Below are 57671 nucleotides of genomic sequence, written 5' to 3'. Positions count from 1 at the left end.
ACATTCACTGCGACTGCAAGTGTCTGGTCAATGCCGGCGGCCCGTGGGTCAACGACATCGGCCATCGGATCGAAACTGATACCGCCCCACGTTCAATCGATCTGGTGCGCGGCAGCCACATTCTGGTCAACAAAACCCTCAGCCAGGGTGTGTACTACATGGAATCGCCCCGAGACGGCCGCGCCGTGTTTGCCATGCCCTGGGGCGACAAGGCGCTGATCGGCACCACCGAAGTCATCCATGAGGAAGGCGCCGACAACGTCACCCCCAGCACAGAAGAAATTAGCTACCTGCAGGCCACCTTTGGCCACTTCTTCAAAAACGACGATGCAACGGTACTAGAGGCCTGGGCCGGCTTGCGGGTACTACCAAAATCGTCAGAATTGGCGAACAAGCGGGATCGGGACACGTTCTTTCTCTGTGACGACCCGAAAAAGGCCTCATTGATTGCAGTCTACGGCGGCAAGCTGACCAGCTACCGCCACACCGCCGAACGGGTGATGGACTACATTACCGAGAGCCTCGGCAAGCGCACGGTGGTCGCCGACACCCGGCGCCTCCCCCTCAGCCCGCTACCCCAGGGCAGCGAGTAAGCACCCCAGGTAACACCGCCAGCCAAATTGTTACCATAAGTTAATAAAAAGCCTCTCCAGCGTTGCGCTAGAGAGGCTTTTTATTGCACATCAAAAAAAATATCTTGTTGTTTTTTAAGCATTATTTCAAATCGCACGGATTTAACCGCCAGAACAACGCAGCCAAACCTTTCTCAAATGTAACTTTACGTAACACATTGCATCGATATACTGAACACAAGCTCAGCAGACACCCATGGAGGTGCAAGATGTCACAAGAGAAACTGCAACAATACGTGGAAAATACCGACGCATTTGCGGAGTTGGCCGCAAAATACAGCCTGTTACTGGGTGTTACCGCTGCCCTGGTTGCCTGCCTGATCAGCCTGGTATAAGCCCGCCCCACACTGCCGCCCAGCGCCCTAACGCGCTGGGCGGCCCCGCTTGACCGAGGGTCGGCAAAGCAAATGCACGTACCGCCCCAAAGCCCAGAAAGGCTCCTGATCGCCGTACTGCCACTCCAATGCCGCCACATCTTCTAGGCTACGGGCATCTCGAATCGCCCGAGGCATTAAATCGTACACCAGACGAATCCCTCGCCGGGCGACCACCTCTAGATCGCCCGCCGCTAACCACGTCTCCACCTGATGGGGCCGACAAGGATGGCTCGGGGTTAAGCCGCCGGGATGCCCGGCAAAATCCTCATCGCGCAACTTATAAAGATTGCCTTTGGTGATATTGCTCAACACCAAGGTATTGAGGTTGTAGAACATCAGCGAAAGGTAGCCTTCCGGTTGCAAGCACCTGGCCAGCGCCTGCACTAGCCCAGGCTGATCCTCCACCCACTCCAGTACCGCATGGCAAACAATCAGATCAAAGCGACCCGCCATCTCCGGCAAGCTCGCCATTTCCTGGATGGCTCCCTGACGCGCTTCAATATTTCGCAACTCCCCCGCCGACTGCTCTTCAACAAATGCCGCTAGCATTTCCTGCGAGATATCGCTGTACAACACGTTATGCCCCAAACCAGCAAGACGCGCGCTCATTTGCCCGAGCCCACCCCCGGCATCCCACACCTGCAACGACGCCCCTTCCAGGTGTGGCAGCTGCGTATTCAACTCGCGCCAACATAAATCCAGGCGTAATTGGCCCTTCGGACGTCGATAAATATTGTCCCGAAAACGGCGACTGAGGCCATCAAAGTTGCGGTCTTTGTTATCCATGCGGGCGGGTATCAGCAGCGGCGGGAGCAAAAGTGTAAGGCATAAAAAAGCCGGAGCACTAGGCTCCGGCTTTTAAATTTAAGACATCCCATGTCGCACACAATCCATTGTATGCCTAGGTCTTCCTGACCCGAATCATTATGGACTAAGCAAAAGTACGTAGTAGCAGCAATGTAGGACACGGCGTGTGAGATATATCTCACACATCATTGGCGCCAATCAGGCATCTAAATCTGGAATCAGCGCATTCTTCAACCAGGAAATATTGTCTTTCAGTCGCAGCTTTTCCTTTTTTAAGCGCCGCAAGAGCAATTGATTCTGATAAGGATTGAGGGAAAGTTCGCTGATCTCCTCGTCGAGAGCGCGGTGCTTTCGCTGCAATTCCAGCAATCGCGCACTCAGAGAAGTTGGGGTTTCCATATGGAAGTCGCCTTATGCAACACCGCTAGCAATGCCACCATTTTACCTCTTGCCACGCGACGACACAAGCCCCCCGGCAAAATCTAACCGACCACTACCCCGGCAGGCGCTCCGCCAAAACCCGCTCAACGGTATCGACAATCACCTGGGTTTGGCGATCCACCTCCAGGTTGACCCGATCGCCCTCCTTGAGGTGCCCGAGGTTGGTACGGCGCAGGGTTTCGGGTATCAGGCAAACGGTTAGCGTCGCAGCGGCTTTGTCCACATCGGCCAGCGTCAGACTGCAACCGTGCAGCCCAATAAAGCCTTTAGTGAAACAGTATTTCAGCAGCGACTGGGGCACGGAAAACACCAGCGACAGGTTATTCTCGCTGACGACCCGTTCGCGAAGCTCACCGGTGGCGTCAATATGACCGGAAATCAAGTGGCCACCGATTTCCGCCCCCTGCTTTGCCGAGCGCTCCACATTAACAAGATCCCCTTCCCGCAGCCCTCCCAACGTTGTCAGCGACAGGGTTTGCTGCATGGCGTCGAAAGCAACCTGGTCGCCCTCCACCTGAGTCACCGTCATACATACGCCATCCAGGCCAACACTGGCCCCGATAGCCAAGTCCTCGCGCAGCGCCGGCGACAGCGCCACCGCAAAACTCAGCAAACCCGGCTTGCGCTCAAGACGACTGATCGGAAAGGCGCCAGCGACGATTCCGGTATACATTGCATTACCTCCCAAAAAACGCCCACCAGTATACCCCCGAGGGTCGCATTTTTTCCGCCGCCAATTCGACCAGACCACCTTCGACTCAGAATCGAAGGAGCTTTACGCCGGGGGTGATAGCAGCTTGGCATGAGAGCTGCTAGCATCCTGAGGGTCCGCAACCTATGGCGGCGGCAACTGGCCGGGCTGATTCAGCCACACCACGACAACATAATTGAAAACACCACGACAAAAATAGGGCAGATCAATGAAACGGGTTATCTTCAACCAAAAGGGTGGGGTGGGCAAAACCAGCATCACCTGCAATTTGGCGGCAATCAGCGCCTGGAAGGGATACAAAACCTTGGTCATTGACCTGGATATCCAGGGCAACAGCAGTGAATACCTGTTGGGCGAGCAATTTCGCGAACTCGAGGACAACGCAGCGGACTTCTTCAAACAAAAGCTGTCCTTGTTTGGCAAGGCCAAGGAAGCCTCGGACTTCATCTACCAAACCGAGTTCGACAACCTTTACGTGATGCCCTCCAATCCGGAGCTGGCGGTGATCGAGCGCGAGCTGGAGTCTCGTCACAAAATCTACAAGCTGCGCGATGCGTTGAACAAACTGCAGAAAGAGTACGAGCATATTTATATTGATACGCCCCCAGCGCTCAATTTCTACAGCCGCTCCGCCTTGATTGCCGCCGACACCCTGGTCATTCCTTTTGATTGCGACAGCTTTTCCAAGGTTGCCCTGGTAGGCCTGCTGGAAACCGTTGAGGAAATTCGTGAGGATCACAATCCAGAGCTGGGGCTCGACGGCATTGTGGTCAACCAGTTCCAGACCCAAGCCAATTTACCCCAGCAATTGATCGCTGAGATGCTCGACGAGGGCCTGCCGGTCTTTGATCAATACCTGAGCAGTTCAGTCAAAATGAAGGAATCGCGCAGCCGCCAAACGCCGCTGATTTACATGGCGCCGTCTCACAAGCTGACTCAACAGCTGTGCGCCTTGCACGACAGCCTGTCCGAGCTCATGTCGGCCAGGGCAGCTCAATCAGCCTGAGCCGAGGCCACCAGCGCCCTGACCAGCCGACCGCGGCTACTTAGCGGTCGGCACACCCAATCCAATATTGCCGACCTTATTGACGGTAATATCGCCCAAGCCGAAATTCGCCACCGCCGCCGTCAGGCTGAGCTTGTATTCCATGTCGCCGGTGGTGGACATGATGCTGCGGATCAACCCCAGACCGTTAAGTAAGTTAACGTCCACAGGCACCACAATGTTGGCCCGATCATTGGCCGGAAGCACCACCGCCTCATTGAAGCGGCCACCCGCCAACGAATTACCCGCCAGGCTGATCGAATACCGCAGCCGACCTAAATTCAGAGCAAAGTCATTGGGGTTATCCAGCTGCAAGCCCACCAGCAATTGCTGCTGCAAGCCATTAGACGGCCCAATGTTGATGCTGGTGATGGCAACATCTGGCTTTTCAATGGGATTGAGTGCAGCGCAAGCGCTCAGCAACAGCGCGGCAAAAAGAGATAGTACGATTTTCAAGGTCGCTCTCCAGAAGAGTGAGCGTGGAGGAAAGTCATGAACGGGGCCGCGCTAGGCGGCCCCTGGAGTAACCCAACCTTATTTGTTGGTGGGCAGCATCTCGATTTCAACACGACGGTTTTGCTCACGACCGCTTGCAGTGCTGTTGTCCGCAATCGGATCGCGGGGACCGTAGCCAGTGGTGCGAATACGCGCCGCAGGCAGACCCTGATTCATGAAGTAACGGCCCACGCTGTTGGCACGATCTTCAGACAGCTTCTGGTTAGTTTGGAAGCTACCTGTCGAGTCGGTGTAACCATTGATTTGCATCAGCGTCTTGTCAAATTCCTTGGCGACCAGAACCACGCTATCGAGCACTGAGGTAAAACCGCCTTTGATCGCAGAGCTGCCAGTGTCAAAGGTAATGTTGCCGGGCATAATCAGCTTGATGGTATCGCCGACACGCTGCACACCCACACCAGTACCTTCCAGGCGCGCACGCAATTTAGCTTCCTGACGATCCATGTAGTAACCGTAGCCGCCACCAGCAGCTGCACCGGTTACCGCACCGATAATGGCGCCCTGCTCACGATGGTCCTTGTCCGATACCGCGGCACCCAGCACCGCACCACCCAGAGCACCCCAGCCGGCGCCTTTGGCAGTGTTACTGGTCTTCTGCTCACCAGTGTACGGATCAATAGAACAGGCTGCCGAGAATACGACTGCCGCCAACACAGCCGTCCAACGGCTAGCTTGCAATGCTTTCATGTGAAACCCCCTTCACGGTTTTGATTTTTTGCCACTCTAGTAGTAGGTGACATAACGCCAGCTTAACAAACATAACACTGATCACAGCAAATCTGGCAGCGCCTGCGTCGCCAACTTTGCTTCAGACCCAAATAAGCCGTATCAGTTGCACCAAGGCAAGGCTTAATGGGGTGGTATTATTTCCCTTGTTTTGCGCTTCTCTGAAGCGGCTGCACGGGTGACCACTTACCGTCACCATCTGCATCCATAAAGATGGGGTTGGTCAAAGCCATCGGCTTGAGCCCCGGTAGCAGTTGCGCATATACGCCACCTGGCTCGCCAACCACCTCCACCACTACGTAGGCATCCTTTTCCACGATCACCTCGACGGCCGCATGACTGCCGGCGCTGACAGAGGCCTCGCGGTAAAGCTCGCCATTCACCCATATTTTCAGCCGGGAAACCGGCACCCAGGAGGCAGCCTCAACCTGCACATGCAACTCCGCCCGGTTGGCTTGCAGGCGCTCCCCCAGCCGGGCTTGTCGGCCATCCTCGGACTTGAGCACCACGTCGAGCAACGGACCGCTGCTAAAGTAGCTGCGGCCTTCCAGCAGCGCCTGGGTGAGGGCCTGCTCCGCTACCGGCAACCCGCTGCGCTTTGGCAGGTATATATAGTTTCTGGGTGCGGCAACGACCTGCCCCAAACCATGGGCATCGCTGTTGCCGGTCGCCGTGCGCACCGCCCCTTGATTCAACAATGAAAACCAGTCTTTGCGCAGCTGCGAGTAGGCATCGACCTCCGCCCCATTGAGCACTTCAATGACATCAAAATCGATATCTCGCAGCCCGCTGGCGGGATCGACCTCGAGCAAGCTGCGATTTACATCGGCCACCAGCAACTGCTCGGGGTCGTAGTTCTGACCCACCGACAAGTGATCAAAAAAGGCCAAGTCGGCATCGAGCTCAGATCGCGCACGTGGATGATTGAGCTGGAACAGCGCCGCGGGCCACGCCTGCTTGGCGCTGGCAATCACACTGCGCAGGCGCTGATTTTCCACCGGCACAATTCCGCCAGCATACTGCTGAGGCTGCGCCCGAACAGGGAACACGTTGCTGTGACCAATGGTGAACGGCGCCGCTTCGCTGCGCGCCAGCCCGGTCAACTCAGTGCCCACAATCACCTGCACCGCTTCTGCCAGCCCCATTTTTTCCGGCACATCACTGTAATCCACAATGCGATTGTGCTCACTGGCCACCAGCACCTCTGCACCCTGAGCAACAAAGCTCCGCAGGCGCTCATCAAAGGGCAAGGTGCTATCAAAACTGGCGCCGCTGTGCACATGCAAATCGGCACTGACCCAATCCTCTCCCTGCCAGATTCGTTTTGGCGCGATGATCGGCAGCACGCTGGTCATACCCGGAATGATGGTCAGCAGGTATTCCTGAGTTTCGTATTCAAACCCCCGACTACTAATCACCCGGTACTGACCCGGCGGCAAGTCCACCAGCACCGGGTCACTATCGACGCCGGCGAGATCAACCCGATTGCTGTTTCGCGAGCCATGCACGTGCTTGCCGTTTTCGGTGAACCCCAGCAAATCATCACCAAAATCAGGCGCCGGGGTATCGCCAATGCCGAAAAAGGTCAGGCTCATTGCCAAACCCCGAGGCAGCTGTAACTGCCCCCGCTCATTAAACAACCAACGACCACTGTCATTGCGCTCATCACTGATGTTCAACTCGCGCGACAGTGATTCGCCCCAAGGAGCAGTAGCCTGCAGGCGAACTCGATTGGTTCCTTTGGGTAGGCGAATGTTGAACCCGCCCTCACGATCGACCCGCATCTGGGTGACCGGACGATCATGCTGATCCCAAACGGCGAAGCTGGCACCCGGATGATTGCTGTAACCTCGCAGACTCGGCCCCTTAAACATCGTATCGGTAATCGCCGCCACCTCGGCGCGATCGCCAATCACGATCTGAAACTCGGCAACCAACTGCTCATCCTGCTCCAGGTCCATGAGCTGGTTCTGCAACATCGACATCCAGTTGAGCTTTTCGCTGTTTATCCAAAGCGGCCGACTCATCCAACCATGCAGGCTATAGTCGGGAAACACAGCCAGGAACCGTGGCAAGGCAAGACGACTGCCATTGGGTTTGATCAGACTCGCGGAGCGCAGTTGCACACCGTAACTGATTGCCGAATCGTAGTGATGAGACCCCACCAGAATGTTCCAGTCGCTGGCTTTGAGTCCGTTGATAAGTGAACTGATACTGCTGCGATCAATGGCCGGGTGCTGAAAGCCGAGAGTGGCTTCCGGGTTGTAGCTCGACAGGGAAAACGGCGTCAGACTGCGCTGAGAATACAGCGTGAACAGGCCGCTCATTCGCAAGGCCCGCCCCGGACCAATGCGGCGCACGCGAACCTCGATCTCCAGCGCCATGCTGTCTTCTCGCAGGCGATAGCTCACCGTTTGCCGCAGCCCCTGATCCTCACCGACGGCAACGATCTCGGCAACACCGTCGGAGATTTGCGCAGAAATGCGCTGGGTGATGATGGCGGTCTCTTTGGCGAGTCCCGTCAACATATTGGCGTAGGTCCACTGATCGTTGGCCTGGTCGCAATGGTAAAGATCCACCAGGGTGCCACCGCCGCCGACAATGCCGCCATCGTGACCCAAGCCGCTCACTGCCGCGCACACTTTGCCGTTAGACAGCCACCAATCATCCACCCCCGCTAATGCATCCGGCCCGCCCCGGGGAAAGCTATCGAGATTGGCCTCTCGAATTTTCTCGGCGCGCAGCAGACCGCCATCGTCGGGCTGCGCCACTTCGTCCAGAAAGGCCTCCATCTGCGCCTTTAATTCGCCCGGCGTACTCGCCGGCGCATCCTGCGCCAAGAGAAGAGAGGCATTGAGTCCCAGTGCGAGGGTGAAAGCGAGTTTGCGCACCATCAGGCCGCCATAATGAATAGTGACAGGCTGGCGAAGAAGCCCACCATAAAGGTCAATGAACGCAGCACGTGCAGATCGGCAATATAAAACACCGGGTAGACCACCCGCGCCGCAATAAACACCAATGCGGCGATATCCATTTTGTGTTGCGCCACACCAACCGCATCGGCCACTAGCACCGCTGCGGTGAACACCGCCAAGGCCTCCCAGGCATTTTGCTGGGCCGCCACCGAACGGGCACCCGGCCCTTCTAAGCGGGCACATTGCTGGCGAGGGTGGCGATTGTCGATCCCGCCAAACTGACGATGACGAAACCAGCCGCTTACCCAGGCTGTCATGACCGGCAGCAGGCAGGCTACGAACACACACCAGAATGCGATTGTCATCGATTACGTCCCTTTTACATTATCGTTGTAGAAGCCCAGGATGGCCCAAAAACACACCTTGTTTCGTTCGCAATATAACCAAGCGCGGGCGCTACCGACAGCGATCGCGCACAAAGCGGAAATTATGCCAAACATTGGCAGGGTGCTTTATCACCCGGATACGTTCACTCCACCTCGACGCTGATTTCCGGATTCTCCGCCGCCAGCCCTTCCCGCAAAAACTGGCGGGCCTCCTGCTGGCGCGCAATACTCAAGGAAAAATCGGCGTCAAAAAACGCCAGCACAGCCACCGCGGTCAGCCATTGCTGACGCACTGGATTCATCACTTTGGGCAGCACCTGCTGCTGGCACAAGCCGCCAGGCTCAAAGGCCAACTGTTCACCCAAGGGCCCGAGGGCCTGCCACCAGTGTTGATTAACCGGCTCAGACAGCGCATCCCGCAGCTGACTGCAGCCAAGCCAATCGGGGTTATCTAACCAGCGGAAGTGGCGACTCAACGCCGTGAAGCCAGTATGCGACGCGCCATCAATACTCACCAACACCGCGCCGGGCAGACGCTCGGGCAGCGATTTGGCATTGCGATCATAGGCGATCATGGCATCGTCCGGCGACGCGATCATCATGAAGGGAACCTGGCGCTGGGAGAAAAACGCTTTATCAAAACCTTCACTGGGCCCTGCAATTGACGCTACTCTGCTCAGACGGGGGTCGGCCATCGCCGGGTGAAAGGCGGCCAGCGTTGCCGTTAAGCCGCCAAGAGAAAAGCCCACCAGACCAATCCGGCGCTCATCAATGGCACCAAAAAATTGATTCCCCTCCTGCTGGCTCCAGCTGATCACCTGATCGAGCAGAAAGCTGACATCACCGGGTTGCTGCACCACACCCGCCACTGCCGCGCCACCGGGTGCGCCGAAATGGGTGAGCGGGAAATCGGCAGACACCACCACATAGCCGTGACTGGCGAGCAGCTCGGCCAGGTAACTGCCGCCCCAGCGATTTGACATAAATCCGTGGGCATACACGATCAACGGCCGGGCAATATCCAGTTGCTGGGGATGCCAGATTCGGGTTTTGAGGCGACGCTTGTCGCTGCCGGAGAAATCGCCATTGGCAGCCGTCTCGCGGGTGTCATCCACCAGCGTAATATCAAAATAACTGATTTTTTCGGGGCCAGGCGCCAACCACTGGGCACTTTCCGAACCCTTCGGCAGCGGTTCGGGCATGGCACCAAACTTGAAATAAACACTGCCGACAACAATCAGCAGCAAGATGGAATAGGAGATGCCTTTAAGCATTGTGGACCAGAATGCGTTAATCAACGACCCACTACGTTATCAAGGCTATTCGACAGACTCCACTCCCCCAACCCCTTTTACTCTGCGCCAATAAGCAAAAACGGAGCGAGCGCTACTGCGCCGCTCCGCCAAGGTCTCGCCGTGAGGAGTAAAACATCCCCCTTGCAGGCAAGCTCGCTAGTGTTCGACAAACGCCCGCTCGATGGCGTACTCACCGTAAACGCCTTTGCGCGTCTCACGAAACCCCGCATTGTTCAGCAGCTCACAGCTGTCCTTCAACATCGCCGGGCTGCCGCACAACAGAAAACGGTCATGCTCAGGGTTCAGCGCGGGCAGCCCAATATCGGCCATCAGCTTGCCACTGCTGATCAGGTCTGTCAGGCGACCCTGATTAATATAGGCCTCCCGGGTCACGGTCGGGTAGTAGATCAGCTTTTCTCGCACCGCCTCGCCAAAGTACTCGTGGTTGGGCAAATGCTCACGAATAAACTCCTGGTAGGCCAGCTCGTTTTCATAGCGCACACCGTGGGTCAGCACAATCTTGTCGAACCGCTCATAAACTTCCGGATCTTTGATAATGCTCATAAAGGGCGCCAGGCCGGTCCCGGTGGCCAGCAGGTACAGGTTGCGCCCCGGCAAAATGTTATCAATCGTCAGGGTGCCGGTTGGCTTGCGGCTTACCAGGATCTCGTCGCCGACCTGGATATTCTGCAACTTGGAGGTCAATGGGCCGTCGGGCACTTTGATAGAAAAGAACTCCAGCTGCTCCTCATAGTTCGCGCTAACGATACTGTAGGCTCGCATCAGCGGCCGGTTTTCCTGCTCCAGACCGATCATGGTGAAGTGACCGTTCTCAAAGCGGAAGGACGGATCGCGGCTGGTTTTGAAACTGAACAGCGTGTCATTCCAATGGTGCACGCTGATCACCCGCTCACGCATAATATTGCTCATTGCACAAACTCCATAAGTGCTCGCAGGCACTGAATCGCTGACTTGCCATTACTCTACGGGCAAACTATCCTATCGGCAAAACGAGTTATTTCGATCAAAATAATCGGATTTGCAGATATGCACTACACCCTCCGACAACTGGAAGTGTTTCTGGCCGCGGCCCACACCGAAAACATCACCCGGGCGGCGGAGCTGCTCTCCATGTCCCAGTCTGCAGCCTCCAGTGCTCTCAAAGATCTTGAGCAGCAGTTTTCCATCCAGCTGTTTGACCGCGTTGGCAAACGCCTACAGCTCAACGAATTGGGCCGGGCCCTTCGCCCGCAAGCGGAATCCCTGCTGGAACAGGCGATCGCCCTCGAACAGGGATTTCGCCAACACGACAAAATTGGCGAGCTCAAAGTGGGGGCCACCCTCACCATCGGTAACTACGTTGCCGTGGATATCACCGCCCGCTTTATGAGTCAGTACCCCTCAGCAAGGGTCAACTTGCATGTTGCCAACACCGCCCGCATCAGCCAGCAGGTGCTCAATTTCGATCTCGACGTCGGCTTGATTGAAGGCGAACTGCAACACCCAGACCTCAACGTCAGCCGCTGGCGAGAGGATGAGCTGCAGATTTTCTGCAGCCCAAGCCACCCGCTGGCCAAGCGCGACAAGCTCAGCCAAAAGGATTTACTGGCTGCCGAGTGGATTCTGCGGGAAAGCGGCTCCGGCACCCGGCAGGCCTTTGACCGGGCAATGTACGACCTGCTGCCCGATTTGGATATTCGTCTGGAGCTGCAGCACACCGAGGCCATTAAACGGGCGGTAGAAACCGGGCTCGGTATCGGCTGCCTGTCGAGAGTCTCCCTGCAAAGCGCCTTCGACAGTGGCCGGCTGATTCCGCTGCGGGCGCCCGGGCGGGATTTTCGGCGCTACTTCTACTTCATTCTTCACCGTCAGAAATACCTCAGCGAAGGCATCCTGCGCTGGCTGGATATGTGTCGCGAGTATTAAGGCCTGGTCACACTACGTGCTGACCTGCCCGGCCCGCCGGGCAAAGCCCCTCGCCGAGGGTACCAGCAACAGGGCCAGCAGCGCGGCGGCGGCCATCGTACAGGTCATGGGCCACATCAGATCGCTGACAAACAGGGTAGATAGCCCGCTGACAATCGCGGCAATCAGATACTGACCACTGCCCAGCAGAGCTGCTGCAATTCCACTGTGCTGGGGGAAGAATTGCAGCATACAGGCCTGGGTATTGCCCATAATGCCGCCCAGGGCGCCCACGGTGATCATCACCAGCGGCACCACCACCCACAGCGGCGGTGCTTGGGCGGTTAACACTAGCAGCAGCACCGCCGCTGCGCTTTGCAAAGACAAAAAGATTACCAGCACCTGAGCAGCCGGAATCCGATTTAACAGGAAATTGTTGATCCGATTGATCACCGCCATTGCACCAATATTGCAGGCAAACAGTACGGAAAAGCTTGCTTCACTGACCCCGTAATGATTCATGTAAACCAGTGACGCGTTGGCCAGAAAGGTCATCATCACGCCAAAGGTCAGCCCCTGGGTAAACAGGTAGCGCAGTGCCAGCGGATTACTCAAGACATAGCGATAGCGGCTCAACAGATTGCCCTGGGCTTGAACCTTGGCCCGGGGCACCACATGTAAATAGCGCCAGGTAATCAGGCACACCAGGGCGGCATAAAAGGCCAGCACAAAAAAGACCGCCCGCCAGCCGCTGAGGCTGTAAATTAAGGTTCCAAGGGCCGGTGCGATGCCCGGTGCAATAATGGTGATCAGGGCAATCAAGGCAAAAAGTTTGGCCGTTTCCTGCCCCTCGGTGCGATCGCGAATCATCGCGGGTACCACCACTGAGGCGCAGCCGCCGCCAAAGGCCTGGACAAACCGGGACAGCCAAAACATTTCGATGGAAGTCGTCACCGCCAGCGACAGGCTGGCAATGCAAAATACCAGCAGACCAAAAAACAACACCGGCCGACGCCCCCGATAGTCACTCACCGGTCCGCCAACAAACTGGCCAACGCTCAGGCCCAGGATATAAACGCTGATAGTGATGGCCACATCCTGAATGGGCACAGCCAACGTAACAGCAATGGCTGGAAAGGTGGGCAAATAGAGGTCGATCGCCAGCGGAGAGAGCGCAAAAACCAGGGCCAGGGTGGCGGCCAGGCGGGTTGAGGGCATAGGAACTGACCTGAAAAAACGGCATGCAAGGTCAGCAACTATAGATGGATTTTATCTTTCCAGCAAGATAAAATCCCGCCGTAACCATTTGGAGGATACCCCTTGGACGATCGCCGAATCAGCATAGAAGAGCTGCGCCAGCAACAACGCGACAACTGGCCGGAAGTCTATGCCGTTGCCAATCCCGCTCTGCTGCGCCTGGTGCGACTCAGCGACCTTATTCACCGGGAGGCGGCGAAAACCCTGCAGGACGCCAACCTGCTGTCCGCCGAATTCGACGTGCTGGCCGCCCTGCGGCGTCAGACAGCCCCTCATATTGTGAGTCCGACCGAGCTATGCCGGGCGCTGTTGATCAGCTCCGGCGGGCTCACCAAGGTCCTTTACCGTTTGCAGGAACGGGGATTAATCAGCCGCCCGCCAAACCCCAATGATGGCCGCAGCCTGTTAGTGGCCCTGACCGATGCCGGTAAATCCCTGGTCGAGCTGGCGATGGAGGGCATTATGGCACTGCACAAACAACAGGTCGGCGGTCTCAGTGAGAAAGAGCTGACGGCCCTCGATCAAGTGCTGGAAAAAATGCTGCAGCAGGCAGAGCAGCGCGATCTGGATTGAGGCCGCCGTGCAAACGGACGGCCAGCCCGCTCAGTAAGTCCAGCGCAGGCGCCAGAAGAAATCGGCCTCCAGCTGTTCCCGCCGACGGTCGTCCACCACATCTTCATGCAGCGACGTTGCCGCAATCACCTCGGTTTCAAAGCCCTTGGGCAAACTCAGTTTGAGCGAAACCCCCATGTCGGCCAAGCTTTGCTGCTCGGCAAAGCCGCCGCTGGCATCGGCAAACTCGCTGGTACCGAGCTCAACAAACCATCCCGGGTGCCAGTCGAAACCCAGCCATTGCTGCTCGCGACTAAGGCTCAGCCTGGCAAAAACACCGTTATCCCCCACCAGCACCCCCGGCAGATAGGCCGCCAGGGCATCCATACCGCCAAGCACCCACTGCTGCTGTTGGGGCAACTGGGTATCATCACTGAACTGGGCAGAGAGATTGCCCCGGAGCTGCCATTGGGACGCAAACTCCCGGCGATAGGCCAGGGCCGGCCGCAGCAGCACAAACTCTCCTGAGCGTTTGCCGATACTTACCCCACTGCCGGTATCCGTGGAAAAGGTCCCGTCATCATCGCCAATGCCGGCGCTCACACCCAGCTCAGCACTAAAGGACTCCGGTCGGTCCAGAGGGTCCGCCCGGGAAGAGTAACGCAGCCCCAAGGTCATCACCTGGTAAGACTCATCGAGCAACACGCCGCCGCTACCCAAATCCAGCTCTGAATCGATGTGCTCCAGCCGCTGAAAGACATTGAGCCGCTCAACCGGATTGCTGTACAGCACCTGCTCACCGCGCAGGGCCAATTGGCTGATCTCCGCATCCAGTTGGGCGGTGACCGTGCCCGGCTCACAGCTAATTAACGGCGGCAAGCATAGACCTCCCAAGGGCGCGTCATCCACGCTCACCCGGGGTTGGCGCTCATAGGTCAGGTAGCTTGCCTCCACACCGAACAAGCCAAAGATGAAGGGGTGATCGACACCCAGGACAAACTGATGATATTCCTCACCATCACCGGCCTCCCCCAGGTCGGGGAATGCCGCCTCAGCGACGAGGTTGGCCTCGGTGCCATTGGTGAACTGCTGACGCCAGCCAACCGAGCCGAAGTAGCGACCCAAAAACCGGCTGCCGCGGTTACTCGCCTCAGCCGTGAACTGGCCCGGGCGATAGTCGGCCTGGGGGCGGGGCTGAAAATTGAGGATCACCTGGTCATCAAAATGCTGCTCATAGCTGATCACATAGTCCACGCCGCTGCGAGTCGACTTCAGATCTGCCAATACCCGGGCACGATCAAACTCCGCTAAGGTGAGGTCCGGGTCGCCCACCAACGAATCAAAATGCCCGGTAATGCCGGGGTCACCGCGCAAGCCCTTTATCTGGCTCTGGCTGACCAGCACCGTCACCGTGTTGCCACTGCGAAAATAACGCAGACTCACCAATAGATGGCCCGCACTGTAATACCGATGGCTCAGTTCTGTAATTGCCTCAGAGGGCACTTTGGCTTCATCGAGTACCGCCTGTACCTGCGCGGCAGAGAGCAGAGTATTACCCACCACCTGCACCTCGACACCATCAATGGTCCGACGCTGAACGGCGCCCCCCATCTGACCACTCTGATTGATTTCCTGCTGGCTCGCCAATTGGGGTGGCATGACCGGTGGCAAATCAATTGCCATGTTGACTCCTTGTAGTAGGCCTTTCTCGCATGGGAAAGCGGGCTTATTTACCGATTATTGAGGGTTTGTGGGCGAGGCGCCCGATGCGCGATCAGACTCGATGATAATCAACTCCACCCGGCGGTTTTTGGCCCGCCCGACCTCGGTGGAATTGTCGCCTCGGGGACGGGCTTCGCCCAGACCGGCAACCCGCAAGCGCGTTGGCGACAGCCCCTGGGCCACCAAAAAATCCCGGGTGGCTTTTGCCCTGTCCTGAGACAACCGCTTGTTTTCACCACGGTCACCCGACGCATCGGTGTAGCCCACCACGGCCAGCTGATAGCTGGGATGTCGATTCATGGCAGCGACCACCTGCGTCAGCTCATACTGGGCTGCCTCGCTCAGCTCCGCACTCGCGGGGCGGAACACCAGCGGATCAAACCGCAGCCGGACGGGCCCCTCGATATGGCAGCCGTTACCGATCACCCAGGCTCCCGCCGGGGTTTTCAGGCACTGATCATCCTCGTCGCACACGCCATCATTATCGCTATCCGCGCATTGATTCCGCTCATTTTGAATTCGCCCGCCCTGATAACGGGGATCAAGTGCCTCGTTTTCAGTGACAGCGGGTTGATCATTGCCACCCAAACTGACCGCCACAGCCACAGGTGCGGCGTTGGCGAAGGCCTGCAGCCGGCGAAATTCATCTTCAGACAGATCCATCATGGCCAGCTGCTGGGATTGCTCCGGCGTCAGCAGCAGAGCAGGCAGCGTTGCGCCCGGCGCCAGCTCAGAGGCCAGTGAATCCAGTGAGGCCACCGGCGCTTCGAGAGCAATACCGGTTGCCCGGGAAAGGGACTGCAATACGCTATCGACCCCCGTCGCGCGCAGTACATTGGCAATCAGACCCGCGTCGGCAGGGGTGGCGAGCGTCAGCAGCGAGGCACACAGACACAGCGCGGCAACGGGCTTCAGATTTGAGCGAGTCAGAGTGGGGCGAAACAACATGGGGCTGGCCAGAGGGCTCCTGAGCAATAGCGCAACAATTCGCAACAAGGGAATGCATTGCAACTAATGTGCCTTAGCGGGCGATAAAAGGCTACCTACCCGAGCCAATTCCCGGCAATTTACTCCGATGCCGGAGGATTGCCGAGAATCTTCGCCTTGGCCTGCTGAAACTCAACTTCAGTGAGACTGCCCTTATCCCGCATTGATTGCAGTTTTTGCAGGGTGTCGACCATTTCCTCACCCGCGGGGGCGGCCCCATCGAGGACCTCTTCTTCAACTTGCCGACTCAGCCCCAGCCATTGGGCGATCTTGCGGAAAATGCGGGCAATACCGCGCCACAGTTTGGGCAGCAGCCAAATCAGCGCCAGCAAGAAAACAATAAACAGCGCGAGGAACAGCAGCGGGTGATTCAGCGCCACCCACAAGCCGCCCAACACGGCCAGATCCTCGCTGATGGAGGCCGCCCAATTGGACACCGGCTCCGGCGAGGTATTGATCAGTACCCGCGTGCTGGCCTTGGCCGCATGGGTAACCGAGGTCACCGAACCACCGGCGATACCCGCGGCCAGCTGCAGTGCCGGGCTGACATCCCCCACTGAGTTGGCCGCCAACAGCGCGCCGGCAGGTATACGAATAAAGGTATGCAGGGCGTCCCACCCGGTATCGACACCAGGCACTTTGTCGGCAAAAAACTCAACGGCAAACATCAAGCCCGCCGCCAGCATTACCGCCGGGTCTTGCACAATCTGCAGGTTTTCCGGCAGGTCGATACCACCGGTGGAACCGCCCAGGCCAAGCACCAGAATCGCCGCGTAGAGATTTAGACCACTGGCCCACGCCACACCCATGGTGAGGGAAATGACACTGATTAATTGTTGATATTCGTCCAAGTTCTTCCCTCTTCACCACACTGCTAGAGCACGGCACCGGCGACATTCTGCCCGTGGCACCAGCGCCCGGACCCCGCTACGTCACAGTAGGGGTAAGTACGCATACCCACAACAGCACACTCGCCCTAATATGAACCCAGCTATCACTGAATGAGCCAGTGATTAAGCGTCTCCATAGTAGCACCCCCGCTTGGCACTCGATTTTCGGGTGCTTTTTTTTGCCTACTGCTTTTGCCTGTCACGTTTGGCCTGCCGCCGTGACACCCGTGCGAGTCAGTTGCCATTCAACGGCGGGCCTGAGCCCGCCCGCCTGATTTGTTACTTCAACAAGAATACCACCTTCAAATTGGCGGTCACGGACTGCTTGCCGAACAGCACGGGGGCCTGAGCACCGGCTTTGGCATCCATCATTAAGTGAGCTCGCTCGGCTACCACCACCGCGCCGCCGGTTTCATCCACGTGATAGACCCCGGCCACTTTGCGGCCAAAGCCTTCGGCCAGCACCTCAGCTTTGGCTGTGGCCTTGGCAATGGCCTGCTGCAGGGCCTGCTCCACCAATTCATCACGATTGGAGATCGCCAGATTGACGCTGCCAATCTCGGTAATACCGGCGAGCACCAGGCTGTCGAGCAGGGCGCCGTAGCGACTCAGATCGGTTAGTTTGAGCTCAATGCTCCGTTCAACACGCTGACCCCGCAGCAGCCGCTTGCCGTCATCCCACTCGTAATCCGGGTACACCCGAATCTGGGAGGCGCGAATATTTTCGTCGGCAATGCCCTGCTCTTTCGCGGCGTTGAGCACCCGCTGGGTGCGACCATCCACTTCCTGTTTCGCCGCCTCAGCGGTATCCCGCGTCTCGGAAACCTGCAAACTCAGCATCGCAATATCGGGCGCGGCTTCCACCTCACCCTCGGCAGACACCACTAGGTGAGGGCCCTCTGGCAGGGCGTCGGCAAAGCCAAGCGCAGGCAGCCACGCCAGGACCACCAGAATCAGATTGCGTTTTAGAGATGCCATAGCAAAAACCCCTTAAAATTGTTTGAACCGCCCATTGCGGCGTTACGGTACCGAATGCCCCACTATGACCATAAAGGTTCAGGGGAGTGCCGCAGCCCTGACACTGGCTCTAACACACCGCCCCCAGCCCGAATCAAGACTAGCCCATTGTGCTTGCTGCCGCCTGAACGGTCTGCAGTGCCAAATCGCTATGCCCTGTCATCTCATTTAACTATGCTAGAGTGACGGTAACTTTGGGCAATCAACGGGAGGTTTGCTTGGCGCTGAATACATTGGGTTGGCGGGAGTGGCTATCGCTACCCGACCTCGGCATCGACATCATCAAAGCCAAGGTAGATACCGGGGCACGCAGTTCCAGCCTGCACGCCTTTGATATCCAAGCCATTGATCGGGATGGCGAAAAGTGGGTGCGCTTTAAGGTCCACCCCCACCAGCACGACAAATCCCTGGTCGTCCAGTGTCAGGCCCCCGTCAAAGACTACCGTCAGGTCACCGACTCCGGCGGTCACCGGAGCATGCGTTATGTGATTGAAACCGCGCTTAGCCTCGGGCAGGATAGCTTCCCCATAGAAATCACCCTAGCCGATCGCAGCGATATGCTGTTCCGAATGCTGGTGGGTCGCACGGCCATGAAGGGCCGCTTTCTGGTCGACCCCAGCCGTTCCTACTGCGTCAGCCGCAAACCTGAATAAAACGAGTTTTTCACTATGAAAATCGCAATTCTGTCGCGCAATAGCCGCCTGTACTCCACTCGCCGCCTGGTAGAAGCCTGCAAAGAGCGGGGCCACGAAGTCAGGGTCCTCGACACCCTCAAGTGCTACATGGAACTCAGCTCCCACGAACCGGATATCTGGTACAAGGGTGAGAAACTGGAAGACTTCGACGCCATCATTCCCCGCATTGGCGCCTCCATCACCACTTACGGTCTGGCCGTCATTCGCCAGTTTGAAATGGTGGGCACCTACAGCCTCACTGAATCCGTCGCCCTCGGTCGCTCCCGGGATAAACTGCGCGCGCTGCAATTGCTATCACGCAAGAACGTGGGCATGCCGGTCACCAGTTTTGCCCATGATGTTCACAACACGAAAGAATTGATCAAGCTGGTTGGCGGTGCGCCAGTAGTGGTGAAACTCCTTGAAGGTACCCAGGGTAGAGGGGTGGTACTGGCCGAAACCGCCAAAGCGGCTGAGTCGGTCATCGACGCCTTCCGCGAGCTCAAGGCCGACTTCCTGGTACAGGAATTTATCAAAGAGGCCGGCGGCTCCGATGTTCGTTGCCTGGTCATTGGCAAGAAAGTGGTCGCCGCCATGCAACGCACCGCCGCCAACGGCGAGTTCCGCTCCAACCTGCACCGGGGCGGCTCAGCCGAGCTTACCCGTCTCACCCCCACTGAGCGGGCCACCGCCGTCAAAGCTGCGCAGATCATGGGCCTGAACGTGGCCGGGGTCGACCTGCTGCGCTCCAGCCGCGGGCCGCTGGTCATGGAGGTGAATTCCTCACCCGGACTGGAAGGCATCGAGATGGCCAGCCGTAAAAACATTGCCGGCGAAATCGTGAAGTTTGTGGAGGAGAACGCCGCACCCTTTCGCAACAAAACCCGGGGCAAAGGCTGATAAACCCCTGCCAAGCCCCTCGTTAGCAGCGAAAAACTGTGTAGAATCAGCTTAATATCATTCTTCGCAGGACCAACCAGGGCTTATGAGTACAACAAAACGCCCGCCATCGCGCTATCAGGAGCTGGTGGTTGCCGGCACTCCCATCCCCCCCGGCAGTCGCGTGCATATCGAGCTGCCGGTGGCCAAGCTCTACACCCACACGGAATTATCCATCACCGTCAAAGCCCTGCGCGGCAAACGTGAAGGCCCGACCCTGTTCGTCAGCGCCGCCATTCACGGCGATGAAATTAACGGTGTGGAGATTGTTCGGCGACTGCTGGAGCATCGGGCCCTGCGCTCCATGCGCGGTACCCTGCTGGCGATTCCCGTCGTCAATGTGCACGGCTTTCTGAATAACGAGCGCTACCTACCCGATGGCCGCGACCTCAACCGCTCCTTTCCGGGCTCACCAAAGAGCTCCCTGGCGGGTCGCATGGCGCACACGTTTTTCAACGAGGTCGTCGCCAAATGCAGCCACGGCATCGATCTGCACACCGGCGCGCGGCATCGCAGCAACCTGCCGCAAATTCGTGCAGATTTAAAGGACCCCGCCACCCGGGAAATGGCGGAAGCCTTCGGCGCGCCCGTCATGCTCCACTCCAAAACCCGGGATGGCTCCCTGCGTGAAGTGGCCAGCGACGAAAATATCCGCATTCTGCTGTACGAAGCAGGGGAAGCCCTGCGCTTTGACGAAGTGGCCATTCGGGCCGGGGTGTCTGGCATTATCAGCGTGATGCGCACCATCGGCATGCTACCGCCCTCCCGCAGCCGCCGTCCCCGCCGCAAGCCCATGCTAACCGACCAGTCTTATTGGATCCGGGCCAGCAGCAGCGGCGTCTTGCGGGCGCTGGTGCCGCTCGGCGCCTTTGTCAAAAAGGGGCAGGTCATCGGGATGATTTCCGACCCCATTGGCGATAGCAGTACCGATGCCGAAGTCTTGGCCAACGATGAAGGTATTGTCATTGGGCGCACCTTTCTGCCACTGATTTACGAGGGGGATGCCCTCTTCCATATCGCCAAGTACAAAGGCGACACTGACATCGCCCTGGAACACATTTCTGCATTTCGCGAAGCCTTTGAACCCGAGGCCTACCCCTATTCGCCCGACAGTGATGAAGACCCGCCCATCGCCAGTTGACGAAAGAATCCCGAGCACAAAAAAAGCCCGGCAGCTGTTACGCTGCCTTGGTTTCGGCCGAGGGCGCCGAGCTGCGAATCAGGTAGTCAAAGGCACTCAGCGCACCCGTCGCACCGGCACCCATCGCAATAATAATCTGCTTGTAATGCACCGTGGTGGCGTCACCGGCGGCAAAGACGCCGGGCAGATTTGTCTCGCCCTTGCCATTAATCACGATCTCGCCTCGCGGGCTCAACTCAATGCCACTGGTCTTCAAAAACTCGGTGTTGGGCACCAGACCAATCTGCACAAAAATCCCGGCCAGTTCGATCTGCTGGGCCTCGCCGCTCACCCGGTCGGTGTAGGCCAGCCCCGTCACTTTCTCGCCATTGCCAAGAACTTCGGTAGTCTGGGCATTGAGGATGATGTCCACATTTGGCAAGGAGCGCGCCTTGCGCTGTAGCACCTCGTCGGCACGCAATTTACTGTCGAATTCCAGTACTGTGACGTGCTGGGTGACCCCGGCCAGGTCAATGGCCGCCTCGATGCCGGAGTTGCCGCCGCCAATAACCGCAACACGCTTGCCTTTAAACAGCGGACCATCACAGTGGGGGCAGTACGCTACGCCTTTGCCGCGGTATTCCTGCTCCCCCGGCACGTTCATTTCACGCCAGCGCGCGCCGGTGGCCAGCAACACTGACCGACTGCGCAAGGTTGCACCACCCTCAACCTGAAGCTCCACCGTGCCATCATCGGCGAGGGTCAGCCCGGTCGCTTTGTGCCCTGCCATAATGTCGACGTCGTAATCCTTTACGTGCTCTTCCAGGTTGGCGACCAATTTCGGCCCCTCGGTGGCACTGACCGAGATGAAATTTTCAATACCCACGGTGTCGAGCACCTGGCCGCCAAAACGGTCTGCGACAATGCCGGTGTTAATGCCTTTGCGCGCGGCATAAATGGAAGCCGCCGCCCCGGCAGGACCGCCGCCCACTACCAGCATGTCGAACAGGGCCTTTTGCTCCAGCTTCTTGGCGCTGCGCGCTGCCGCATTCTTGTCTACCTTCTTCAGAATATCGGCAATCGACATCCGCCCCTGGCCAAAGCTCTCGCCGTTCAAAAACACCGAGGGCACAGCCATCACCTTGCGCCGATCAACCTCTTCCTGAAACAACGCGCCATCAATCATCTCGTGACGAATATTCGGATTGATGATCGCCATCATGTTCAGCGCCTGGACCACGTCGGGGCAATTCTGGCAGCTCAGCGAGATGAAGGTCTCAAAGTGAAACTCCCCCTCCAATCCCTCAATCTGCTCGATCACTTCAGCATCCAGCTTTAGAGGATGTCCGCCGCTGTGCAGCAGGGCCAGCACCAGGGAGGTGAACTCATGGCCCAGGGGGATACCGGCGAAGCGCAGCTCCGTTCCCTTCGCCACTGAGCGCACCCCCATAGAAGGCACGCGAGCAGTGCTGTCACTGCCACTGGCCGCAGTAACTTTGGGCGACAAGCTCACCAGCTCGTCGATCAGTGCGCCAAGCTCTTTGGATTTATCATCCTCACCCAAATAGGCCAGCAGCTCGACCGGCGTTTTTAAATTCTGCAGGTAGCTTTGCAGCTGTTTTTTCATATTTGCGTCTAGCATAACAACTCCAGAGAACTCGAAAGTATTCGGAAAAAGGGCCCCCGGGAGGGGGCCAAACATGGGGTTACTTCAAAGGTACCCCTACCTGAGGGACGGACTTAAATCTTGCCAACCAGATCCAGCGAGGGCGACAGGGTAGCTTCACCGGGCTGCCATGCAGCGGGGCACACTTCGCCATCGTGATCGGCGACGTATTGGGCAGCCTGTACTTTGCGGACCAGCTCTTTTGCGGAACGACCAATACCCAGGTCATGCAGCTCAGCCACTTTAATTTCGCCCTCGGGGTTGATCACGAAGGTGCCGCGCAGCGCCAGACCGTCTTCTTCAATCATCACACCGAAGTTACGGGAAATGGTGCCAGTGGGGTCGCCGATCATCGGGAATTGAATCTTACCGATCGTTTCTGAGCTGTCGTGCCAGGCTTTGTGGGTAAAATGGGTGTCGGTGGATACCGAGTACACTTCTACACCCATCTCCTGCAGCTGTGCGTAATGGTCAGCCATATCGCCCAGCTCGGTGGGGCAGACAAAGGTGAAGTCGGCGGGGTAGAACATCACCACAGACCACTTACCTTTCAGGTCGGCGTCGCTGACGGGAATAAACTCGCCCTGATGGAATGCGGTAGCGGAAAAAGGCAAAACTTTCGTGTTGATAATACGTGGGAACATAGCGATCTCCTGATGAATGGGTTAGTGCTCAATTCCCGACCTATGCTATAAATCCCATACCAAAAGCTCTAATCGATTGTTTTTATTATTTTCATAGCTGAAACCGATGATAAAACTGCGCGACCTCCAATATCTCAATGCCGTGGCCGAGCACCAACATTTTGGCCGCGCTGCCGACGCCTGCTTTGTGAGCCAACCGACCCTCAGTGGTCAGATAATGAAACTCGAGGAACAGCTTGGGCTGACGCTGTTTGAGCGGCATCGCAAACGCATCATGCTGACCCCGGCTGGCGAGCAACTCATACAGCGGGCCCGCAATGTGCTGCGCGCCGCCGATGATTTTGAAGAGGCCGCCCGCGCCCTGGCCGACCCCCTTGCGGGGGATTTGCACATTGGCCTGATACCCACCGTGGCGCCCTATCTCCTTCCCCACATCATGGGTAAGCTCACCAAGGCTTTGCCGGCAGTGAATTTCTTCCTCCACGAGGACCAGACCAAAGTCATCATGCAGCAGCTTGACGAGGGCAAGCTCGATGCGGTGATTTTATCCTGGCTCAGCGATATGAAAGGTGTTGAACGCTACACCCTGTTCGAAGAGCCTCTGGTATTAGCCACCCCCCAGCAGCATCCATTGGCGGCAAAAACAGAGGCCAACCTGCAGGACCTGGATGGGCAGTGGGTGCTTACCCTGGAGGACGGCCACTGCTTGCGGGATGAAACCCTGGACTATTGTTTTACCGCTGGTGCCCGGGAAGATACCCGCTTTCAGGCCACCAGCCTGGAAACTCTGCGCTACATGGTAGCCAGCGGCCTGGGTATCACCCTGATGCCAGAGTTGGCCATTAACCCCGCCGATGGCGAGCGGGGACTTCACTACATTCACTTCCGCACTCCTGCACCCACCCGGCAGATTTGCCTGCTGGTGCGCCCCAATTACTCCCGCATGGCCTGCATTCGCGAAGTGGTGAGCTGCATTCGCCAGGCAATGGCGTCGCCAGCGAAGTAGTCCACATCGGGCGCGGCGCAACGTCCGTTTGCGCCCGATTGTTCGATTTTCGCTGCCAAAACCGCTATAGTGCGCGCCCTGCACGCTGCACTCCACTCACTCTCATCCCTGGAAAACACTGTGATTTCTGCTGCCAACATCACCATGCAATTTGGTGCCAAACCCCTGTTTGAAAATATCTCGGTCAAGTTCGGCGGCGGCAACCGCTATGGCCTGATCGGCGCCAACGGCTGTGGCAAGTCGACCCTGATGAAAATTCTCGACGGCAGCCTCTCCCCCAGCGCGGGCAATGTGTCCATTGACCCCAACGAGCGCATCGGCAAGTTGCACCAGGACCAGTTCGCCTTTGAGAATTACTCCGTGATCGACACCGTGATCATGGGTCACACCGAACTGTGGGAAGTGAAGAAAGAGCGGGACCGGATTTACTCCTTGCCAGAAATGAGCGAAGAGGACGGCATGAAAGTGGCCGAGCTGGAAGTCGCCTTTGCCGAGATGGACGGCTACAGCGCTGAGAGCCGGGCCGGAGAAATTCTGCTGGGTGCCGGCATTGAGGAGTCCCTGCACTTCGGCCCGATGAGTGAGGTCGCCCCGGGCTGGAAACTGAGGGTGCTGCTGGCCCAGGCCTTGTTTTCCGATCCGGATATCCTGCTGCTCGACGAGCCGACCAACAACCTCGATATCAATACTATCCGCTGGCTCGAAGGGGTGCTGAATCAGCGCAAGAGCACCATGGTGATCATTTCCCACGACCGCCATTTTCTCAACACCGTGTGCACCCACATGGCCGATATCGACTATGGCGAACTGCGGGTCTATCCCGGCAACTACGACGATTTCATGACCGCCGCCACCGCCGCCCGTGAACGCCTGCAAGCTCAGAATGCCAAAAAGTCGGCCCAGATTGCCGATCTGCAGCAGTTCGTCAGCCGCTTCTCTGCCAACGCCTCCAAGGCCAAACAGGCCACCTCCCGGGCCAAGCAAATCGAGAAAATCAAACTCGATGAGATCAAGGCCTCCAGCCGGCAGAACCCCTACATCCGTTTCAAGCAAGACAAAAAGCTGCACCGCCAGGCGCTGACCCTGGAAAAGCTCAGTCACGGCTTTGGCGGCGAAACCTTGTTCAACGGTGGCGACTTGATTCTGGAAGCGGGCTCGCGACTGGCGGTGATCGGCGAAAACGGCGCGGGCAAAACCACCTTTCTGCGCTGTTTGATCGGCGAGCTGCGCGCCAATGGCGGCAACGTGAAATGGGCCGAAAACGCCAGCGTTGGCTACTGCCCCCAGGACAGCAGCAGCGATTTCGACAACGACCTGACGCTGTTTGAATGGATGAGCCAATGGCAGAAACCCAGCCACGACGACCAGATCGTACGGGCCACCCTCGGCCGCCTGCTGTTCTCCTCAGATGAGTTCAACAAAAAGGCCAAGGTCTGCTCCGGAGGCGAGAAAAACCGCCTGTTGTTCGGCAAATTGATGATGATGGACTGCAACGTGCTGGTGATGGACGAACCCACCAACCACCTGGATATGGAGTCTATCGAGTCGCTGAACCTCGCCCTTGAGCACTTCGACGGCACTTTGATCTTTGTCAGCCACGACCGGGAGTTTGTGTCCTCCCTGGCCACCCGGATTGTGGAAATCCGCGACCACCAGATTCACGATTTCCAAGGCACCTACGACGAGTTTCTTGCCAGCCAGGAGCAGGTTTAGGACGCTGGACGCTAGACGCTAGACGCTAGACGCTAGACGCTAGACGCTAGACGCTAGACGCTAGACGCTAGACGCTAGACGCTAGACGCTAGACGCTAGACGCTAGACGCTAGACGCTAGACGCTAGACGCCAGACGCCAGACGCCAGACGCCAGACGCAGACGCTAGACGCTAGACGCTAGACGCTAGACGCTAGACGCTAGACGCTAGACGCTAGACGCTAGACGCTAGACGCTAGACGCTAGACGCTAGACGCTAGACGCTAGACGCTAGACGCTAGACGCTAGACGCTAGACGCTAGACGCTAGACGCTAGACGCTAGACGCTAGACGCTAGACGCTAGACGCTAGACGCTAGACGCTAGACGCTAGAAAAGCATGATTTGGCGCCGGCGCATGTCAAGCATTTAGCGCACTTTTTTTATTTCAACGCCAATCTCTATTCAGCGTCGCCCCCAAGACGAACTCCCAACTCCGTCGCCCCGGCCCCCGAGCCGGGGCCCAGTTGCTCCCGTGCTCAAGACCCCTGGATTCCAGATCGCAGACAACGCATCCGGAATGACGGATGTTTGAAATCTTGCGGAGACGCGGTGTCAGAGGTCAGCCCCACCTCACCCATCCCCCAAAACGCAAAAAGCCCGGCTGTCTCCAACCGGGCTTCTCAAACATCAGGCCGCTGACACGGCCCGGCAGGTTATCAACCCATCAGGTAAATTGACTTGTATTGCTGATAGGCAAAAATAGCCTCGGGGCCCATTTCCCGACCCAGGCCGCTGGCTTTCACGCCGCCGAAAGGTGCGTTCAGGTCTGGCATATAGCCGTTCACCCCAATGGTGCCGGACTCCATTTGCCGGGCAACGGCGGCAGCGTGCTCGCTGTCGGTAGACCATACCGTGCCGCCCAGACCATAGATGGAGTCATTGGCAATGCGAATTGCGTCGGCTTCATCTTTATAGGAGATGATGGACAGCACCGGGCCGAAAATTTCTTCCTGGGCGATCACGGCAGAATTGTCGACATCGGCAAACACGGTAGGCTCCACGAACCAGCCCTTTTCCAGGCTAGCGGGACGGCCGCCACCGGTCACCAGTTTGGCTTCGGTTTTACCTTTGGCGATGTAGGATTCGACCCGCTGACGGTGGGCAGAGGAGGCCATTGGGCCAACAACCGTGTTGCGATCCAGTGGGTTGCCCTGGGGGAAGGAGGACACACCCGCGGCGATGGCTTCCACCACTTCGTTGTAGCGGCTGGCAGGTGCCAGAATGCGAGTACAGGAGAAACAGGCCATGCCGCTGTTGAGCATGGACACAGAGGGCACCGCCTGCACAAAGGCGTTCAGATCCATATCGTCCAGCAGAATCGCCGCGGACTTACCGCCCAGCTCCAGGCTGACCGGACGCAGCAACTTGGCACATTCCTGAGCAATAATGCGGCCCGCCGTGGAGGAGCCAGTGAAGGCCACTTTGTTTACCCCGGGATGTGACACCAGGTAAGCACCCAGCTCGCGACCACCGGGCACCCAGCTGATCACACCGGGAGGCAGCTGAGCTTCTTCAGCGGCTTCGGCGATCAATACGCTGTCGAGCACAGTTTCTGGAGAGGGTTTGAGCACAATGGCACAGCCTGCCGCCAGCGCCGGGGCAATTTTCATCATCGACAGGATGACGGGGAAGTTCCAGGGCACAATCGCGCCAACCACACCCACCGGCTCACGCCGAACCAGAGTCGTTGAGCCCAGCGGAGAAGGGCGGGTTTCTTCCAGCTCCATGCCCTTGGCCAGCTCGGCGTAGTAACGCAGCAAGCCGACGGTGTAACCCGCCTCCAGCTGCTCAGACATGATGATCGGCATGCCGTTCTGGCTGCTGACAGCCTCGGCAATCTGGGGCGCGCGCTTCTCAATGGCATCGGCAAATCGATGCATGGCGGCGCTGCGCTCTTCCGGGGTCGCCGTTGCCCAGGCAGAATTTTTCAGCGCATTGCGGGCGGCATCGACCGCACGGTCGATATCGGCGGGGCTGCCTTCGGGAACACTGCCAAGCACCTCTTCGGTGGCGGCACTGATTGCTTGAATTCGGTTGCTGGAGGCGGGTTGCACCCACTCACCGCCGATGAACAGGGTTTCCTGATTAACTGCCATCTGTCATTTCTCCTGAGAGTGTTATTTTTCGACCCACTGTCGCCTGGGCGTGGCCATCGGCCAAGCCATTGCCACCCACCGTGATGATATTGAATGAGCTCATCTTCGGGTGAGCAGCCTGTCTTCTGTGATTGCTGCTTATCGCGTTGTTCTTTCTCGCCCGTTCGGGCCTTCCCATCAGGCGTATACATAGGGTCACGCGCTGTGAAAATGGTAAACCGACGACGGAAAACCAGTGTAGATCAGCTCGCCGGGAAAATCATCCGCTAACGTACTTTTAGCCTTAGCACGATAGCCGCCGGCCAGTTTTCGGCCCGCAAACCCAGGCGGCGCGCCACTGACCTGGGCAAAAGGATTCCCAAGCCCGGGGCAGTAACTATAAAATGCCCCCCTTCAAAAATCGTCAATGGAATCATTCAATGGGCCGCGCTTACCAAAACCGCAAAGACTCCATGGCCAAAACGGCTGCTGCCAAGACCAAGGTATACAGCAAGTATGGCCGTGAAATCTACGTGACCGCCAAAGCTGGCGGCACCGACCCCAGCGCCAACCTGAGCCTGCGGGGCCTGCTGGAGCGGGCAAAGAAAGACCAGGTCCCAAGCCACGTTATCAAGAACGCCCTGGACAAGGCCGAGGGCGGCGGCGGTGAGGATTTCTCGCCAGCACGCTACGAAGGCTTCGGTCCCGGCAACTGCATGGTTATTGTTGATTGCCTGACAGACAACCCCAACCGCACCTTTGGCGATGTGCGCCTGGCCTTCACCAAAACCAAATGCAAAATTGGCACACCCGGCACCGTGAGCCATATGTTCGACCACGCTGCGATTCTGGTCTTCCCCGGTGAAGACGAAGAAGAGGCACTGGAAGCCCTCATGGAAGCGGAAGTGGATGTGAGCGACATCGAATGTGAGGACGGCAAAATCTCCGTCTTCGCCCCCCACACCGATTTCTTCAAAGCCAAGCAGGCCCTGCTGGATCGCTTCGGCGAAATTGAATTTGACGTGGAAGAAATTCAGTTCATCCCGCAGACCACAACACCAATCAGCGACGAAGATATGCCGCTATTCGAGAAGTTTCTCGACATGCTCAACGACCTGGACGACGTTCAGAACGTGTATCACAACGCGGAAGTGTAATAACCGACGCGATTTCTTGAACGTACTTTGGGGCATTCCGCCCCAAAGTGCACATCGTCAAACCCCCTGTTCAGAATGCCGCGAGCAGCTCGAGGCTGACCGAGTTAATCGCCGCCTCGTTCACCTGATAGCGTTCAAAGCTCATATTCAAACTGCCACGCCCGCCGTAGTACCAGGAAACTCCCCCGCCGTAGTAAGGCAAACCGGCCTTGCCAAACACACCCCACTCACGATTTTTATAGGCGTAGGCTTTCACACCCACCAAGGGCGAGGACAGTGACACGCTTTCGGTCGCACTGCCGAAAGGTGTCTTCATGGTGGCAGAAAATTCTCCGAAGCTGATATACCCCGCCTCAATGGCCAGATTGGGTAGCAGGCTGTAACCGATGATGCCGCGATAGGCCGCGGCCTGATTGTCCACCTCAACTCCGGGCTGATCCTCGTAGGGATTGTCTGCCAACGCTTCGCTCAGGCCGAAACCCAAGTAGATGTTTGGTTGATTGGGGGTGCCCGCATGGACCATCCCGATACCGCAGAGGACTGCCAGCGAACACAGCAAGTATGATTTTTTCATCGCAGTGTGCTCGTCAGAGTTAGTACGATTTCACACTGTATTGAGAGCCCAAATTTCAGCGATTGGGGCTATCACCTGAGCCAATAAGTAATCTACACAGGCATAAAAACTTGCGCACCACCGGCCAGCAAAAGATAGGGCTGAAGTTCGAGATAATCCCCGATTTAGGGCGAAAATTAGCCTCTTAAGCTATCGACACGGAAATCGGTGCAGGTCTTGCGCCATTACCGCGCACTGGGGGTTTCGGTGAAGTTTGAGGGCCACTTCACATCAAATTTAAAGCGATTAACAAATATCTAACATCACAATTAAGACGCAAAATTCCTACTTACCCGTTGCAATGAAAGTTTGAGCGAAGGACCGCCGATTGCAGGACAACATTCATCGCAGAAACAGATGCCCTGCAACGCGCTTCTTGGCCGGCATCATCTCCGTCCTCCCACCATCTAGTGGCCGCCTCATTTCAGCAGTTTTGGGAGGAAAGTCATCATATTCTTTAACGGTGGACTGAGCTCACCCGCCCACACCAAGTGGGTTGTGTTGTCACGAATTTCCCATGGCAGCACATGCCGCTTTACCGCGCCACTGCCCGCCACACTGTCCAGAACGCTGGCTGGTACAACGGCCACGCCAGCACCCGCCGCGACACAAGCCACGATGGCATGGTATGAACTTAAATCCAAAAATCGCGACGGGCTGGCCCCCGACGTCGCAAACCAATCCACCAGCACTCGCCGATACGAGCATCCGTGCGGAAAGGCGACAGCAGACAAGCCATTCAGCTGGCCAACCTCCCTCACATCGGGAACCTCCTTCGACGTGATCAAGGTCAGCTCTTCCTGAAAAGCCGCCATCGACGATAGGCCTCCGCGAATCTCGAAGGGCTGCGACACGAACGCGGCATCCAGTTCGACGCTTTCCACCTGATCAAGAAGCGAAGCCGTGGTCCCAGTGCGCAACTCCACCTGAGTCTCAGGAAACTTGTTGTGGAATGCCGCCAGAATGGAGGGAAGTCTGACGCTGGCCGCACTCTCAAGCGACCCAAGTTTTAGCGCACCTCGCACCGAGCCATGAATCAGTTCCTGCTCGACCTCATCAGCCATGCGCAAAAGTCGCTCGGCATGGCCAAAAAGATTACTGCCTGACGCGGTAAGCACAATATTTCGACCTTGCCGCCGAAACAGCGGAGTGCCCAGCCGTTTCTCAAATTGCTTTATCCTGGTAGACACATTCGACGGAACGCGGTTTAGCCGTTCAGCCGCTCGCAGAACCCCGCCTTCCTGGGCCACGCAACGAAAAATCGCCAAATCCTCCAATGTAATTATTCTCATAATAAGAACATTCCGCAGAAATAATTCAATTTTTTATTTTACCCAAAACCAGTCTAATTGGCTGCATGAAACCGCCCGCCGCTACGGATACCTCTGCTCTCGATATCACCCTCATCGGTGTGATCGCCTTGGCCATTGCCATGGGAATCGGCCGATTCGCGCTCACACCACTGATGCCGATCATGCTAAGAGACAACACCATCACCCTCACCACTGGCATCGAGTGGGCTATTGCCAACTATGCAGGCTACTTTCTTGGGGCTGTTTCGGCGCTTCGGTTTTCAAACTGCCCTTTGAGAGCGCTGACCACTGGGGCGGTAGGTGTGACCGTAACAACATTTTTCATCGCTGCAGCCCCACCAGCCTTCCCATTTTTGGGCACGCTGCTGCGCGGCACATCGGGCATTTTCAGCGCCTGGGCCTTAATTGGCGCGACTGCGTGGTGTTTGCCAGCGCTGGCGCGCGCCGGTAGCCATGCAGGGGGAAGGATATACACCGGCGTTGGCATCGGTATATTTGTTACCGGCTTGGTAACCTGGCTCGGAGGTCACCAGTCGGCAAAAGTGTTATGGACCCAACTCGCTGGCATCTCGGCTGCAGGCACGATTTACATACTACGCAGCACCAGAGCCCTCTCCAGCAAGCGTGAAGTCATTGAGCACCCTATCGAACCCTCTCAGCTCTCAAAGGCGGGACCAAAAATCGGGCTACTTGTCAGTTACGCATTTTTCGGCTTTGGCTACATCATACCTGCTACGTTTTTGCCAACGATGGCAAAGAGCCTCTCAGCAAATACGTTTATCTTTGGCTTGGTATGGCCGATATTCGGCTTAGCCGCTGCGCTGGCCGTCGGACTCGCAACTTTGAAACAACCGAAGCGACCGCCTCGCAAGATGTGGGCGAGTTCCCAAGCGGCGATGGCACTGGCAACGCTCTTGCCACTGATCAAGCAATCCATCGTGACGATTTCGTTGGCCGCCCTGCTCGTTGGCGCCGCATTTATGATCGCCACCATGGCCGGACTGCAACTGGCGCGAGCTGTCGAACCACACCGGCCCAATCGGATAGTCGCCCAGATGACGAGCGCATTTGCCCTAGGTCAGATATCGGGTCCACTATCCATCCACTGGGTTGAAGGCTTTCCGTTGCTCGGCTGGGATGCGATGCAAAGCGTCAGTATTTTAGCGACCACGCTTTTAGCCATCTCCACGATCTGGCTTTGGGCCGGCGCCGGGCAGTAGTAATTTGCATGCAACAGCAGAAAGGACCCTATGAATCTATCAGCCCTACTAGGAACCGACTACCCCATTCTCCAGGCGCCCATGGCTGGCGTGCAGGACAGTGCTCTGGCGATCGCAGTGTCGAACGCCGGGGGCCTTGGCGCCCTGCCCTGCGGCATGCTTAGCAAAGCACAGATAGGAAAGGAGGTTGGCAATATTCGTTCGCAGACTCAGCGCCCGTTCAACCTCAACTTTTTTGCCCACCGCATGCCGCACTGCAACGAAGAAAAAATCTTGCGGTGGCAGCACCAATTTTCTGCCTATTTTGAAGAGTATGGTATCGACACCGACGCACCTCTAACAGGACCATTGCGCAGACCCTTCGATGAAGAAATGGCCGATCTTGTCAGCGAATGCCAACCTCGGGTAGTGAGCTTTCATTTTGGGCTGCCGCCACCGGAACTGATCGAGCCAGTCCGTCGCGCCGGCGCCAAAATCATCGCTACGGCTACCACAGTGCACGAGGCAATATGGCTCGAATCCAGAGGGGTTGACGCAATAATTGCACAAGGCCTGGAAGCGGGCGGGCACCGTGGAATGTTTCTTACCGACGATCTTCGAGAACAGAAGACGCTGGCGGACTTGTTACCTCAGGTCGCAAGCGCGGTTAGCCTCCCGGTTATCGCGGCCGGTGGCATCATGAGCTCAAAAGACGTTAAAGCAGCATTTCATCTCGGCGCCGCTGGCGTACAGGTTGGCACGGCCTATTTACTCTGCCCTGAGGCTAACACCAGCGGGGTGCATCGCAAGGCAATCAAAGATACCAAGCGCGACACCGCAATCACCAACGTCTTTTCGGGAAGGGCGGCCCGCGGAATTGCAAACCGATTGATGATGGACATCGGGCCGCTAAACCCAGACGCGCCTCCGTTTCCCCTGGCCAGTGCTGCAACTTCAGAACTGCGCAAAAAGGCGGAAGCCATTGGCATTGATCACTTCACACCGCTCTGGGCGGGCAGCCACTTCAAGGACTGCAAAGAGATATCAGCAGCAACACTGACTGAACAACTGGCAAGCGAGATCTGAAACGATTGATCGGGTCACAGGTATCACCGGGCAGCCCAAGAGTGCCCTCTTATTGGCCGCCCAGTGCATCAAACGATTTTTTCAGTTAGCGCAAAGCGCGGGTAAAACCGCTACATCATCAGCTCGGCTTCGTCGCCATATTTCTCCAACCAGGCTTTACGGTCGGCGGCGCGCTTTTTGGCCAGCATCATATCCATCTGGCCAACGGTGTCTTCGTCATCTTCGATGGCCAGCCGCACCAGGCGCCGGGTATTGGGGTCCATGACCGTCTCGCGCAGCTGCAGGGGGTTCATCTCACCCAAGCCTTTGAAGCGGGTCACTTGCACTTTGCCACGCTTGTTTTCCGCATCGATGCGGTCCAGCACCCCTTCCTTTTCTGCATTGTCCAGCGCGTAATAGACTTCCTTGCCCACATCGATTCGGTACAGCGGCGGCATGGCGATAAACACGTGGCCCTGCTCCACCAGCGGGCGGAAATGCCGTAAGAACAAGGCACATAGCAAGGTAGCAATGTGCAAACCGTCCGAGTCCGCATCGGCCAGTACGCAGATTTTGCCGTAGCGCAGACCGCTCAAATCAGGGCTGTCTGGCTCAATGCCCAGGGCCACCGAAATATCGTGTACCTCCTGAGAAGCGAGGATGTCGGCTGAGTCGACTTCCCAGGTATTCAGAATTTTCCCTCGCAGCGGAAGGATTGCTTGGTATTGGCGGTCCCGGGCCTGCTTGGCGCTGCCCCCGGCCGAGTCACCCTCAACCAGAAACAATTCAGACCGCTCGATATCCGCACCGGAGCAGTCGGCCAGCTTGCCGGGCAAGGCAGGGCCGGCAGAGACTTTCTTGCGCACCACTTTTTTGGCTTTGCGCAAACGGCTTTGGGCGCTGTCGATACAGAGCTCAGCCAGGCGCTCGGCGTCTTCGGTGTGTTGGTTCAACCACAGGCTAAAGGCATCTTTGGCCACCCCGGCGACAAAGGCCGCCGCCTCTCGGGAACTGAGGCGTTCCTTGGTCTGGCCGGAGAACTGAGGATCGGCCAGTTTGGACGACAGCACATAGCTGCATTTATCCCAGATATCATCCGGGCTGAGCTTGACCCCACGGGGCAGCAGGTTGCGAAACTCGCAGAACTCGCGCATGGCATCGAGCAGACCACTGCGCAGGCCATTCACATGGGTACCGCCCTGGGCGGTGGGAATCAGGTTGACGTAGGACTCGGTGAGCAGCTCGCCGCCCTCGGGCAGCCATTGCACCGCCCAGTCCACCGCTTCGGTGCGGCCGCTGAATTGACCGACAAAGGGCTGGGCTGGCAGTACCTCAAAGCCTTTGGTGTGGCCTTGCAGGTAATCGGCCAGGCCATCCTCGTAGTACCACTCTTCGCTCTCGTCGCCGGTTTCGTCGACAAAGCTGACGCGCAGGCCCGGACACAGTACCGCCTTGGCCCGCAATACATGCTTCAGTCGACGCACGGAAAAACGCGGGCTGTCGAAATATTTCGGATCGGGCCAGAAGTGGATCGCGGTGCCAGTATTGCGTTTGCCGCAGGTGTCGATCACTTCCAGCTCGGAGGCTTTGTTGCCGTCTGCAAACACCATCCGGTAAACGTTACCGTCCCGTTTGATCTCCACCTCGAGGCGGCTCGACAGGGCGTTGACCACTGACACCCCGACACCGTGCAAACCGCCGGAGAACTGATAATTATCGTTGGAGAATTTACCGCCGGCGTGGAGGGTAGACAAAATTACCTCTACCCCGGGGAGCCCCTGTTCCGGGTGGATATCCACTGGCATGCCCCGACCATCGTCGGCGCAGATTAGCGAGCCATCGGGTTTGAGGGTGACCGAAATCTGCTTGGCGTGACCGGCCAGCGCTTCGTCTACGCTGTTGTCGATCACCTCCTGGGCAAGGTGGTTGGGGCGAGTGGTGTCGGTATACATGCCGGGCCGTTTGCGCACGGGCTCCAGTCCGGTCAATACCTCAATCGATTGGGATGTATATTCAGCCATGAATCTTCCGCGGCCTGACGCCGCCTTTTTAGATGTCTACAACAAACAGGCCGCATTGATAGCGAGGCAACCCTCGAAGCACCATCAACACGCTGAAATAAGGTGGGGTATTGTTAACCGAGCAGGCCCAGAAATTCCACCACCCGGTGGAAATAGCGCTCAAAGCCCTGAAATGCGTGGTCCCCGCCGGGCTCTACCGTCAATTTGCTGTGCTGGTAGTAATCCTCGGCCCAGCGATAATCCAGGGTCTCATCGCCCTCCTGCAGCAAGGCCCAATAATTTTGCGGCGCAGCAAGCGCGGGCAGGTAGAGAGACGTCAAAATATCCACATGATGGCTATCCAGACTAAAGCGCGAACCCGTGTAGGGGTTGTGGTGCTCGCCAATAAACTTCTCTACCAGATGCTGAGGGCGCACCACCGGGTTGATCAGCACTGCACGCAAGCCAAAGCGCTCTGCCAACACCGTCGACAGAAAGCCGCCCATTGAGCTGCCAATCAGCCCAACCTTGTCATGCCGCGCGAGGCAATCCATGACCGCCTTCGAGCCGCGCTCATAAGCCTGGTCTGGGGTATCCCCCAGGGCGGGTACGGCGTAGTGAATGTCGGGATGATGACTTTTCAGGTATTCCCCCATCTGCACCGCTTTGTGGGACTGGGGGGAAGAGATGAAGCCGTGCAGATAAACCAGTGCCGCGCTCACGGGAAAACACCAAACATCAATAACCTCTCGCTGAGTGATCGACCGCGAAATTGCCCGCCACCCGCTTCACCTGGGTTTCGAAGGTGCCATTGCCGTGCAAAGCAAAACACCGATACCCCGGGTTGATACTGTCGAGGGCAAAGTCTTCACTGCCCGGCGCAAACTGAATACAGCTCGACGGGGTTGAGATCTGACGGATGCCCTCGGCGTTCTGGTCGCTCTCTTGATGGACATGGCCACACACCAGCGCTTTGATGTGGGTTTGCCCGCCGATCAGAGAAAACAACTCGTCAGCGTTGCTGACCCGCTGCTCATCCAGCCAGTCACTGCCCACCGGCAGGGCGTGATGATGCATAAAAATCAGGGTCGGCATGCCGCTGCTGGCCGCTAACCGGACTTTCTCCAGCTCACTCGCCGCCAGCCGGCCACCGACTTGCCCCGGCACCGCCGTATTCAGAAATACAAATTGCCAGCCTTCCAGCAGCAGCGAGCCCGGCATGATCTCGGCGCCGATTGCCGCGCGCATTTGCACTGCATCATCGTGATTGCCCGGCAGCCAAACCATGGCACCGGCCATCCCCTGCAAACGCGCCTTCAACCGGTGGTAGGCATCGACCTGACCATCGCTGGAGATATCGCCTGAGACAATCAACAGATCCGGTTTCGCGCCACCAGCCACCTGCTGGAGCACCACCTCAAGGCTTCGATCCGTATCGAGACCCAAGAGGGTCTCCCCCGCTCGTCCGCCGAGATGGCAATCGCTAATCTGCACTACATGCAGCGGTCGTTGAACAGAGTTGGAGGACACCAAATAACCCAAAGCTTAAGTATGTATGCCCAGTTTATACGGTAAGGGTTGGGCCAAATCTAGCGAACACCGATTGAAAACCGCGCAGTCGGTCATATTTCCAAAATTTTTAAGGGGTCCGTCAGCGAATGTCCCTGCGCCAGACAATGGCAGAGAATCTCACCGAGATAACGATTGAGTTGGCGCTTCTCGTCCCGCTGCAACATGGCCGGGTTAGGATAGGGTTGCCGGGCCTGCTTGACCCGAATGCCCTGCACCGCCACCACTTCCGCCAAGCCGGCATCGTGGTAGACCTGCACCGACATTTGCGGCGACGCCCACTCGCTGTTGCCAGGCTTGGCCAGCTCCACCTCAATGGAGGTGGTATACGGCGCGCACTCCGTTATGCGGAAATGGACCGTTGCATCAACCAGCCCGTAAGACAGCTGAGTACTGGCAACGCAGGTCTCCGGCAGCAGTTTTTGCAGCCGCAGGTAATTGAGTTCGCAATCGGCAAGATGCTCGCTCAGATTGACTTGATAGCGTTGAATGCTCACACTGCCTCAGAATTTAGTTAGTGCACTATTTAAATTTACGAAAAAGTAATGTTCCGCTCTTGCGCTGCGTCCTTTGCTACACTGTCTCCGCTCCGGGCGCTGCACGACCACCCATTCGAAACAGGTTAACCTCAATGATCGCGAAACGTCATCCCCTCTATGCCGCAATGTTGCTTGTCGGCCTGTCCGGACAAGTCGCCTTGGCCGACACGCTGCTGGATGTCTACGAACTGGCGCTCAAAAACGACCCCGTATTGAAACAGGCCGAGGCCAACTATCGGGCCAACCTGGAAACAGAGAATATCGCCCTCTCCGGCCTGCTGCCCCAGGTGGTCGGCCAGGCCTATTACGAAGACGCCGAGACCGACAGTGAGCGGGCCAGTACCACCATCACCGATGACGGCATGGGCGGCACCACCTCCAGCATCATCGACCAAAAGGCCAGCACCGACTCCGAAACCGAGGCCTACTCCGTCAGCCTGACCCAACCGATTTTTGATCTGCCCGCCTGGTTCACCTTCAAAGCCGGTAAGGCAGTCAGCGAACAAGCCAAGGCCCAACTCGCCTACGATCAACAGGACCTGATCGTTCGCGTTGCCGAGGCCTACTTCAATGTGCTCCGGGCCAAAGAAAACCTCGACGCCTCAAAGGCCGAAGAAAAAGCCGCCAATCGTCAGCTCGAGCAAACCCAACAGCGCTTCGACGTCGGCCTGATCGCCATCACTGACGTTCACGAAGCCCGGGCCGTTTACGATGGCATTGTCGCCCAGCGCCTCGGCTTTGAGGGCTCACTGGCCATTGCCCGAGAAAACCTGAGCACCCTGACTGGCCAGGAGCATCACAACCTCTGGTCCCTCCAGGACAGCTTCCCCATTGCCATGCCAGAACCCAGCGACCGCAGCGAGTGGGTCGAATTCGCCCTGGCCAACAACTACCTGCTAAAGGCCGCTGGCGCCAACCGGGATTCGGCCTACCAGAACGCCCAAGCCAAAAAGATGGAGCACCTGCCCACGGTGACCGGCAGCTTTACCTACAGCAAGCAGGACCTGGACGGCAGCACAACCTTTAACCCCACCAGCGCCTTTGCCACGCCGCCTGACAGCTATTCCGAAACCGAGGCCCTGCGCGTCACCCTGACTGTGCCGCTGTTTGCCGGCGGCGGTATCAGCGCCGCGCGCAGACAAGCTTTCGAGCAATACAATGCCGCTCAGCAGGGCAGTATTAACATCCTGCGTCAGGTTATCGCCGGCACCCGGGCCCAGCACATTGCTGTAAATACCGATGTTCAAACAGTAAAAGCGCGCAAGCAGAACATTATTTCCGCCAGAAGCGCACTGGATGCGACCGAAGCCGGTTACGAAGTGGGAACGCGTAATATTGTCGATGTGCTGGAAGCACAACGCAACCTGTATGCCGCCATGCGCGACTACACCAATGCGCGCTACGACTACGTGCTGGACGTGCTTCGGCTAAAACAAAATGCGGGCACCCTGAGCCCCGCTGACATCAACGACCTCAACACTTGGCTGGAAGCAGCGGGCGAAACCACCCTGTCAGAACAAAGCTAGCCTTTCTCGTTGGCACCCTACTTTACTTGGCGAGGGCGCCATCCACCGCGGCAATCAGGCGCGCCAGGGCGCCGCGGTTGGCCTCCACGACCCCCTTTGCCGCGGCGCCGCATCGACGCCGTTCTTGCGGATCTGCCAACCAGCGGGCAATCACCTCTGCCATTTCCGACTCACCTGACACCTTGACCAAGCCGCCGGAAGCCTGCAGCAACGCACTAATCTCGGCAAAGTTAAAATCGCTCTCGCCGGTAATCACCGGTATACCCCAGGCCGCCGGCTCCAGACTGTTGTGACCGCCCCTGGCAATCAGACTGCCGCCAACAAAGGCCAGATCACCCGCACCTAGCAGCAACATCAATTCACCCATCGTATCGCCGAGCAACACGCTACAACTGATGGCGACCGAGTCGCCGACGGCACTGCGCCGGGAATATCCGAGCGAGCTCGACGCCACTAACTCAGCCACCTGGGAAAAACGCTCCGGGTGGCGCGGCACCAGCACCAGCAGTAAATCGGGAAAGGTCGTCAACAACTGACGATGCACCGCCAGCAAGATTTCGTCTTCGCCGTGATGGGTGCTGGCGGCGACCCACACCGGCCGCCCCTCCAGACTGCCGCGCAGCGCGGCGGCACGGGTGGCCAGCTCCGGGCCGATGGTGACATCGAATTTCACACTGCCGGAGACCGCGACGCTCTCTGGCCGCGCACCCAGCGCGATAAACCGGCGGGCATCATCCTCGGACTGGGCCAATACCTGATCGAACGCGGCAAAAGCGGGCTGAACCAAGCTGGAAAACCGGCCATACCCCTTGGCAGAGCGCGCCGACATCCGCCCATTTGCCAGCAGCACGGGAATACCCCGAGCGGCGGTCTGGCATACCATGTTCGGCCACACCTCCGTTTCCATAATCACCGCAGCACCGGGCTGTGTCGTATTGAGAAAGCGATTTACCACACCGGGCAGATCGTAGGGCGCGTAGCAATGAAAAACCCGATCCCCGAACAAGGCCTTAACCCGCTCAGACCCCGTCGGGGTCATGGTGGTTACCACCACGGGTAACTCAGGGTAATTGTCGAGGAAGTGCAGGATCAGCGGCGCGGCAGCAATCGTTTCGCCAACAGAGACCGCATGGACCCAGAGCCCATTGGCCTGTGGCCGCTGGCGCAAGTAACCGAAGCGCTCGGCAAACCGCAGGCGGTAAGCCGGCGCCTTGCGACCTCTCAACCAAAGGCGCAGTAAAATTAGCGGGCAGAGCAAATAGAGCAGAGCGCTGTAGAGAGTTCGCGACATAGTCCTGAGCATCTAAAAAAATCACGCCATTCTATCAGGCGGGCAGGCCACGACCCCAGTCATAGATATCGGTTTTGCTAACGCAGCCCACTAAGCCCGCTGCTACAAACCCGGGTCGCCCTGGGATACCCATCGATCCATCACGCCCTCACGCAGGCCGCCCTGAGACAACACCATGTGTTCAATGGCGAGGCTATCAAACAAGGCCTTCACAATGGCCACCCCCGATGCAAAGACACCACGGCGGTCTTCACTGAGGCCGCCGTATTCAAGCTCACCCAGGGTGGCGAAACGCGTAATATCCTCAGCCAACCAGGCCAGTGCAGCAACCGAGATACCCGACTCACACAATTGCAGGCGGCGCAGTACCGCCTCAACGGCAAGCAGTGAACCCGAGCTACCCACCACCGTCAGGTCGCCGCCGCGGAACCTATTCATTCCCAGGCGCTGCGCCGCCGCGACAAACTCTCCCTTGGCGGCGTCATAGGCCTCATGAAAGGCCGCAGCAGTCAGCGTGTCATCAGGAAAATATCGCAAATAACTGAGGCAACCCACCGATACACTACAAAAGGCCGACAGCGACTGGCCGCACCCCAGGGCAATCTCAGTGCTGCCGCCACCGATATCCACGACCAGGTAGTGGCGTTGATCATCGAAGCGGGCACCCACGCCGCGATAGACCAGCGCCGCTTCCTCCTCGCCACTGATAATATCGGGCCTGACACCGCACACCGCCGCCACCTGAGTGAGAAAGTCATCGCAATCGGTTCCCCGCAGCGAAGCGGTGGCCACAATGCGCAGCTGCCCGCAATCGTGAGCCTCCAGCAATGACATATAGTCCCGCAGGCACCCCAGCGCCCGCGCAATCGCCTTGTCACACAGCGTCCGCCCCCGGCGATTTGCCGCCAGCTGCACTTTGCGCTCTGCGGTTTTGAGCGGTACCCAACGGCCCGCTTGCACCTCGGCAATCAACAGATGAAAACTGTTAGACCCCATATCCACAACGGCCACACGCGGTGATGTCATCTTCGGCTGCGCCTTTTCACTTCCACTTTGCACCTGTGCTATGATCTCACATCCTTTAATTCTGATGTTTAATGCGGAGATTCCCCATGAGCGAGAAGATCGTTCACGTCACCGATGCCAGCTTCGAGGACGAAGTCCTCAAGTCAGAGGTGCCGGTTCTAGTCGACTTTTGGGCAGAGTGGTGCGGCCCCTGTAAGATGATCGCCCCCGTTCTGGACGAAATCGCGAGCGACTACGGCGATAAAATCAAGGTGTGTAAGGTTGATGTTGATGCCAACGCCGAAACTCCCGCCAAATTCAGTGTACGCGGCATCCCAACACTGATGATTTTCAAAGGCGGCAACGCTGAAGCCACCAAAGTTGGTGCCCTGTCAAAGACCCAACTCACCGAGTTCGTCAACAGCGCGCTGTAAATGCTTCACCCAGCCCAATCCCCTATTGGGCTGGGTATTTACAACACTAGACGGCCTCTGTTTTCGGTGATAGAGTTCGGCTGTCCCTGCAAAGACTACTCAAATAACTAACCTGTTTTACTTTTTCGCTTCCACGACTTTGTCGAGTTCGTTTTCGGCTTTCCGTCTCCGCCGTTCCCGCGTCTCGAAATTCTCTCTTCCATTATTTTTTTGAATCTACAATCTCATACCTATGAATCTAACCGACCTTAAAGCCAAACCTGCCCAAGAACTGCTCGACATCGCCAAAGAAATTGGCCTCGACAACATCGCCCGCTCCCGCAAACAGGACATTATTTTTTCCATCCTGAAGCGTCACGCCAAAAGTGGCGAAGACATTCACGGTGACGGCGTACTGGAAATTCTGCAGGACGGCTTCGGATTCCTGCGCAACGCAGATTGCTCTTACCTCGCAGGTCCGGACGATATTTATGTTTCCCCCAGCCAGATACGCCGCTTCAACCTGCGCACTGGTGACAGCATCTCTGGCAAGATTCGCCCGCCCAAAGAAGGCGAGCGCTACTTTGCCCTGCTCAAGGTCGATGAAGTTAACTTTGCCCGCCCCGAGCAATCCAAGAACAAAGTACTGTTTGAAAACCTCACCCCGCTGTTCCCCAATGAGCGCCTGACGCTGGAACAGGGCAATGGCTCCACCGAAGATCTGACCGGCCGCATCATCGACCTGGCAGCGCCCATCGGTAAAGGCCAGCGCGGTCTCATCGTGGCACCGCCCAAGGCCGGTAAAACCCTGATGCTGCAGAACATCGCCCAGAGCATCATTCGCAACAACCCCGAGTGTTATGTGATCGTGCTGCTGATCGACGAGCGTCCGGAAGAAGTGACCGAGATGCAGCGCTCAGTCGGCGCCAAGGGTGCCGAGGTGGTCGCATCTACCTTCGACGAACCCCCGGCCCGTCACGTACAAGTTGCCGAGATGGTCATCGAAAAGGCCAAGCGCCTGGTTGAGCACAAGAAAGACGTGGTCATTCTGCTGGACTCCATCACCCGCCTGGCCCGGGCCTACAACACCATCGTGCCCAGCTCCGGCAAGGTTCTGACCGGCGGTGTGGATGCCCACGCCCTGGAGCGCCCCAAGCGTTTCTTCGGCGCCGCCCGTAATATTGAAGAAGGCGGCAGTCTGACCATCATCGCCACCGCCCTGATCGATACCGGCTCCAAAATGGACGAGGTTATCTACGAAGAATTTAAAGGTACCGGTAACAACGAGTTGCATCTGGACCGGAAGATCGCCGAGAAGCGGGTCTACCCCGCCATCAACATCCGCCGCTCCGGCACCCGTCGTGAAGAGCTGCTCACCGGTGAAGAAGAGCTGCAACGGATGTGGATTCTGCGCAAACTGCTCCACGGCATGGAAGACACTCCGGCGATTGAATTCCTGATCGACAAGCTCAAAGACACCAAGACCAATAGTGAATTCTTCGATTCAATGAAGAGGAAGTGATTGAGGCGTCTGACGTCGGAAGTCTGACGTCGGACGTAAGAACCCGTAAACCGATTGTTGGACGCCATCGACACAGAGCATGGCCGCAAGGTGCTGGCGCTCGGGGCTTTTCGCCTTGAAGCGTCAGACGTCCGACTTCAGACGTCCGACTAGGCCCTTAATGCCCCACTCAGACCTCAGATCCTTCCTCGACTACCTGGAATCCCAGGGCGAACTCAAACGCATCAGTCATCCCGTCGATCCCAATCTGGAAATGACCGAGATTTGCGATCGGGTGCTGCGCGCGGGTGGCCCTGCCCTGCTGTTTGAAAACCCCGTCGGTTTTTCCATGCCCGTGCTGGCCAACCTGTTTGGCACCGAGAAACGGGTGGCCATGGGGATGGGCAAGGACAATATTGAAGCCCTCCACGAGGTCGGTGAGTTGCTGGCCTTTTTGCGCCAGCCCGATCCACCCAAGGGCCTGCGGGATGCCTGGCGGCAGCTGCCGGTATTCAAGCAAGTACTGAATATGGGGCCCAAGCTGGTCGGCAAGGGTTTATGCCAACAAGTGCTGCTCGAAGGGGATGCGGTCGACCTGAGCCAACTGCCCATCCAGACCTGCTGGCCTGAGGATGCCGCGCCCCTCATTACCTGGCCATTGGTAATTACTCGCGGCCCCAATAAAGAGCGGCAGAACCTGGGTATCTACCGGATGCAGCTGATCGGCAAGAACAAGCTGATTATGCGCTGGTTGTCTCATCGCGGTGGCGCGCTGGATTTCCAAGAATTCAAAGCGGCCCACCCCGGCGAAAACTTCCCGGTGTCCGTCGCCCTGGGTGCTGACCCGGCCACCACACTCGGCGCAGTAACCCCGGTGCCAGATACCCTGAGTGAATACGCCTTTGCCGGTTTGCTGCGGGGCGAAAAGACTGAGCTCTGTAAGAGCCTCAGCAACGATCTGCAGGTACCCGCCACCGCCGAGATCATTCTGGAAGGCTACATCGCCCCCGATGAAATGGCCGACGAAGGCCCCTACGGCGACCACACCGGCTACTACAACGAAGTAGATCGCTTCCCGGTCTTCACCGTGACCCATATCACTCACCGCAAAGACCCCATTTATCACAGCACTTACACCGGCCGGCCACCGGACGAACCCGCCGTGCTCGGTGTCGCCTTAAACGAGGTGTTGGTGCCGCTGCTGCGCCGCCAGTTCCCTGAGATCATTGACTTCTATCTGCCGCCAGAAGGCTGCTCCTATCGGATGGCGGTGGTGACCATCAAAAAGCAGTACCCCGGCCACGCCAAGCGGGTGATGTTTGGCGTGTGGTCCTTCCTGCGCCAGTTTATGTACACCAAGTTTGTAATCGTCTGCGACGACGACGTAAACGCTCGGGATTGGAACGATGTGATCTGGGCCATCACCACCCGGATGGACCCCCAGCGGGATACCGTGATGGTGGAGCACACCCCCATCGATTACCTGGATTTCGCCTCCCCCGTGTCCGGCCTCGGCTCGAAGATGGGGATGGATGCCACCAACAAATGGGCGGGCGAAACGGATCGGGAATGGGGGCGGCCAATTGCCCGTGATCCGGCGGTGGTGAAGCGGGTTGACGAGATGTGGAGTCAAATATTTGAGTCTGACGGGTGATGACATGAGCTTTTTTGGTCTGATGTCGGACGTCTGAAGTCGGACGCTAAAAGCAAAAGCGCGAACTACCTTCCATCTCGTTTTCAGCTGGCACAGCACATGAGCATATCTACAGAAGTACGAGCCGGCACAGATCAGCGTCCGACGTCCGACGTCCGACGTCAGGCTCCGCTCAGTCTCTACATCCACATCCCCTGGTGCGTGCGCAAGTGCCCCTACTGCGACTTCAACTCCCACGCTCAAAAAGGAGAGCTGCCGGAGCAGGCTTACGTTGCAGCCATGTTGGAGGACCTAGAGCAGGATTTGGCATTTGTTCAGGGGCGGGAAATTCAGAGTATTTTTATCGGCGGCGGCACGCCCAGCCTGTTTAGCGCCCGAGCCTATCAGCAGCTTTTCACCGGATTAAAACAACAGCTCCGATTCGCCAGCGATATTGAAATCACCCTGGAAGCCAATCCCGGCACCTTGAACAAGGAAGTGGGCCAAGAGCGATTCAAAGCCTATCGTGACAGCGGCATTAATCGCATCTCCATCGGCGTGCAGAGCTTTGATTCAAACCAGCTCGGCAAACTGGGTCGCATTCACAGCAGCGACGATGCGCGTCACGCCATCGCCGCTGCCCAACAGGCAGGTTTCAGCAACTTTAATGTCGACCTGATGCACGGCCTGAATGAGCAAAGCCTGAGCGACGCGCTGCAGGATTTACAGATCGCCATCGACAGCGGCGCGCCCCATATTTCCTGGTATCAACTCACCATTGAGCCCAACACCGAGTTCTATAACAGACCACCCCTATTGCCGGTAGAGAATGACATTCTTCGCATTCAGCGAGCGGGATTCGAGTTGCTCGAGCAAGCGGGCTTTGAGCGCTACGAGGTGTCCGCCTTTGCCCGGCCCGGCCACCGCGCCCGCCACAATCTCAACTATTGGCAATTTGGCGATTACCTGGCGCTGGGAGCAGGCGCCCACGGCAAAGTGACCGGCGCTGATGGCCAGGTGCAACGCTACCAGAAAACCCGCAAGCCCGAAGATTATTTGAGGCGCGCGCCCTCGCGCACAAGTCGGCAAGAACGGGTCGAAGCAGTCGATCTGCCGTTCGAGTTCGTAATGAATGCCTTGCGCCTGAGGGAAGGTTTCTCGCCCGCGCTGTTTGAACAGCGCACCGGGCTACCCTGGTCCGCGATTCATGCCAAAGTAAGTGTCCTTGAGCAGCGCGGTTTGCTGGAGAGCAAGAACCAACACTATTGCACCACTGAGCGCGGCTTTGCACTGCTAGACAGCGTGCTCAGCGAGTTCTTGCCAGAAGCCTGAGGACAATCTGCCAGCGCGATGGCAACCGAGGAGAGGTCGTTGAAAAAGTACCTGATTTTTGGGAATTCCGGCTCGGGAAAATCAACCGTGGCCAAACACATTGCTGATACCGAACACGCCGCCCATTTGGACCTGGACACGCTGGCCTGGCAGCCCGGCAATCCCCCAGAAAGGGCGCCGCTGGCACAATCAAAACACCACATTGATGCCTTTATCGCCAGCAACAAAAGCTGGGTGATTGAGGGTTGTTACGCCGACTTACTCGCGCTCGCAGTGCCCCAGGCCACCGCGATGATCTACCTCGATCTGCCCACACCGCTGTGCATTGAAAATGCCAGGGCACGCCCCTGGGAGCCCCACAAATACCCATCCAAAGCGGCCCAAGATGCCAATCTCGATATGCTGATTGACTGGATCGGCCAGTATAATCAGCGCCAGGACTGCTTTTCACGCTCTGCGCATGACACCCTGTTTCGCCGCTTTACCGGCCGCAAACGGCGTTATGTCAGCAATGAACGCGAGGATTGAGCATTCCCGGCCGTCGTGGGCTACTGATACTGAAACAGCGATTTTACTTTCGCTGGTAAAGTATGAATCATAAGCAAGACGGCGACCCGCGGAGCAGCGTAAATGAAGAAACTCGACAACGAGAAAGAACTGGTACGCAAGGCCCTGACCATCGGCACCGCTTATGCGGAAAAACGCGGCGCAGCGAAATTTGAAGAAGGTGACTCCGCCAACGAACGACTGGAGTTTATCTACCGTCTTCTGGTGCGGGATAAACTGATTCAACCCATGCCGGAGCTACAAGTCTCCCAGCAATCGATTCGCCATCGCCTGGCACTGTGGGCAGCGTCGCTGGACAAGAAAAAGTAGCGCCCACTCAGACGTAGCGCACGGCACCCCCATCAATGCGGATATTTTGGCCGTTAATAAACCCCGCCCGATCGCTGCACAGGAACGCCACCAAATCGGCAACCTCCTGGCGTTCGGCAATACGGCCACAGGGGTTGGGAAACTCCTCCGCCACAATCCTGCGCTGAATATCATCCCAGTCATCGCCCCAGCCTTCCCGCGCTGCCCTACGACGAAACCCCGCCTCCAGCTCAGGGGTGCGAATAAAGCCCGGCGAGACCGTATTCACGGTTATTCCGGTATCGCTGAGCTCCTGGGTCAGGCTCACTGACATGGTCGCCAAGGCGCCTTTGGCAGCGTAATAGTCCGGCATGCGATTACCGGGGTGATGACTGCCAATAGTGCCCAACTGCACAATCCGCCCCCAGCCCCGCTGCTTCATCTCCGGTATAAACTGCTGGGCCAGGCGCACCGCAGACAGCACGTTTTTCTGATAGCTCTCTATCCAGTCACCGTTACAGCTGTTGCTCCAGCGACCCCGACTGCCAACACCGTAATTGTTGACCAGAATATCGATCTCGCCGACCAGCCCGGTTACCTGCTCGGCAACCTGACGACAGCCCGCTTCGGTACTGATGTCGCCCCATACGGCGTAGGCATTTTTCACTTCTTCCGCCAGCGCGGCAGCAGCGCCCGCCTCCAGGCTGTGAAAAATCACCGTGGCACCCTCACTCGCCAGGGTGCGGGCAATAATTTCGCCGGTACCCCGATTGCTTCCGGTAACCAGGGCAATGCGATTGTGCAGATTCAAATCCATGCTTACGTTTCTCCCCCGATAAACGTATTTCTGCCAGATAGCAGTGTATTGTTGTTATTGTTACAGCAGAGCGGTCTCCAAAGCTCTGTGGCAGAATAACGAAGTTTCAATAAATATCGAGCGCCAAATGAATTTTTGTCCCCAATGTGCACAACCCATTGCTGAAGCCCTGATCGACGGTGAGATTCGCCGGGCCTGCCCGGATACCGAATGCGGCTTTGTGCACTTCAATAATCCCACCCCCGTGGTCGCCATGATCGTCGAGGTAGAGGGCGGCGTGGTGCTGGCCCACAACGTCAGCTGGCCGAGGAAGTTTTACTCGATTATTACCGGCTTTCTGGAGGCTGGCGAAGACCCCTTGGAGTGCGCCAAACGAGAAACCCTGGAGGAGCTCAACCTGCATGCGCTGAATACCGAACTGATCGGCGTTTACAGCTTCCCCCAGCAAAACCAGGTCATCATCGCTTACCACGTGGAAGCAGCGGGCGAGATCAAACTGAACGAGGAGCTCGACGATTACAAAATCGTCGCCGTTGAAAACCTCAAGGGTTGGAATATGGGTACCGGCCTGGCGATTAACGACTGGGTGGCCAAGCGCCTGGGGGCTCCGTAAGCGTCAATGCCCTTAAGCACCTATGCCCTGAACCGCTTCAGCCTCGCAAACGTGCGGCCACAAGACCAATGGCCATTTAATTAACGGGGGCAGTCGCGCCGCCCGGCGGATTATGCTGCATCACAAAACTGACGGACTCTTCCAGGGCTCGCCGCCGGGTGTGGCTGCGTGACAAGTAGTGATCTTCCGTTTTAATTTCGACAAAACGATAGGGTTTATCCTCTGCCCGCAATTCCTTGGCCATCGCCTTGCTGTGCGCAATCGGCACAACCAGATCACCATCGCCGTGGATCAGCAGTATAGGCGCACTCGCGCTTTCTGCGAGATCCACCGGTGAGAGCTTTTCGATGATCTCATGGCCCAAGGAATCAACACCGAGGTAATCCTTCCAATAGCGGTATTCCTGAAACGCGCGGTCGTCCCTGGCTGCCACCAGAAGTCTGCCGAGATCGGCAACCCCGGCGATCGACACGGCACACCGATAGATGCCTTGCTGAACGGTGACGCCGGCCAATGCGGCGTAGCCACCGTAACTGGCACCGACAATGCTCACTCGAGCGGGATCGATCAATCCGGTTTTGGCCAGAGCGTTGACCCCATCAGAGATATCCGTCTGCATTTTGCGGCCCCACTCGCCAAAACCCGCATTCCGAAAGGCAATACCAAAACCGGAAGAGCCCCTGAAGTTAGGCTGGAGCACAACGTAGCCGCGGCTGGCAAAAGCCTGGGCCATCCAGTCAAACCCCAGAAAATCGCGAGACTCCGGGCCGCCGTGGGGTATGACCACCAGGGGGAGCCCCTCGCCTTTCTCGCCCGGTGGCCGGGTCAAAATGGCCGTGATGGGCAAGCCATCCGCCGCCTTGTATTCCCACACCTCGACATCACCAACCTGCTCAGGCGGGAGAGCGGGGTAGCTGCGACCCAATTCATCGGCAAACCCCGATTCAATATCGACGGTCCACCAGGTGCCGGAATCGCCGGCACCGTCGGTGTAGGCAATAATCCGATTGAAGTCATTACTCCAGGAGACAATCGTTGTGTTGCGGCCCGGGAACGCTTTAATGACCCCCTTAACCCGTGCTTGATGGGCGGCATTATGCATCACCGGCTTTGGCACTTCGCCTAGCAGTTCATACCCATTGTGCAGCCCCGTCAAAGAGTCAAAAAACAGCTCGGATATCCCTACATCTGCATACAAAAATTCAACCGGCGCACTCCCCTCGATATCTACCTCTGCGGTCCGCCTCACGCCTTTGCGGTCCTCCATCAAAATCAGGGCTGTGCCAGGGCGCCGACCCAAACCCAAAATCTGGGTCTCACCATACTTTGACTCGAGTTCAAGCATGGGGTCGCGCTGATTCAAAAGCGAAACCGAATGGCTCTCCCCTTTCCATAACTGCCATTTACCGTACTTCGCCGAATAGGTGGCGTGGGCGCTAATCTCGAGATTTTGATCAATGAGCCAGTCGTACACCGATTCCGAGGCGACGATTTCTTTCAGCTTTCCAGACTCGAGATTCAGGCAAGAAACGCCGAAACGAGAGGAATAAGAGCCCTTCAGAGAAAAGGTGTTAACGCATTGATACCAGGCTCCTCGGTGGCGAATCGGTCGATAAAAGCCCAGGGAAGCGTTGAACACCCGCTTGGAGTTTGCCAATGGCCAATCGGCCTTACCGGACGCCGCATCAACGGTGAGCAGATTGCTGAAACTGTACAAGCCACCCCGGCGGCTACCGAGTTCTTGTGAGGATCGGGTACGCACCAGCAGGTGGCCGTCTCCGGCCCAGCGCAAACTGTCTACCAAGATATCGCCGAGTCCGATTTTGTGGCGAATCTTTCCCTGCTTCATCACCAACAGCAAGGACTTTTCGTCAACATGGGTGACCACCCCGAGCTGCTCCCCGGAAGGGGACAACTGAGCATGGCTTATTGCGGGCAAGTGCCCATAAATATCAAGGGGCGGCAGTGACCCATCGCCACTCAGAGCAACCTTTTGCCAACCGAGAAACACCGCCAGCAAAGCAAAAAAGCCAAACTGCCGACCAATCCTATTCACAGCAACACTCCCTTTGCCCACCGTTTCCTAACTGAGCTCCAGCCTAGATAGCCCACATTTATTCATCAAGCAGCGACCACGCTCTTATTCACTTAAAGTTGCGGGGGATTGTGCTGCATCACAAAACTGACGGCCTCTTCCAGAGCTCGCCGCCGGGTGTGACTGCGAGACAAAAAGTGATCCTCTCCCGGCAGCTCAACCAAGCGATGCGCTTTACCGGCTCGGGCCAGGGCTTTGGCCATGCGCCGGCTGTGGCTGATGGACACGACCAAGTCATCCTTGCCGTGAATCAACAACACCGGCGCAGTGGCTTCTCGGGCCTTGGCTAGCGGCGAGATGCTGTCGAGATCACCGTCAAAGGAGGTAGACACACCCAGATAATCGCGCCAGTAACGCATTGAGTTATGCTGTCGTTCCACTTCCCGCTCCCGCAGCAAGGCGGCGGGATCCGAAACACCGGCAATTGACACCGCGCAGCGATAAATACCCCGCTGCAAGGTCACCCCGGCCAGCGCCGCATAGCCGCCGTAGCTGGCGCCGACAATGCACACCCGCGCTGGATCGACCCGTCCTGCCTCAACCAGCGCCGCCACCCCATCAGACAGGTCGCTTTGCATCTTGCGGCCCCACTGACCAAACCCCGAGTTGCGGAACTCAGCACCATAGCCCGACGAACCGCGAAAATTAGGCTGCAAAACCAGATACCCGCGACTGGCAAAGGCCTGAGCTAACCAGTCAAACCCCAACTTGTCGTGGGCCTCTGGACCACCGTGGGGAATCACCACCAGGGGCAGCGGCCCATCCGCCACCGACGGCGGCTCGGTGAGTACGGCCTCGATTGGTAAGCCATCACTGGCGTGATAACGCCAGCTTGAAAAGCCGCCGACCTGAGACGAACGAACACCGGGGTAGCTGTTGCCAAGAATTTCGGCGCTGCCCTTGGCGATATCGACCAGCCACCAGGTGCCCGAGTCCGTGTTGCTCTCGGTGAGCACAATCATCCGATCGAGGTTTTGAGACATCGACACGAAGTTGACCTGGCTGCCAGGGAAGGCCTTTTGGGCACCCACCACCCGTGCCTGATCCGCATCTGATAGCATTTCCAGAGAAGGAGAGATGCCCGACACCCGATAACCCGACAATAACTGGGTGTGGCGATCGAAGACCACCTCAGCAATATCCCTATCGTCAAACACAGCGACAGGCTCTGCGCTGCCATCTAGCCTGGCCTCACGGTAATGGGTGGCTTGCTCGGTATCGGAGACCGTGTACAACACCGTGCCGGGCTCACGACCAAGACCAATAATTCCGTCCGCGCCGTAGCGGGAATCGTGCTCTGCCAGCATGTCTTTATCACTGAATACCGAGACGCCCTTGCCCCGCTTTAGACTCCACTGTTGGCGCGCAGAATCACGATAGGCAGTCGCCAGAATTTCACCACTGGGGCTCATCAGCCAGCCATCCGTGGTTTGGCCGCCTTTGGCGGCAAAGCGCAATTTACCGCTCGCAAGATCGAAGCAAGCGAGGTCGAGGTCACCGTCACGGATATACAATTTGGTACCAAATTGCGAACGATCCAGGGCCAGGGTATTCACACATTGCTGCCACTTCCCCCGCCAGCGATTAGGCGGGTAAAACCCGAAGGCCGCATTCAACACCCTGGTGCTCGCGGCCTGGATCGGCCAACGAGTCTCACCCGTTGCCACATCAATGACGAGAAAGTTGAACAGTTCGTAACGCCCGCCGTAAAACATACCCAGATTCTGAGTCGAACTGCTAATGGCCAGGACGTAGTCATCCCCCGCCCACATCAGCGATCGAAGTTTGATATCGCCAAAATCGATCTGGTGAATGACGCCGCCGCCAGATTCGACGACAACCACCATCCGCCGCGCGTCGATATTGGCTTGAAAAGCAAAATAACGACCGCTTTGCGAAAGCACCGGATCAGTAATGGTAGGCAGGGCCGAATAGGCAGTCAGGTCGGGGGGGATGATCGGCGCCGGGTCGGCTGGCAACGCCGCGACGCATAAATGAAAAAGGCCACTGCACAGCACAGCGACCCATTGGCTGACACGCATTCCCTGCTCCTCACACACACCCTGGCAATGTGGCGCAAGATTGCCTGAGCGCAACAACTGCAGTCAATACAGCGGAAGTTGAAGATCAACGCTCGGCGCTTTCGTCCTGAGCGCGATCTTTGGCGGCCTCTGCTTTGGCCTGCTCTCTGGCTTCCTCAAGCTGCCTGGTCAATGCGGCCAGCTCGGTTTTTATCGCATCTCGATCCAACGGCGGTTCGCCCTCGGCGGGCTCCTGATTCAGCACTTCCTTCAATTTTTTGATCTGGTCTTCCAGCTTTTCTACTGCGCTGGCCGTTTCCGCTTTGCTGAACAGGACCTCCTCAGCCCGGCCATGATTGTCTTCCTCTCGGCGATAACGCATCGACGCGGCCGGAATAATCTTGCCCTCACCTTTGAGCTGGCGCTGATTCATAAAGTTGGGTGACACAATTTCGATGCCGGCGCCGTGCAGTGCGTCGAGCATCATTGCTCGCAGGCGCGACCGGGAACTGACCAGCAAGCCGGCTTCATTCAGCCAGCCGCTAGCCCGGTAGGTCACCGAAAAATCACCAAGCTCGCGAATCTGCACAAAACCCTCTTCCAGCTCGGCCTTTTCGATGGCCGCCAGCAGGGCTTTTTCAATATCCCGGCGATCCACGTCATAACCGAGGGACACATCCGCCGACACCACCGTGCCCGACGCCCGCACCACGTTATAGGGCTCCTGCACCAGCAGTAAGTTGGGCACCGTGACCAGTTCGCTGGTCTCGTTTTGTATCTCGACATGGAGCAGGCCCCGCTGGGACACTCGGCCCAGCTCCCGGCGAAACTCAATGTAATCACCGGCGCGAAAGCTGTTCACGGTACGCAGCATAAAGCCCGCCATCAGATTACCCATCACCGTGGTCGACGACAGGGCAATGGCGGCGGATGCCAGCAGGCCCACCAGACTGAACAACTGGCCGCGCAGCTCGCCGTCCATCGGGATCGTGGCAATCGCCAGCACCAGCCCCGCCAAGCGAAACAGCAGGCGGCTGCCCTGCTCCCGGTAGCGAATATCGGCGCCGTGCTCCTTCTGTACCGAAAACACCTTGCGGGTAAACAGCCACACACAGAACAGCAGCACCATGACCAGCGCAAAGGGCAGCCAGTCGAACACCCACTCCGGAACTACCGCGCCAATCGACTGCGCTGCTTGATCAACCGTGTCTTCCACAGAACCCCCTCACCCAATTAATGTGTACACCATAGCCGAATGCGGCGCTTCTCGCAGCTGGGGTGATTAAAGCCAAAGCCACTGCTGTGTTAAACTCTCCGCCCTGTTTTCAACGCTGAATATTTCGAGGCCGATCATGCCTGCATACCGCTCCAAAACCTCCACCGCCGGCCGCAATATGGCTGGCGCCCGCGCCCTGTGGCGGGCCACTGGCATGAAGGATGACGATTTCAACAAGCCGATTATCGCCATCGCCAACTCCTTCACCCAGTTTGTCCCGGGCCACGTCCACCTCAAGGACCTGGGGCAATTGGTGGCCCGGGAAATTGAACGCGCTGGGGGTGTCGCCAAAGAGTTCAACACCATCGCTGTGGACGACGGTATCGCCATGGGCCACGACGGCATGCTCTACAGCCTGCCCAGCCGCGACCTGATTGCCGACTCGGTGGAGTACATGGTCAACGCCCACTGCGCCGATGCGCTGGTGTGTATTTCCAACTGCGACAAGATCACCCCCGGCATGCTCAACGCCGCCATGCGCCTGAACATTCCGGTGATCTTTGTTTCTGGCGGCCCCATGGAGGCGGGTAAAACCAAGCTGTCAGAGCACAAGCTCGACCTAGTCGATGCCATGGTGATTGCCGTAGACGACTCCGCCTCTGATGAAAAAGTGGCCGAGTATGAGCGCTCTGCTTGCCCGACCTGTGGCAGCTGTTCGGGCATGTTCACCGCCAACTCCATGAACTGCCTGACCGAAGCCCTGGGCCTGTCTTTGCCCGGCAATGGCTCGATGCTGGCCACCCACGCCGATCGGGAAAAGCTCTTCCTCGAAGCCGGCCGCCGTATTGTCGAGCTGGCCAAGCGCTATTATGAAGAGGATGACGATTCCATCCTGCCCCGCAACATTGCCAGCTACGAAGCCTTCCAGAATGCCATGGCGCTGGACATCGCGATGGGCGGTTCGACCAATACCATTCTTCACCTGCTGGCTGCCGCCCAGGAAGCCGAGCTGAGCTTCACCATGAAGGATATCGACGCGCTGTCGCGCAAGGTTCCCCAGCTGTGCAAGGTGGCGCCAAACACGCCGCTGTATCACATGGAAGATGTGCACCGGGCCGGTGGTGTGGTGGGCATTCTGGGCGAACTGGACCGCGCCGGATTGCTGCATACCGACATCCCCACCGTGCATGCCAGCACCGTCGCGGCCTCGCTGGAACAGTGGGACATCATGCAAACCGAGATCGAGGCGGTAAAAGAGTTTTACAAGGCAGGCCCGGCGGGTATTCCGACGCAGCAGGCTTTCAGTCAAAACACCCGCTGGCCCTCACTGGATGCCGACCGGGAAAACGGCTGTATCCGCGCCATTGAGCACGCCTTCTCTCAGGAGGGTGGGCTCGCGGTACTGTACGGCAATATCGCTGTTGACGGCTGCGTGGTGAAAACCTCCGGAGTGGACGAAAGCATTCTGGTCTTTGAAGGTCCCGCCCATATCTGCGAGAGTCAAGAAGATGCCGTAGCCGATATCCTGGCCGACAAGGTCAAAGCCGGTGACGTGGTCGTTGTGCGCTATGAAGGCCCCAAAGGCGGCCCGGGTATGCAGGAAATGCTCTACCCGACCAGCTACATCAAATCAAAGGGTCTGGGTAAGGCCTGCGCTCTGCTCACCGACGGCCGTTTCTCCGGCGGCACCTCAGGCTTGTCGATTGGCCATGTTTCACCGGAGGCGGCATCCGGCGGCGCCATCGGCCTGGTGGAACAGGGCGATATCATCCGCATTGATATCCCCAACCGCAGCATCAATGTGTTGCTCGACGAGAGTGAGTTGAACAAGCGCCGCAAGGCGATGGATGCCAAAGGCGCTGACGGCTGGAAGCCGGTCAAGGAACGGCCACGCAAAGTGTCTGCCGCCTTGAAAGCCTACGCCAAAATGGCGACCAGCGCTGACCGGGGCGCTGTGCGCGACATCAGCCAGATCTGATCAGCTCGGGCGCCGCGGCCGTAACAAGCTCGGTGCCCATTGTTCCTACCGCGAGGCCCTCGACCGATGGCCCACAAAAAACTCAACCTGCCAGAAAAGACCTGCCCGGTTTGCCAGCGCCCCTTCGCCTGGCGCAAAAAGTGGGCGCGTAATTGGGACACTGTGGTGTATTGCTCAAAGCGCTGCGGTGGCTTGGGCAGGGGCAGGAAAACGTCGGTCGCGGAGACCTAGGAACAAAAAAAAGGGGACCACAACGTGGTCCCCAAAGGTGTCATCTTACCGCGATCTGTTCCGGTCTTCACCGAGAGCAATGTGATCAAGAAGCCACCCGTCCCAAACCTGGCTACTTCATTCATCAGAGAGTGAGTGACATCTTAGGGAAGATCATTGCCTTTGACTGTAGGCAATTTCCCCTAAGGCACATCCGCAGTCTCTCCGCAGGAAATTTCAGCTTCGCAGAACTATAGAAGTCTGGCACATTTTCGCAAGGCTCTTTTTCAGGAAAATCACCATTCGGGCCCCGCAGGGACTACTAGGGCCTGGCAATGCGAATGTCCACTTTCTCCAGGGTCGGATCAAACGCATCGGTAAGCAGACAGTCGTAACGCCGGGTCTCATAGGCTTTTACTTTCTCGGCCACCTCTGCGCTGAAGATCCCCTGCTCGGCAGCATTGTCGATGCGGTCATTCACGGTCTTGCCCGTCAGCTTGCCCTTGGCTTCGGCGCGCAGAAACTTATCGTAATCCTCCTCTACCTCAAGCAGCTCGGCATAGGTTACGTTGATTCGGCCGGTGGCATCCTCAGGGTCTTTGCTCAGGTAAACCGCCTTCGACAGCACCTCGCGCACCTCGCTGGGTTCCATAATCAGCCGGCCCAAACGCCGGATCTGGCTATCTCGCAGGGTCGGCACCGGGGTGCCCCAGGGGAAGAACAGGCGGCGCATTACCGAGCCCAATCCCGGCACGGGTACATTGTCATAAAAGGCGTTGAGAGAAATATTCAGCACCTTGAAACAACGTCGCAGAGAATACTCCGCGTGAAGCCGGTTGGACTCGGTATCGGGCAGACTCTCCTGAAATTTCAGCAGCGCACAGGCAATAACAAGCTGGCTGTGCACGTCACCCAAACGGGCTGACAGCAACTCCTTGCGCTTCAGATCACCTCCCAGGGTAGCCAAGGCAATATCCGCGCTGGCGGCCAAGGCTGCGCTGTAGCGGTCGAGATACCGATACCAGCGTTTGGCAAAAGCGGTTTCCCGTTTGGGCGCATCGAGCCAACCCGCCGTAACCCCCTTGGCAATCGCCCGGCTGATTACCCCAATGGCGTGACCGAGATGGCCCATGAGCAGGCTGTCAAACCGCTGCAGCGCCTCCTCGCCATCCTGCTGGATCACCACCAGCTCCTCGGCAAGGTAGGGATGACAGCGAATGGCGCCCTGACCAAAAATGATCATGGAGCGAGTCAGAATATTCGCCCCCTCGACGGTAATCGCAATGGGGATAGACTGGTATACCAGTGCCATAAAGTTGCGGGGCCCCATCTGTATGCCGCGACCGCCAAGCACGTCCATGCTGTCGTTAACCACTTCGCGCATCATTTCAGTGGCGTGGTATTTCGCCATGGCGGTCAGCACTGACGGCGCGCCATCCTGCAGGCCCCGGGTGACAAAGGCGCGATAGGCTTCGAGGGTATAACCACTGGACGCAATTTCAGCGGTCGCTTCCTGAACACCTTCGAACTTGCCCACCGAGATACCAAATTGGCGGCGAATCCGCGCGAAAGCACCCACCATCAGATAACTCATTTCGCCGCCGGCGGTCGACAGTGCGGGTAGAGACACACCCCGACCCGCTCCCAAACA

General features: G+C 57.7%; 53 protein-coding genes (2 of these 53 cut by a window edge). 23 read left to right on the top strand and 30 right to left on the bottom strand.

The window, feature by feature from the left end; all coding sequences use genetic code 11:
• Positions 1 to 593: the end of a glycerol-3-phosphate dehydrogenase/oxidase gene (locus NCG89_RS10645; RefSeq protein ID WP_251086514.1), read on the top strand. The gene continues 601 nt to the left of window position 1, outside the view; 593 of the gene's 1194 nt are visible here — the last part of the coding sequence; its start codon lies beyond the left edge, outside the window; the stop codon is at positions 591 to 593.
• A 248-nt stretch (positions 594 to 841) separates the two neighbouring features.
• Positions 842 to 967 (top strand): hypothetical protein, encoded by a 126-nt coding sequence (locus NCG89_RS16885; protein ID WP_285236376.1) that lies wholly within the window; start codon positions 842 to 844, stop codon positions 965 to 967.
• A 27-nt stretch (positions 968 to 994) separates the two neighbouring features.
• Here NCG89_RS16885 and NCG89_RS10640 read toward each other — a convergent pair whose 3' ends face one another.
• From NCG89_RS10640 to NCG89_RS10630, 3 genes are all read right to left on the bottom strand, one after another.
• Positions 995 to 1795 (bottom strand): methyltransferase domain-containing protein, encoded by an 801-nt coding sequence (locus tag NCG89_RS10640; RefSeq protein ID WP_251086513.1) that lies wholly within the window; start codon positions 1793 to 1795, stop codon positions 995 to 997.
• Between the two features lie 219 nt (positions 1796 to 2014).
• A complete protein-coding gene (locus NCG89_RS10635; protein WP_251086512.1) occupies positions 2015 to 2215 on the bottom strand; it encodes a YdcH family protein in 201 nt (66 codons plus the stop codon).
• Between the two features lie 94 nt (positions 2216 to 2309).
• The gene (locus tag NCG89_RS10630; RefSeq protein WP_251086511.1) at positions 2310 to 2930 is read right to left on the bottom strand and encodes a riboflavin synthase subunit alpha; all 621 of its coding nucleotides are present in this window, start codon (positions 2928 to 2930) and stop codon (positions 2310 to 2312) included.
• Between the two features lie 247 nt (positions 2931 to 3177).
• On the opposite strand from NCG89_RS10630, the gene NCG89_RS10625 reads away from it, so the two are divergent.
• Positions 3178 to 3975 (top strand): ParA family protein, encoded by a 798-nt coding sequence (locus tag NCG89_RS10625; protein WP_251086510.1) that lies wholly within the window; start codon positions 3178 to 3180, stop codon positions 3973 to 3975.
• Between the two features lie 36 nt (positions 3976 to 4011).
• On the opposite strand, the gene NCG89_RS10620 is transcribed toward NCG89_RS10625, so the two are convergent.
• The 6 genes from NCG89_RS10620 to NCG89_RS10595 form a co-directional block, all read right to left on the bottom strand.
• Positions 4012 to 4470 (bottom strand): LEA/WHy family protein, encoded by a 459-nt coding sequence (locus NCG89_RS10620; RefSeq protein ID WP_251086509.1) that lies wholly within the window; start codon positions 4468 to 4470, stop codon positions 4012 to 4014.
• Positions 4471 to 4548: 78 nt separating this feature from the next.
• Positions 4549 to 5217 carry a YiaD family glycine zipper/OmpA-like lipoprotein gene (locus tag NCG89_RS10615; RefSeq protein ID WP_251086508.1) on the bottom strand — a complete coding sequence of 223 codons (669 nt, stop codon included), beginning with the start codon at positions 5215 to 5217 and terminating at the stop codon, positions 4549 to 4551.
• A 176-nt stretch (positions 5218 to 5393) separates the two neighbouring features.
• The gene (locus tag NCG89_RS10610) at positions 5394 to 8150 is read right to left on the bottom strand and encodes a CehA/McbA family metallohydrolase (RefSeq protein ID WP_251086507.1); all 2757 of its coding nucleotides are present in this window, start codon (positions 8148 to 8150) and stop codon (positions 5394 to 5396) included.
• A complete protein-coding gene (locus NCG89_RS10605; protein ID WP_251086506.1) occupies positions 8150 to 8536 on the bottom strand; it encodes an MAPEG family protein in 387 nt (128 codons plus the stop codon). The genes NCG89_RS10610 and NCG89_RS10605 overlap by 1 nt, the downstream gene beginning before the upstream one ends.
• 164 nt (positions 8537 to 8700) lie before the next feature.
• On the bottom strand, positions 8701 to 9831 hold the full coding sequence (locus NCG89_RS10600; RefSeq protein WP_251086505.1) for an alpha/beta hydrolase family protein: 1131 nt from the start codon (positions 9829 to 9831) through the stop codon (positions 8701 to 8703).
• A gap of 177 nt (positions 9832 to 10008) precedes the next feature.
• Positions 10009 to 10782, bottom strand: a complete 774-nt coding sequence (locus NCG89_RS10595) for a ferredoxin--NADP reductase (RefSeq protein ID WP_251086504.1) — start codon at positions 10780 to 10782, stop codon at positions 10009 to 10011.
• A gap of 117 nt (positions 10783 to 10899) precedes the next feature.
• On the opposite strand from NCG89_RS10595, the gene NCG89_RS10590 reads away from it, so the two are divergent.
• Positions 10900 to 11778 (top strand): LysR family transcriptional regulator, encoded by an 879-nt coding sequence (locus tag NCG89_RS10590; protein ID WP_251086503.1) that lies wholly within the window; start codon positions 10900 to 10902, stop codon positions 11776 to 11778.
• A 12-nt stretch (positions 11779 to 11790) separates the two neighbouring features.
• Here NCG89_RS10590 and NCG89_RS10585 read toward each other — a convergent pair whose 3' ends face one another.
• Entirely contained in the window at positions 11791 to 12975 is a 1185-nt protein-coding gene (locus NCG89_RS10585; RefSeq protein WP_251086502.1) for a multidrug effflux MFS transporter, read from the bottom strand.
• Between the two features lie 102 nt (positions 12976 to 13077).
• On the opposite strand from NCG89_RS10585, the gene NCG89_RS10580 reads away from it, so the two are divergent.
• Positions 13078 to 13587, top strand: a complete 510-nt coding sequence (locus tag NCG89_RS10580; RefSeq protein WP_251086501.1) for a MarR family winged helix-turn-helix transcriptional regulator — start codon at positions 13078 to 13080, stop codon at positions 13585 to 13587.
• Between the two features lie 30 nt (positions 13588 to 13617).
• Here NCG89_RS10580 and NCG89_RS10575 read toward each other — a convergent pair whose 3' ends face one another.
• From NCG89_RS10575 to NCG89_RS10560, 4 genes are all read right to left on the bottom strand, one after another.
• Positions 13618 to 15249: a ShlB/FhaC/HecB family hemolysin secretion/activation protein gene (locus tag NCG89_RS10575; protein WP_251086500.1), complete on the bottom strand. Its 1632-nt coding sequence runs from the start codon at positions 15247 to 15249 to the stop codon at positions 13618 to 13620.
• Positions 15250 to 15303: 54 nt separating this feature from the next.
• Positions 15304 to 16236 (bottom strand): OmpA family protein, encoded by a 933-nt coding sequence (locus tag NCG89_RS10570; protein WP_251086499.1) that lies wholly within the window; start codon positions 16234 to 16236, stop codon positions 15304 to 15306.
• A 119-nt stretch (positions 16237 to 16355) separates the two neighbouring features.
• On the bottom strand, positions 16356 to 17126 hold the full coding sequence (locus NCG89_RS10565) for a DUF4126 family protein (protein WP_251086498.1): 771 nt from the start codon (positions 17124 to 17126) through the stop codon (positions 16356 to 16358).
• A gap of 318 nt (positions 17127 to 17444) precedes the next feature.
• Positions 17445 to 18143 (bottom strand): SIMPL domain-containing protein, encoded by a 699-nt coding sequence (locus tag NCG89_RS10560; RefSeq protein WP_251086497.1) that lies wholly within the window; start codon positions 18141 to 18143, stop codon positions 17445 to 17447.
• A gap of 257 nt (positions 18144 to 18400) precedes the next feature.
• Here NCG89_RS10560 and NCG89_RS10555 point away from each other — a divergent pair, with 257 nt between their 5' ends.
• The 3 genes from NCG89_RS10555 to NCG89_RS10545 all read left to right on the top strand — a co-directional run bounded on the left by NCG89_RS10555 (position 18401) and on the right by NCG89_RS10545 (position 20936).
• Positions 18401 to 18835, top strand: coding sequence for an ATP-dependent zinc protease family protein (locus NCG89_RS10555; protein WP_251086496.1), 435 nt, complete (start codon positions 18401 to 18403; stop codon positions 18833 to 18835).
• Between the two features lie 15 nt (positions 18836 to 18850).
• A complete protein-coding gene (gene rimK / locus NCG89_RS10550; protein ID WP_251086495.1) occupies positions 18851 to 19756 on the top strand; it encodes a 30S ribosomal protein S6--L-glutamate ligase in 906 nt (301 codons plus the stop codon).
• Positions 19757 to 19841: 85 nt separating this feature from the next.
• Entirely contained in the window at positions 19842 to 20936 is a 1095-nt protein-coding gene (locus NCG89_RS10545; protein ID WP_251086494.1) for a succinylglutamate desuccinylase/aspartoacylase family protein, read from the top strand.
• A gap of 37 nt (positions 20937 to 20973) precedes the next feature.
• Here NCG89_RS10545 and ahpF read toward each other — a convergent pair whose 3' ends face one another.
• Both ahpF and ahpC read right to left on the bottom strand, forming a co-directional pair.
• Complete coding sequence (ahpF, locus tag NCG89_RS10540) at positions 20974 to 22557, bottom strand: alkyl hydroperoxide reductase subunit F (protein WP_251086493.1); 1584 nt, start codon at positions 22555 to 22557, stop codon at positions 20974 to 20976.
• A gap of 98 nt (positions 22558 to 22655) precedes the next feature.
• Positions 22656 to 23225 (bottom strand): alkyl hydroperoxide reductase subunit C, encoded by a 570-nt coding sequence (gene ahpC, locus NCG89_RS10535; RefSeq protein WP_251086492.1) that lies wholly within the window; start codon positions 23223 to 23225, stop codon positions 22656 to 22658.
• A gap of 106 nt (positions 23226 to 23331) precedes the next feature.
• Here ahpC and oxyR point away from each other — a divergent pair, with 106 nt between their 5' ends.
• Together oxyR and NCG89_RS10525 are read left to right on the top strand one after the other, a co-directional pair.
• On the top strand, positions 23332 to 24231 hold the full coding sequence (oxyR, locus tag NCG89_RS10530; protein WP_251086491.1) for a DNA-binding transcriptional regulator OxyR: 900 nt from the start codon (positions 23332 to 23334) through the stop codon (positions 24229 to 24231).
• A 120-nt stretch (positions 24232 to 24351) separates the two neighbouring features.
• Positions 24352 to 25944 carry an ABC-F family ATPase gene (locus tag NCG89_RS10525; RefSeq protein ID WP_251086490.1) on the top strand — a complete coding sequence of 531 codons (1593 nt, stop codon included), beginning with the start codon at positions 24352 to 24354 and terminating at the stop codon, positions 25942 to 25944.
• A gap of 696 nt (positions 25945 to 26640) precedes the next feature.
• Here NCG89_RS10525 and NCG89_RS10520 read toward each other — a convergent pair.
• The gene (locus tag NCG89_RS10520; protein ID WP_251086489.1) at positions 26641 to 28080 is read right to left on the bottom strand and encodes an aldehyde dehydrogenase; all 1440 of its coding nucleotides are present in this window, start codon (positions 28078 to 28080) and stop codon (positions 26641 to 26643) included.
• Between the two features lie 419 nt (positions 28081 to 28499).
• Here NCG89_RS10520 and NCG89_RS10515 point away from each other — a divergent pair, with 419 nt between their 5' ends.
• Positions 28500 to 29216: a YebC/PmpR family DNA-binding transcriptional regulator gene (locus tag NCG89_RS10515; RefSeq protein ID WP_251086488.1), complete on the top strand. Its 717-nt coding sequence runs from the start codon at positions 28500 to 28502 to the stop codon at positions 29214 to 29216.
• Between the two features lie 70 nt (positions 29217 to 29286).
• Here NCG89_RS10515 and NCG89_RS10510 read toward each other — a convergent pair whose 3' ends face one another.
• The gene (locus NCG89_RS10510; RefSeq protein WP_251086487.1) at positions 29287 to 29790 is read right to left on the bottom strand and encodes a hypothetical protein; all 504 of its coding nucleotides are present in this window, start codon (positions 29788 to 29790) and stop codon (positions 29287 to 29289) included.
• 458 nt (positions 29791 to 30248) lie between these two features.
• On the bottom strand, positions 30249 to 31079 hold the full coding sequence (locus NCG89_RS10505; RefSeq protein ID WP_251086486.1) for a LysR substrate-binding domain-containing protein: 831 nt from the start codon (positions 31077 to 31079) through the stop codon (positions 30249 to 30251).
• 107 nt (positions 31080 to 31186) lie between these two features.
• Between NCG89_RS10505 and NCG89_RS10500 the strand changes: the two genes are divergently transcribed.
• Entirely contained in the window at positions 31187 to 32362 is a 1176-nt protein-coding gene (locus tag NCG89_RS10500) for a YbfB/YjiJ family MFS transporter (protein WP_251086485.1), read from the top strand.
• Positions 32363 to 32392: 30 nt separating this feature from the next.
• Positions 32393 to 33427, top strand: a complete 1035-nt coding sequence (locus NCG89_RS10495) for an NAD(P)H-dependent flavin oxidoreductase (RefSeq protein WP_251086484.1) — start codon at positions 32393 to 32395, stop codon at positions 33425 to 33427.
• A gap of 110 nt (positions 33428 to 33537) precedes the next feature.
• Here the strand turns inward: NCG89_RS10495 and parE are convergent, their stop codons facing one another.
• The 4 genes from parE to NCG89_RS10475 all read right to left on the bottom strand — a co-directional run bounded on the left by parE (position 33538) and on the right by NCG89_RS10475 (position 37472).
• Positions 33538 to 35427: a DNA topoisomerase IV subunit B gene (gene parE, locus NCG89_RS10490; RefSeq protein WP_251086483.1), complete on the bottom strand. Its 1890-nt coding sequence runs from the start codon at positions 35425 to 35427 to the stop codon at positions 33538 to 33540.
• Between the two features lie 113 nt (positions 35428 to 35540).
• A complete protein-coding gene (locus NCG89_RS10485; RefSeq protein ID WP_251086482.1) occupies positions 35541 to 36128 on the bottom strand; it encodes a YqiA/YcfP family alpha/beta fold hydrolase in 588 nt (195 codons plus the stop codon).
• 16 nt (positions 36129 to 36144) lie between these two features.
• Positions 36145 to 36852 (bottom strand): metallophosphoesterase, encoded by a 708-nt coding sequence (locus tag NCG89_RS10480; RefSeq protein ID WP_251086481.1) that lies wholly within the window; start codon positions 36850 to 36852, stop codon positions 36145 to 36147.
• A gap of 176 nt (positions 36853 to 37028) precedes the next feature.
• Entirely contained in the window at positions 37029 to 37472 is a 444-nt protein-coding gene (locus NCG89_RS10475; RefSeq protein ID WP_251086480.1) for a DUF1249 domain-containing protein, read from the bottom strand.
• A gap of 134 nt (positions 37473 to 37606) precedes the next feature.
• Here NCG89_RS10475 and NCG89_RS10470 point away from each other — a divergent pair, with 134 nt between their 5' ends.
• On the top strand, positions 37607 to 39040 hold the full coding sequence (locus tag NCG89_RS10470) for a TolC family outer membrane protein (RefSeq protein WP_251086479.1): 1434 nt from the start codon (positions 37607 to 37609) through the stop codon (positions 39038 to 39040).
• 22 nt (positions 39041 to 39062) lie between these two features.
• Here NCG89_RS10470 and waaA read toward each other — a convergent pair whose 3' ends face one another.
• Positions 39063 to 40331: a lipid IV(A) 3-deoxy-D-manno-octulosonic acid transferase gene (gene waaA, locus NCG89_RS10465; protein WP_251086478.1), complete on the bottom strand. Its 1269-nt coding sequence runs from the start codon at positions 40329 to 40331 to the stop codon at positions 39063 to 39065.
• A 102-nt stretch (positions 40332 to 40433) separates the two neighbouring features.
• Positions 40434 to 41357: a Ppx/GppA phosphatase family protein gene (locus tag NCG89_RS10460; protein WP_251086477.1), complete on the bottom strand. Its 924-nt coding sequence runs from the start codon at positions 41355 to 41357 to the stop codon at positions 40434 to 40436.
• A gap of 86 nt (positions 41358 to 41443) precedes the next feature.
• On the opposite strand from NCG89_RS10460, the gene trxA reads away from it, so the two are divergent.
• The 6 genes from trxA to NCG89_RS10430 all read left to right on the top strand — a co-directional run bounded on the left by trxA (position 41444) and on the right by NCG89_RS10430 (position 47091).
• Complete coding sequence (trxA, locus tag NCG89_RS10455) at positions 41444 to 41770, top strand: thioredoxin TrxA (protein ID WP_251086476.1); 327 nt, start codon at positions 41444 to 41446, stop codon at positions 41768 to 41770.
• 232 nt (positions 41771 to 42002) lie between these two features.
• A complete protein-coding gene (rho, locus tag NCG89_RS10450; RefSeq protein ID WP_251086475.1) occupies positions 42003 to 43271 on the top strand; it encodes a transcription termination factor Rho in 1269 nt (422 codons plus the stop codon).
• Between the two features lie 160 nt (positions 43272 to 43431).
• Entirely contained in the window at positions 43432 to 44904 is a 1473-nt protein-coding gene (gene ubiD, locus NCG89_RS10445; protein ID WP_251086474.1) for a 4-hydroxy-3-polyprenylbenzoate decarboxylase, read from the top strand.
• 99 nt (positions 44905 to 45003) lie between these two features.
• Positions 45004 to 46215: a radical SAM family heme chaperone HemW gene (hemW, locus tag NCG89_RS10440; protein ID WP_251086473.1), complete on the top strand. Its 1212-nt coding sequence runs from the start codon at positions 45004 to 45006 to the stop codon at positions 46213 to 46215.
• A 39-nt stretch (positions 46216 to 46254) separates the two neighbouring features.
• A complete protein-coding gene (locus NCG89_RS10435) occupies positions 46255 to 46743 on the top strand; it encodes a P-loop NTPase family protein (RefSeq protein WP_251086472.1) in 489 nt (162 codons plus the stop codon).
• A 102-nt stretch (positions 46744 to 46845) separates the two neighbouring features.
• Positions 46846 to 47091: a DUF5062 family protein gene (locus NCG89_RS10430; protein ID WP_251086471.1), complete on the top strand. Its 246-nt coding sequence runs from the start codon at positions 46846 to 46848 to the stop codon at positions 47089 to 47091.
• Between the two features lie 7 nt (positions 47092 to 47098).
• On the opposite strand, the gene NCG89_RS10425 is transcribed toward NCG89_RS10430, so the two are convergent.
• A complete protein-coding gene (locus NCG89_RS10425) occupies positions 47099 to 47887 on the bottom strand; it encodes an SDR family NAD(P)-dependent oxidoreductase (RefSeq protein ID WP_251086470.1) in 789 nt (262 codons plus the stop codon).
• A 127-nt stretch (positions 47888 to 48014) separates the two neighbouring features.
• Between NCG89_RS10425 and NCG89_RS10420 the strand changes: the two genes are divergently transcribed.
• Entirely contained in the window at positions 48015 to 48500 is a 486-nt protein-coding gene (locus NCG89_RS10420; protein ID WP_251086469.1) for an NUDIX domain-containing protein, read from the top strand.
• Between the two features lie 76 nt (positions 48501 to 48576).
• Here the strand turns inward: NCG89_RS10420 and NCG89_RS10415 are convergent, their stop codons facing one another.
• From NCG89_RS10415 to NCG89_RS10405, 3 genes are all read right to left on the bottom strand, one after another.
• Positions 48577 to 50556: an alpha/beta hydrolase family protein gene (locus NCG89_RS10415; protein ID WP_251086468.1), complete on the bottom strand. Its 1980-nt coding sequence runs from the start codon at positions 50554 to 50556 to the stop codon at positions 48577 to 48579.
• Between the two features lie 92 nt (positions 50557 to 50648).
• Entirely contained in the window at positions 50649 to 52637 is a 1989-nt protein-coding gene (locus NCG89_RS10410; RefSeq protein WP_251086467.1) for an alpha/beta hydrolase family protein, read from the bottom strand.
• 85 nt (positions 52638 to 52722) lie between these two features.
• Positions 52723 to 53832 carry a mechanosensitive ion channel domain-containing protein gene (locus NCG89_RS10405; RefSeq protein ID WP_251086466.1) on the bottom strand — a complete coding sequence of 370 codons (1110 nt, stop codon included), beginning with the start codon at positions 53830 to 53832 and terminating at the stop codon, positions 52723 to 52725.
• 136 nt (positions 53833 to 53968) lie between these two features.
• On the opposite strand from NCG89_RS10405, the gene ilvD reads away from it, so the two are divergent.
• Positions 53969 to 55810, top strand: a complete 1842-nt coding sequence (gene ilvD, locus NCG89_RS10400) for a dihydroxy-acid dehydratase (RefSeq protein WP_251086465.1) — start codon at positions 53969 to 53971, stop codon at positions 55808 to 55810.
• Positions 55811 to 55876: 66 nt separating this feature from the next.
• On the top strand, positions 55877 to 56041 hold the full coding sequence (locus tag NCG89_RS16900) for a DUF2256 domain-containing protein (protein WP_349631918.1): 165 nt from the start codon (positions 55877 to 55879) through the stop codon (positions 56039 to 56041).
• A 301-nt stretch (positions 56042 to 56342) separates the two neighbouring features.
• Here the strand turns inward: NCG89_RS16900 and NCG89_RS10395 are convergent, their stop codons facing one another.
• A protein-coding gene (locus NCG89_RS10395; protein ID WP_251086464.1) for an acyl-CoA dehydrogenase crosses the window boundary here: on the bottom strand, positions 56343 to 57671 show its 3' portion. It continues 1101 nt past the right edge of the window; the window shows 1329 of its 2430 coding nt (coding positions 1102-2430); its start codon lies off the right edge, out of view; its stop codon occupies positions 56343 to 56345.

The organism is Spongiibacter taiwanensis (genome assembly GCF_023702635.1).
GTDB classification, from domain to species: domain Bacteria; phylum Pseudomonadota; class Gammaproteobacteria; order Pseudomonadales; family Spongiibacteraceae; genus Spongiibacter; species Spongiibacter taiwanensis.
The sequence above is the reverse complement of the archived record's forward strand: the minus strand, read 5'-3'. Positions and strand labels throughout refer to the sequence as shown.

What these genes read in the sequence shown, in the direction of transcription:
- NCG89_RS16885 (WP_285236376.1), top strand. Translation starts at nt 842, where the DNA reads ATGTCACAAGAGAAACTGCAACAATACGTGGAAAATACCGACGCATTT.
- NCG89_RS10640 (WP_251086513.1), bottom strand. Translation starts at nt 1,795, where the DNA reads ATGGATAACAAAGACCGCAACTTTGATGGCCTCAGTCGCCGTTTTCGG.
- NCG89_RS10635 (WP_251086512.1), bottom strand. Translation starts at nt 2,215, where the DNA reads ATGGAAACCCCAACTTCTCTGAGTGCGCGATTGCTGGAATTGCAGCGA.
- NCG89_RS10630 (WP_251086511.1), bottom strand. Translation starts at nt 2,930, where the DNA reads ATGTATACCGGAATCGTCGCTGGCGCCTTTCCGATCAGTCGTCTTGAG.
- NCG89_RS10625 (WP_251086510.1), top strand. Translation starts at nt 3,178, where the DNA reads ATGAAACGGGTTATCTTCAACCAAAAGGGTGGGGTGGGCAAAACCAGC.
- NCG89_RS10615 (WP_251086508.1), bottom strand. Translation starts at nt 5,217, where the DNA reads ATGAAAGCATTGCAAGCTAGCCGTTGGACGGCTGTGTTGGCGGCAGTC.
- NCG89_RS10610 (WP_251086507.1), bottom strand. Translation starts at nt 8,150, where the DNA reads ATGGTGCGCAAACTCGCTTTCACCCTCGCACTGGGACTCAATGCCTCT.
- NCG89_RS10605 (WP_251086506.1), bottom strand. Translation starts at nt 8,536, where the DNA reads ATGACAATCGCATTCTGGTGTGTGTTCGTAGCCTGCCTGCTGCCGGTC.
- NCG89_RS10600 (WP_251086505.1), bottom strand. Translation starts at nt 9,831, where the DNA reads ATGCTTAAAGGCATCTCCTATTCCATCTTGCTGCTGATTGTTGTCGGC.
- NCG89_RS10595 (WP_251086504.1), bottom strand. Translation starts at nt 10,782, where the DNA reads ATGAGCAATATTATGCGTGAGCGGGTGATCAGCGTGCACCATTGGAAT.
- NCG89_RS10590 (WP_251086503.1), top strand. Translation starts at nt 10,900, where the DNA reads ATGCACTACACCCTCCGACAACTGGAAGTGTTTCTGGCCGCGGCCCAC.
- NCG89_RS10585 (WP_251086502.1), bottom strand. Translation starts at nt 12,975, where the DNA reads ATGCCCTCAACCCGCCTGGCCGCCACCCTGGCCCTGGTTTTTGCGCTC.
- NCG89_RS10575 (WP_251086500.1), bottom strand. Translation starts at nt 15,249, where the DNA reads ATGGCAATTGATTTGCCACCGGTCATGCCACCCCAATTGGCGAGCCAG.
- NCG89_RS10570 (WP_251086499.1), bottom strand. Translation starts at nt 16,236, where the DNA reads ATGTTGTTTCGCCCCACTCTGACTCGCTCAAATCTGAAGCCCGTTGCC.
- NCG89_RS10560 (WP_251086497.1), bottom strand. Translation starts at nt 18,143, where the DNA reads ATGGCATCTCTAAAACGCAATCTGATTCTGGTGGTCCTGGCGTGGCTG.
- rimK (WP_251086495.1), top strand. Translation starts at nt 18,851, where the DNA reads ATGAAAATCGCAATTCTGTCGCGCAATAGCCGCCTGTACTCCACTCGC.
- NCG89_RS10545 (WP_251086494.1), top strand. Translation starts at nt 19,842, where the DNA reads ATGAGTACAACAAAACGCCCGCCATCGCGCTATCAGGAGCTGGTGGTT.
- ahpF (WP_251086493.1), bottom strand. Translation starts at nt 22,557, where the DNA reads ATGCTAGACGCAAATATGAAAAAACAGCTGCAAAGCTACCTGCAGAAT.
- ahpC (WP_251086492.1), bottom strand. Translation starts at nt 23,225, where the DNA reads ATGTTCCCACGTATTATCAACACGAAAGTTTTGCCTTTTTCCGCTACC.
- oxyR (WP_251086491.1), top strand. Translation starts at nt 23,332, where the DNA reads ATGATAAAACTGCGCGACCTCCAATATCTCAATGCCGTGGCCGAGCAC.
- NCG89_RS10520 (WP_251086489.1), bottom strand. Translation starts at nt 28,080, where the DNA reads ATGGCAGTTAATCAGGAAACCCTGTTCATCGGCGGTGAGTGGGTGCAA.
- NCG89_RS10515 (WP_251086488.1), top strand. Translation starts at nt 28,500, where the DNA reads ATGGGCCGCGCTTACCAAAACCGCAAAGACTCCATGGCCAAAACGGCT.
- NCG89_RS10510 (WP_251086487.1), bottom strand. Translation starts at nt 29,790, where the DNA reads ATGAAAAAATCATACTTGCTGTGTTCGCTGGCAGTCCTCTGCGGTATC.
- NCG89_RS10500 (WP_251086485.1), top strand. Translation starts at nt 31,187, where the DNA reads ATGAAACCGCCCGCCGCTACGGATACCTCTGCTCTCGATATCACCCTC.
- NCG89_RS10495 (WP_251086484.1), top strand. Translation starts at nt 32,393, where the DNA reads ATGAATCTATCAGCCCTACTAGGAACCGACTACCCCATTCTCCAGGCG.
- parE (WP_251086483.1), bottom strand. Translation starts at nt 35,427, where the DNA reads ATGGCTGAATATACATCCCAATCGATTGAGGTATTGACCGGACTGGAG.
- NCG89_RS10470 (WP_251086479.1), top strand. Translation starts at nt 37,607, where the DNA reads ATGATCGCGAAACGTCATCCCCTCTATGCCGCAATGTTGCTTGTCGGC.
- waaA (WP_251086478.1), bottom strand. Translation starts at nt 40,331, where the DNA reads ATGTCGCGAACTCTCTACAGCGCTCTGCTCTATTTGCTCTGCCCGCTA.
- NCG89_RS10460 (WP_251086477.1), bottom strand. Translation starts at nt 41,357, where the DNA reads ATGACATCACCGCGTGTGGCCGTTGTGGATATGGGGTCTAACAGTTTT.
- trxA (WP_251086476.1), top strand. Translation starts at nt 41,444, where the DNA reads ATGAGCGAGAAGATCGTTCACGTCACCGATGCCAGCTTCGAGGACGAA.
- rho (WP_251086475.1), top strand. Translation starts at nt 42,003, where the DNA reads ATGAATCTAACCGACCTTAAAGCCAAACCTGCCCAAGAACTGCTCGAC.
- ubiD (WP_251086474.1), top strand. Translation starts at nt 43,432, where the DNA reads ATGCCCCACTCAGACCTCAGATCCTTCCTCGACTACCTGGAATCCCAG.
- hemW (WP_251086473.1), top strand. Translation starts at nt 45,004, where the DNA reads ATGAGCATATCTACAGAAGTACGAGCCGGCACAGATCAGCGTCCGACG.
- NCG89_RS10430 (WP_251086471.1), top strand. Translation starts at nt 46,846, where the DNA reads ATGAAGAAACTCGACAACGAGAAAGAACTGGTACGCAAGGCCCTGACC.
- NCG89_RS10425 (WP_251086470.1), bottom strand. Translation starts at nt 47,887, where the DNA reads ATGGATTTGAATCTGCACAATCGCATTGCCCTGGTTACCGGAAGCAAT.
- NCG89_RS10420 (WP_251086469.1), top strand. Translation starts at nt 48,015, where the DNA reads ATGAATTTTTGTCCCCAATGTGCACAACCCATTGCTGAAGCCCTGATC.
- NCG89_RS10410 (WP_251086467.1), bottom strand. Translation starts at nt 52,637, where the DNA reads ATGCGTGTCAGCCAATGGGTCGCTGTGCTGTGCAGTGGCCTTTTTCAT.
- ilvD (WP_251086465.1), top strand. Translation starts at nt 53,969, where the DNA reads ATGCCTGCATACCGCTCCAAAACCTCCACCGCCGGCCGCAATATGGCT.
- NCG89_RS16900 (WP_349631918.1), top strand. Translation starts at nt 55,877, where the DNA reads ATGGCCCACAAAAAACTCAACCTGCCAGAAAAGACCTGCCCGGTTTGC.